This window comes from Nocardioides sp. JCM 18998 (assembly GCF_055391535.1).
Window position 1 is genome coordinate 3,621,871 of record NZ_AP043886.1, and the last position, 54,883, is coordinate 3,676,753.

54 protein-coding genes and 2 riboswitches (1 of these 56 cut by a window edge) are annotated in these 54,883 nt (G+C 71.4%); of the genes, 16 read left to right on the forward strand and 38 right to left on the reverse strand.

Features of this window, described 5'->3' with window-relative positions:
• Nucleotides 1-17 precede the first annotated feature (17 nt).
• Nucleotides 18-1,241: an MFS transporter gene (locus tag ACZ5L9_RS17045; RefSeq protein WP_464529853.1), complete on the forward strand. Its 1,224-nt coding sequence runs from the start codon at nt 18-20 to the stop codon at nt 1,239-1,241.
• Between the two features lie 93 nt (nt 1,242-1,334).
• Here the strand turns inward: ACZ5L9_RS17045 and ACZ5L9_RS17050 are convergent, their stop codons facing one another.
• Nucleotides 1,335-1,595, reverse strand: a complete 261-nt coding sequence (locus ACZ5L9_RS17050) for a metal-sensitive transcriptional regulator (protein WP_464529856.1) — start codon at nt 1,593-1,595, stop codon at nt 1,335-1,337.
• 99 nt (nt 1,596-1,694) lie between these two features.
• Here ACZ5L9_RS17050 and ACZ5L9_RS17055 point away from each other — a divergent pair, with 99 nt between their 5' ends.
• Nucleotides 1,695-2,072, forward strand: coding sequence for a carboxymuconolactone decarboxylase family protein (locus ACZ5L9_RS17055; RefSeq protein ID WP_464529858.1), 378 nt, complete (start codon nt 1,695-1,697; stop codon nt 2,070-2,072).
• Nucleotides 2,073-2,383: 311 nt separating this feature from the next.
• On the opposite strand, the gene ACZ5L9_RS17060 is transcribed toward ACZ5L9_RS17055, so the two are convergent.
• On the reverse strand, nt 2,384-2,581 hold the full coding sequence (locus ACZ5L9_RS17060) for a hypothetical protein (protein ID WP_464529862.1): 198 nt from the start codon (nt 2,579-2,581) through the stop codon (nt 2,384-2,386).
• Nucleotides 2,581-6,339, reverse strand: a complete 3,759-nt coding sequence (gene metH, locus ACZ5L9_RS17065; protein ID WP_464529865.1) for a methionine synthase — start codon at nt 6,337-6,339, stop codon at nt 2,581-2,583. Before metH ends, ACZ5L9_RS17060 begins: the two co-directional genes overlap by 1 nt.
• A 183-nt stretch (nt 6,340-6,522) precedes the next feature.
• Between metH and ACZ5L9_RS17070 the strand changes: the two genes are divergently transcribed.
• Entirely contained in the window at nt 6,523-7,371 is an 849-nt protein-coding gene (locus ACZ5L9_RS17070; protein ID WP_464529869.1) for a PAC2 family protein, read from the forward strand.
• Nucleotides 7,372-7,453: 82 nt separating this feature from the next.
• Here the strand turns inward: ACZ5L9_RS17070 and mshC are convergent, their stop codons facing one another.
• The 4 genes from mshC to ACZ5L9_RS17090 are packed head-to-tail and all read right to left on the reverse strand — an operon-like array spanning nt 7,454 to nt 10,860.
• Complete coding sequence (gene mshC, locus ACZ5L9_RS17075) at nt 7,454-8,704, reverse strand: cysteine--1-D-myo-inosityl 2-amino-2-deoxy-alpha-D-glucopyranoside ligase (protein ID WP_464529872.1); 1,251 nt, start codon at nt 8,702-8,704, stop codon at nt 7,454-7,456.
• 22 nt (nt 8,705-8,726) lie between these two features.
• On the reverse strand, nt 8,727-9,509 hold the full coding sequence (locus ACZ5L9_RS17080) for an SCO1664 family protein (protein ID WP_464529874.1): 783 nt from the start codon (nt 9,507-9,509) through the stop codon (nt 8,727-8,729).
• 4 nt (nt 9,510-9,513) lie between these two features.
• Nucleotides 9,514-10,098, reverse strand: a complete 585-nt coding sequence (locus ACZ5L9_RS17085) for a DUF3090 domain-containing protein (RefSeq protein WP_464529877.1) — start codon at nt 10,096-10,098, stop codon at nt 9,514-9,516.
• Between the two features lie 9 nt (nt 10,099-10,107).
• Nucleotides 10,108-10,860: a histidine phosphatase family protein gene (locus ACZ5L9_RS17090; RefSeq protein WP_464529880.1), complete on the reverse strand. Its 753-nt coding sequence runs from the start codon at nt 10,858-10,860 to the stop codon at nt 10,108-10,110.
• 43 nt (nt 10,861-10,903) lie between these two features.
• On the opposite strand from ACZ5L9_RS17090, the gene corA reads away from it, so the two are divergent.
• Both corA and ACZ5L9_RS17100 read left to right on the forward strand, forming a co-directional pair.
• Nucleotides 10,904-11,887, forward strand: coding sequence for a magnesium/cobalt transporter CorA (corA, locus tag ACZ5L9_RS17095; RefSeq protein ID WP_464529884.1), 984 nt, complete (start codon nt 10,904-10,906; stop codon nt 11,885-11,887).
• A 164-nt stretch (nt 11,888-12,051) separates the two neighbouring features.
• The gene (locus tag ACZ5L9_RS17100) at nt 12,052-12,378 is read left to right on the forward strand and encodes a hypothetical protein (protein ID WP_464529886.1); all 327 of its coding nucleotides are present in this window, start codon (nt 12,052-12,054) and stop codon (nt 12,376-12,378) included.
• Here the strand turns inward: ACZ5L9_RS17100 and ACZ5L9_RS17105 are convergent, their stop codons facing one another.
• Nucleotides 12,379-13,200 (reverse strand): undecaprenyl-diphosphate phosphatase, encoded by an 822-nt coding sequence (locus ACZ5L9_RS17105; RefSeq protein WP_464529888.1) that lies wholly within the window; start codon nt 13,198-13,200, stop codon nt 12,379-12,381. It lies immediately after the preceding gene.
• A 103-nt stretch (nt 13,201-13,303) separates the two neighbouring features.
• On the opposite strand from ACZ5L9_RS17105, the gene ACZ5L9_RS17110 reads away from it, so the two are divergent.
• From ACZ5L9_RS17110 to ACZ5L9_RS17120, 3 genes are read left to right on the forward strand one after another with little or no spacing between them, the layout of a single operon-like run.
• Complete coding sequence (locus tag ACZ5L9_RS17110) at nt 13,304-14,251, forward strand: aldo/keto reductase (protein ID WP_464529890.1); 948 nt, start codon at nt 13,304-13,306, stop codon at nt 14,249-14,251.
• A gap of 21 nt (nt 14,252-14,272) precedes the next feature.
• Complete coding sequence (locus ACZ5L9_RS17115) at nt 14,273-14,491, forward strand: DUF5703 family protein (protein WP_464529892.1); 219 nt, start codon at nt 14,273-14,275, stop codon at nt 14,489-14,491.
• Nucleotides 14,492-14,548: 57 nt separating this feature from the next.
• Nucleotides 14,549-15,538, forward strand: a complete 990-nt coding sequence (locus ACZ5L9_RS17120; protein WP_464529895.1) for a GGDEF domain-containing protein — start codon at nt 14,549-14,551, stop codon at nt 15,536-15,538.
• A 66-nt stretch (nt 15,539-15,604) separates the two neighbouring features.
• Here ACZ5L9_RS17120 and ACZ5L9_RS17125 read toward each other — a convergent pair whose 3' ends face one another.
• Nucleotides 15,605-16,909: a M20/M25/M40 family metallo-hydrolase gene (locus tag ACZ5L9_RS17125; protein WP_464529898.1), complete on the reverse strand. Its 1,305-nt coding sequence runs from the start codon at nt 16,907-16,909 to the stop codon at nt 15,605-15,607.
• A gap of 35 nt (nt 16,910-16,944) precedes the next feature.
• The gene (locus ACZ5L9_RS17130; protein ID WP_464529900.1) at nt 16,945-18,606 is read right to left on the reverse strand and encodes a SulP family inorganic anion transporter; all 1,662 of its coding nucleotides are present in this window, start codon (nt 18,604-18,606) and stop codon (nt 16,945-16,947) included.
• A 138-nt stretch (nt 18,607-18,744) separates the two neighbouring features.
• Here ACZ5L9_RS17130 and ACZ5L9_RS17135 point away from each other — a divergent pair, with 138 nt between their 5' ends.
• On the forward strand, nt 18,745-19,905 hold the full coding sequence (locus tag ACZ5L9_RS17135; RefSeq protein WP_464529902.1) for a GGDEF domain-containing protein: 1,161 nt from the start codon (nt 18,745-18,747) through the stop codon (nt 19,903-19,905).
• A gap of 7 nt (nt 19,906-19,912) precedes the next feature.
• On the opposite strand, the gene ybaK is transcribed toward ACZ5L9_RS17135, so the two are convergent.
• The 6 genes from ybaK to ACZ5L9_RS17165 all read right to left on the reverse strand — a co-directional run bounded on the left by ybaK (nt 19,913) and on the right by ACZ5L9_RS17165 (nt 24,897).
• A complete protein-coding gene (gene ybaK / locus ACZ5L9_RS17140) occupies nt 19,913-20,404 on the reverse strand; it encodes a Cys-tRNA(Pro) deacylase (RefSeq protein WP_464529904.1) in 492 nt (163 codons plus the stop codon).
• Nucleotides 20,405-20,454: 50 nt separating this feature from the next.
• Nucleotides 20,455-20,973 (reverse strand): hypothetical protein, encoded by a 519-nt coding sequence (locus ACZ5L9_RS17145; protein ID WP_464529907.1) that lies wholly within the window; start codon nt 20,971-20,973, stop codon nt 20,455-20,457.
• Nucleotides 20,974-20,992: 19 nt separating this feature from the next.
• The gene (locus tag ACZ5L9_RS17150) at nt 20,993-23,059 is read right to left on the reverse strand and encodes a beta-propeller domain-containing protein (RefSeq protein ID WP_464529909.1); all 2,067 of its coding nucleotides are present in this window, start codon (nt 23,057-23,059) and stop codon (nt 20,993-20,995) included.
• Entirely contained in the window at nt 23,056-23,568 is a 513-nt protein-coding gene (locus ACZ5L9_RS17155; protein ID WP_464529911.1) for a SigE family RNA polymerase sigma factor, read from the reverse strand. The genes ACZ5L9_RS17150 and ACZ5L9_RS17155 overlap by 4 nt, the downstream gene beginning before the upstream one ends.
• An 83-nt stretch (nt 23,569-23,651) precedes the next feature.
• Nucleotides 23,652-24,242 (reverse strand): class I SAM-dependent methyltransferase, encoded by a 591-nt coding sequence (locus ACZ5L9_RS17160; protein WP_464529914.1) that lies wholly within the window; start codon nt 24,240-24,242, stop codon nt 23,652-23,654.
• Nucleotides 24,243-24,258: 16 nt separating this feature from the next.
• Nucleotides 24,259-24,897, reverse strand: a complete 639-nt coding sequence (locus ACZ5L9_RS17165) for a LysE family translocator (protein ID WP_464529917.1) — start codon at nt 24,895-24,897, stop codon at nt 24,259-24,261.
• 82 nt (nt 24,898-24,979) lie between these two features.
• Between ACZ5L9_RS17165 and ACZ5L9_RS17170 the strand changes: the two genes are divergently transcribed.
• Nucleotides 24,980-25,435, forward strand: a complete 456-nt coding sequence (locus tag ACZ5L9_RS17170; protein ID WP_464529920.1) for an Lrp/AsnC family transcriptional regulator — start codon at nt 24,980-24,982, stop codon at nt 25,433-25,435.
• A 7-nt stretch (nt 25,436-25,442) separates the two neighbouring features.
• Here ACZ5L9_RS17170 and ACZ5L9_RS17175 read toward each other — a convergent pair whose 3' ends face one another.
• Complete coding sequence (locus ACZ5L9_RS17175; protein ID WP_464529922.1) at nt 25,443-26,222, reverse strand: SDR family NAD(P)-dependent oxidoreductase; 780 nt, start codon at nt 26,220-26,222, stop codon at nt 25,443-25,445.
• A 128-nt stretch (nt 26,223-26,350) separates the two neighbouring features.
• Nucleotides 26,351-26,785: an NAD(+)--rifampin ADP-ribosyltransferase gene (arr, locus tag ACZ5L9_RS17180; protein WP_464529924.1), complete on the reverse strand. Its 435-nt coding sequence runs from the start codon at nt 26,783-26,785 to the stop codon at nt 26,351-26,353.
• A 110-nt stretch (nt 26,786-26,895) separates the two neighbouring features.
• Here arr and ACZ5L9_RS17185 point away from each other — a divergent pair, with 110 nt between their 5' ends.
• On the forward strand, nt 26,896-27,720 hold the full coding sequence (locus ACZ5L9_RS17185) for an alpha/beta hydrolase (protein WP_464529926.1): 825 nt from the start codon (nt 26,896-26,898) through the stop codon (nt 27,718-27,720).
• 7 nt (nt 27,721-27,727) lie between these two features.
• Here the strand turns inward: ACZ5L9_RS17185 and ACZ5L9_RS17190 are convergent, their stop codons facing one another.
• Nucleotides 27,728-28,702, reverse strand: a complete 975-nt coding sequence (locus ACZ5L9_RS17190) for a cation diffusion facilitator family transporter (protein ID WP_464529929.1) — start codon at nt 28,700-28,702, stop codon at nt 27,728-27,730.
• 8 nt (nt 28,703-28,710) lie between these two features.
• Nucleotides 28,711-28,845: riboswitch (cobalamin riboswitch) on the forward strand.
• Between the two features lie 37 nt (nt 28,846-28,882).
• On the opposite strand from ACZ5L9_RS17190, the gene cobN reads away from it, so the two are divergent.
• Genes cobN through ACZ5L9_RS17210 form a run of 4 tightly spaced genes read left to right on the forward strand, consistent with a single transcriptional unit; the run spans nt 28,883 to nt 35,821 of the window.
• Nucleotides 28,883-32,671: a cobaltochelatase subunit CobN gene (gene cobN / locus ACZ5L9_RS17195; RefSeq protein ID WP_464529932.1), complete on the forward strand. Its 3,789-nt coding sequence runs from the start codon at nt 28,883-28,885 to the stop codon at nt 32,669-32,671.
• Nucleotides 32,668-33,489, forward strand: coding sequence for a precorrin-6A synthase (deacetylating) (cobF, locus tag ACZ5L9_RS17200; RefSeq protein WP_464529935.1), 822 nt, complete (start codon nt 32,668-32,670; stop codon nt 33,487-33,489). Before cobN ends, cobF begins: the two co-directional genes overlap by 4 nt.
• Nucleotides 33,486-34,925, forward strand: a complete 1,440-nt coding sequence (locus ACZ5L9_RS17205; protein WP_464529938.1) for a cobyric acid synthase — start codon at nt 33,486-33,488, stop codon at nt 34,923-34,925. The genes cobF and ACZ5L9_RS17205 overlap by 4 nt, the downstream gene beginning before the upstream one ends.
• Nucleotides 34,922-35,821 carry a cobalt-precorrin-6A reductase gene (locus ACZ5L9_RS17210; protein ID WP_464529941.1) on the forward strand — a complete coding sequence of 300 codons (900 nt, stop codon included), beginning with the start codon at nt 34,922-34,924 and terminating at the stop codon, nt 35,819-35,821. The genes ACZ5L9_RS17205 and ACZ5L9_RS17210 overlap by 4 nt, the downstream gene beginning before the upstream one ends.
• A gap of 60 nt (nt 35,822-35,881) precedes the next feature.
• Here ACZ5L9_RS17210 and ACZ5L9_RS17215 read toward each other — a convergent pair whose 3' ends face one another.
• The 11 genes from ACZ5L9_RS17215 to glnT all read right to left on the reverse strand — a co-directional run bounded on the left by ACZ5L9_RS17215 (nt 35,882) and on the right by glnT (nt 45,711).
• Complete coding sequence (locus ACZ5L9_RS17215; RefSeq protein ID WP_464529946.1) at nt 35,882-36,529, reverse strand: hypothetical protein; 648 nt, start codon at nt 36,527-36,529, stop codon at nt 35,882-35,884.
• 10 nt (nt 36,530-36,539) lie between these two features.
• A complete protein-coding gene (locus ACZ5L9_RS17220) occupies nt 36,540-37,415 on the reverse strand; it encodes a CbtA family protein (protein ID WP_464529950.1) in 876 nt (291 codons plus the stop codon).
• A 27-nt stretch (nt 37,416-37,442) separates the two neighbouring features.
• On the reverse strand, nt 37,443-37,676 hold the full coding sequence (locus ACZ5L9_RS17225; protein WP_464529953.1) for a CbtB domain-containing protein: 234 nt from the start codon (nt 37,674-37,676) through the stop codon (nt 37,443-37,445).
• A 2-nt stretch (nt 37,677-37,678) separates the two neighbouring features.
• A riboswitch (adenosylcobalamin (AdoCbl) riboswitch) is annotated at nt 37,679-37,825 on the reverse strand.
• A 44-nt stretch (nt 37,826-37,869) separates the two neighbouring features.
• Complete coding sequence (locus ACZ5L9_RS17230) at nt 37,870-38,580, reverse strand: helix-turn-helix domain-containing protein (protein ID WP_464529956.1); 711 nt, start codon at nt 38,578-38,580, stop codon at nt 37,870-37,872.
• The gene (locus ACZ5L9_RS17235; RefSeq protein WP_464529960.1) at nt 38,577-39,782 is read right to left on the reverse strand and encodes an allantoate amidohydrolase; all 1,206 of its coding nucleotides are present in this window, start codon (nt 39,780-39,782) and stop codon (nt 38,577-38,579) included. The genes ACZ5L9_RS17230 and ACZ5L9_RS17235 overlap by 4 nt, the downstream gene beginning before the upstream one ends.
• On the reverse strand, nt 39,779-40,219 hold the full coding sequence (locus ACZ5L9_RS17240; protein WP_464529963.1) for a HutD family protein: 441 nt from the start codon (nt 40,217-40,219) through the stop codon (nt 39,779-39,781). Before ACZ5L9_RS17240 ends, ACZ5L9_RS17235 begins: the two co-directional genes overlap by 4 nt.
• Before the next feature lie 8 nt (nt 40,220-40,227).
• On the reverse strand, nt 40,228-41,409 hold the full coding sequence (locus ACZ5L9_RS17245) for an NAD(P)/FAD-dependent oxidoreductase (RefSeq protein WP_464529966.1): 1,182 nt from the start codon (nt 41,407-41,409) through the stop codon (nt 40,228-40,230).
• Nucleotides 41,406-42,755 carry an FMN-binding glutamate synthase family protein gene (locus tag ACZ5L9_RS17250; protein WP_464529968.1) on the reverse strand — a complete coding sequence of 450 codons (1,350 nt, stop codon included), beginning with the start codon at nt 42,753-42,755 and terminating at the stop codon, nt 41,406-41,408. Before ACZ5L9_RS17250 ends, ACZ5L9_RS17245 begins: the two co-directional genes overlap by 4 nt.
• A 12-nt stretch (nt 42,756-42,767) precedes the next feature.
• Nucleotides 42,768-43,442, reverse strand: a complete 675-nt coding sequence (locus ACZ5L9_RS17255) for a hypothetical protein (protein WP_464529971.1) — start codon at nt 43,440-43,442, stop codon at nt 42,768-42,770.
• On the reverse strand, nt 43,439-44,362 hold the full coding sequence (locus ACZ5L9_RS17260) for a class II glutamine amidotransferase domain-containing protein (RefSeq protein WP_464529974.1): 924 nt from the start codon (nt 44,360-44,362) through the stop codon (nt 43,439-43,441). Before ACZ5L9_RS17260 ends, ACZ5L9_RS17255 begins: the two co-directional genes overlap by 4 nt.
• A 23-nt stretch (nt 44,363-44,385) precedes the next feature.
• The gene (gene glnT / locus ACZ5L9_RS17265; protein ID WP_464529977.1) at nt 44,386-45,711 is read right to left on the reverse strand and encodes a type III glutamate--ammonia ligase; all 1,326 of its coding nucleotides are present in this window, start codon (nt 45,709-45,711) and stop codon (nt 44,386-44,388) included.
• 211 nt (nt 45,712-45,922) lie between these two features.
• On the opposite strand from glnT, the gene ACZ5L9_RS17270 reads away from it, so the two are divergent.
• Nucleotides 45,923-47,167, forward strand: coding sequence for an ammonium transporter (locus tag ACZ5L9_RS17270; protein ID WP_464529979.1), 1,245 nt, complete (start codon nt 45,923-45,925; stop codon nt 47,165-47,167).
• A 103-nt stretch (nt 47,168-47,270) separates the two neighbouring features.
• Here the strand turns inward: ACZ5L9_RS17270 and ACZ5L9_RS17275 are convergent, their stop codons facing one another.
• The 8 genes from ACZ5L9_RS17275 to ACZ5L9_RS17310 form a co-directional block, all read right to left on the reverse strand.
• A complete protein-coding gene (locus ACZ5L9_RS17275; RefSeq protein WP_464529982.1) occupies nt 47,271-47,684 on the reverse strand; it encodes an SHOCT domain-containing protein in 414 nt (137 codons plus the stop codon).
• 133 nt (nt 47,685-47,817) lie between these two features.
• Entirely contained in the window at nt 47,818-48,750 is a 933-nt protein-coding gene (locus tag ACZ5L9_RS17280; protein ID WP_464529985.1) for a YhjD/YihY/BrkB family envelope integrity protein, read from the reverse strand.
• A 56-nt stretch (nt 48,751-48,806) separates the two neighbouring features.
• On the reverse strand, nt 48,807-49,490 hold the full coding sequence (locus ACZ5L9_RS17285; protein WP_464529988.1) for a (2Fe-2S) ferredoxin domain-containing protein: 684 nt from the start codon (nt 49,488-49,490) through the stop codon (nt 48,807-48,809).
• A complete protein-coding gene (locus tag ACZ5L9_RS17290) occupies nt 49,487-50,539 on the reverse strand; it encodes a cobalamin biosynthesis protein (RefSeq protein ID WP_464529991.1) in 1,053 nt (350 codons plus the stop codon). The genes ACZ5L9_RS17285 and ACZ5L9_RS17290 overlap by 4 nt, the downstream gene beginning before the upstream one ends.
• On the reverse strand, nt 50,536-51,585 hold the full coding sequence (cobT, locus tag ACZ5L9_RS17295; RefSeq protein ID WP_464529994.1) for a nicotinate-nucleotide--dimethylbenzimidazole phosphoribosyltransferase: 1,050 nt from the start codon (nt 51,583-51,585) through the stop codon (nt 50,536-50,538). The genes ACZ5L9_RS17290 and cobT overlap by 4 nt, the downstream gene beginning before the upstream one ends.
• On the reverse strand, nt 51,582-54,092 hold the full coding sequence (locus ACZ5L9_RS17300) for a cobyrinate a,c-diamide synthase (RefSeq protein ID WP_464529998.1): 2,511 nt from the start codon (nt 54,090-54,092) through the stop codon (nt 51,582-51,584). Before ACZ5L9_RS17300 ends, cobT begins: the two co-directional genes overlap by 4 nt.
• Nucleotides 54,086-54,715 carry a cob(I)yrinic acid a,c-diamide adenosyltransferase gene (cobO, locus tag ACZ5L9_RS17305; protein WP_464530001.1) on the reverse strand — a complete coding sequence of 210 codons (630 nt, stop codon included), beginning with the start codon at nt 54,713-54,715 and terminating at the stop codon, nt 54,086-54,088. The genes ACZ5L9_RS17300 and cobO overlap by 7 nt, the downstream gene beginning before the upstream one ends.
• Nucleotides 54,716-54,717: 2 nt before the next feature.
• On the reverse strand, nt 54,718-54,883 hold the end of the coding sequence (locus ACZ5L9_RS17310) for a VWA domain-containing protein (protein WP_464530003.1). 1,952 nt of this gene lie beyond the right edge of the window; the window shows 166 of its 2,118 coding nt (coding positions 1,953-2,118); its start codon lies beyond the right edge, outside the window; its stop codon occupies nt 54,718-54,720.

A 54,883-nucleotide genomic window follows, 5' to 3' on the forward strand; every position in this document is an offset into this window, starting at 1 on the left:
CCCGTCAGGAGCGTCCGATGACCCAGACCCAGCTCAGCCGCCGCAGCGCCGCCGCGGCGATGCCGGCACCCACGACGTCGATCCCGCGCCTCACGCTCCTCGCCTCCATCGCGATCTCCTTCCTGGCGGCCTCGGCGGCGCCGACGCCGCTGTACCAGCACTACGACGTCGTCTGGCACGGCACGGCGCTGACCACCACCGAGGCGTTCGGCGTCTACGCGCTGGCCGTCCTCGGCGGGCTGCTGATCCTCGGCGAGGTCTCGGCGCACGTCGGGCGCCGGCCGGTGCTGCTCGGCGCGCTGGCGCTGCAGACCGTCGCGGTCGTCCTCTTCGCGACCGCGACCTCCTTCGAACCGCTCTTCATCGGCCGCGTCATCCAGGGCATCGCCGCAGGCGCCGCGCTCGGCACCCTGGGAGCGGCGATGATCGAGGCGCATCAGGCGCACGGCACGCTCGCCAGCTCGGCGGCACCCGGCGCCGGCACGGGCTTCGGTGCGCTGGCGGCGGGCCTCACGGTCAGCTACCTGCCGTGGCCCACGCACCTGATCTACCTGGCACTGGTGGCCGTCTTCGCCCTCCAGGCGGTCGGCGTGATCACCCTCCTCGACGCGACGCCGACCCGACAGGGTCTGCTGGGCAGCCTGCGTCCCCGTCTTGCTGTCCCGGCGGCGGCGCGTGGGGCGTTCCTCGCCGCGGCGCCGGCCGCGTTCTCCGTCTGGGCGGTCGCCGGGCTCTTCGGCTCGCTCGGGCCGGCCCTCCTGCGGACGATGGCGCCCGACAGCCCGACGGTCCTGGGCGGCCTGGCGCTCTTCGTCCTGGCCGCGGCCGGATCGGCGACGACGATCGCCCTGCGCGCCCGGGACGGTCGCTGGCAGATGGCGGCCGGACTCGGTGCGGTGATCGTCGGCGTCGCCGGCCTGGCCGCGGCGATCGCGGTCGGGTCCGTGCCGGCCTTCTTCGTCGCGACGGTGGTCGCCGGCATCGGCTTCGGCGGCGGCCTGCAGGGCAGCATCCGGACCACCGTGGCGCTGGTCGAGCCGCAGGAGCGCGCCGGTCTGCTGGCCGCGGTCTACCTGGTCTCGTACGCCGGGATGGGCATCCCGGCCGTCGTCGCCGGCTTCGCGGTCAGCCGCGGGACCGACCTGACGACGGCGGCGATCGCGTACGCCGCCGGGGTGATCACTCTGGCGCTCGGTGCGAGCGCCCTGCTTGCCCGTACCCGCATCGTCACCACGGCCTGAGCGCGCCGAGTTTGCACCTGTGACCGCCGAGTTTGCACGTACGTACGTGCAGACTCGGCGGTCACAGCTGCAGTTTCGGGCTCGTGGTCGGGCTCAGGCGAGGGCGAGGAAGAGCTTCTCCAGCTTCTTGGTGTCGACGCTCTCGGGACCGCCCTCGGCGAGGCACTGGTGCAGACCGGTGGCGACGAGGGCGTAGCCGCCGCGCGCGATCGCCTTGTTGACCGCGGCGAGCTGCGTGAGCGCGTCCTCGCACTCCGAGCCCTCCTCGAGCATCCGGATCACGGCCGCGAGATGCCCGTTGGCCCGCTTCAGGCGGGTGATGATGGCCTTGGTGTCGTCAGGCTCGAGTCGCATGAGCCTCCCTTCGTCACAAATGATCATATATCCCCCAGGGGGGTTAGGCTGCGATCAACGATTATCCCCCGAGGGGGTTCGAGCACGGAAGGACCCGAGATGGCTGACCACTCCTCGCACGGCAAGCAGGTGCTCACCGAGCTGGCCCCGTTGGGCCGTGACCTGCGCAAGGCCATCCCCGCGGTCTACCAAGGCTTCAACGAGCTCTCGAAAGCCGCCCTCGCGGACGGCGCGCTCGACCGCAAGACCAAGGAGCTCATCGCCCTGGCGATCGGCGTGGTCGAGGGCTGCGACGGCTGCATCGCCTCGCACAGCCAGTCCGCGGTCCGCGCGGGCGCGACGCGCCAGGAGGCTGCCGAGGCGATCGGGGTGACGTTCCTGATGCACGGCGGCCCGGCGACGGTGCACGGCGCGCGGGCGTACGACGCGTTCTGCGAGTTCGCCGACGCGCATGAGGCCGGCGAGCAGCCCGCCTGACCCGCCGATCGAACCCGCGACGTCTACGAAGGAAATACCAGCATGTGCCGACCCGTCCCCTGCAAGACCTGTCACAAGACCACCTGGGCCGGCTGCGGCCAGCATGTCGCCGACGTGAAGGCGGCCGTCCCGCCGGCCCGGTGGTGCCCCGGGCATAAGCGCAGCGAGAAGCCGGCCGGCGGTGGCTTCCTCGCTCGCCTGCTGGGCCGCTGACGCCGAATCGTCACGTAGAACCGCCGAGTCTGCACGTACGTACGTGCAGACTCGGCGGTTCTACGTGCAAATTCGGGCGGCGGGAGGTTGGCGGATCGTCAGTGGCGCTTCTGGATCAGCACGACGTAGCCCAGGGCGACGCCGAGACCGCCGACCACCGGGCCGAACGACTGGGTCGTGCCCGAGGTCCCGAAGGTCCAGATCGCGCCGAGCACGATCAGGGCCAGCGCGACGAGGGTGAACATGATCTTCGCCGCGACGTTGCCGCTGCCGTAGCGGCGGTTGAGATCCGACATCAGTCCTCCGGCTCGTAGCCGAGGTTGGGGCCGAGCCAGCGCTCGGCCTCCTTGAGCGTCCAGCCCTTGCGCCGGGCGTAGTCGGCGACCTGGTCCTGGCCGAGGCGGCCGACGACGAAGTACTGCGCCTGCGGGTGGCTGTAGTAGACGCCGGAGACCGAGGCGCCGGGCCACATCGCCATCGACTCGGTCAGCTCGATGCCGGTGTTCGCCTGCACGTCGAGCAGATCCCAGATGGTCTGCTTCTCGGTGTGCTCGGGGCAGGCCGGATAGCCGGGCGCGGGACGGATGCCCTGGTAGCGCTCGGAGATGAGCTCGTCGTTGCTCAGGCTCTCCTCGGAGGCGTAGCCCCAGAACTCCGTACGGACGCGCTGGTGCAGCCGCTCGGCGAAGGCCTCCGCCAGCCGGTCGGCGAGCGACTCGAGCAGGATCGCGTTGTAGTCGTCGAGGGCGTCCTTGAACGCCTTGACCCGCGCGGGCAGGTCGACGCCCGCGGTGACGGCGAACGCCCCGACGAAGTCGTCCAGGCCGGCGTCGGCAGGCGCGACGTAGTCGGCGAGGGAGCGGTTCGGCACGCCCTCGCGGTGCTGACCCTGCTGGCGCAGCTGGTGCAGCGTCACCTTGGTCGTCGCGCGGGACTCGTCGGTGAAGACCGTGACGTCCTCGCCGGTCGAGACGGCCGGGAAGAGGCCGTACACGCCCTGCGGCCGCAGCCAGCCCTCGGCCTCGATCTGGTCGAGCATCGCCTGCGCATCGGCGTAGAGCTTGCTGGCCGCGTCGCCGGTGACCGGGCTGTTGAGGATGTCGGGGAACCTCCCCTTCATCTCCCAGGCGTTGAAGAACGGCTGCCAGTCGATGAACTCGCGCAGCTCGCTGACCGGGTAGTCGCGCAGCACCTCGACGCCGAGCCGCTTGGGTGCCGGCGGGACGTAGGACGACCAGTCGATCGGCGTGGCGTTCGCCTTCGCCTGGACGTGGGTCAGCATCGGCCGGTCGTGCTTCTCCGCGTGCCGGGCCCGCAGAGCGTCGTAGTCCTCCTTCACCGAGGCCATCAGCTCCGCGTGCCGGTCGCCGAGCAGCTGGGCGGCGACCGGCACCGAGCGTGAGGCGTCCTTCACCCAGACGACCGGGCCGTCGTACTTCTGGTCGACCTTGACCGCCGTGTGCGCGCGGCTCGTGGTGGCCCCGCCGATGAGCAGCGGGATCTTCAGGCCGTTGCGCTGCATCTCCGAGGCGAAGTGGACCATTTCGTCGAGGCTCGGCGTGATGAGGCCGGAGAGGCCGATGATGTCGGCGTCGTGCTCGGCCGCGGCGTCGAGGATCTTCTGGGCGGGCACCATCACGCCGAGGTCGATGACCTCGTAGTTGTTGCACTGCAGGACGACGCCGACGATGTTCTTGCCGATGTCGTGGACGTCGCCCTTCACGGTCGCCATCACGATCGTGCCGTTGGTCTCGCGGCCGGCCCCATCGCCGCCTTCGCTGTTCTTCTCGGCCTCGATGAACGGGATGAGGTACGCGACGGCCTTCTTCATCACCCGGGCGCTCTTGACCACCTGGGGCAGGAACATCTTGCCGGCGCCGAACAGGTCGCCGACGACGTTCATGCCGTCCATCAGCGGGCCCTCGATGACCTCGATCGGGCGACGGCCCTCGGCCGCGAGGCTGGCGCGGAGCTCCTCGGTGTCCGCCTCCACGAACTGGTCGAGGCCCTTCACCAGCGCGTGCGTGATCCGCTCCCCCACCGGCAGCTCACGCCACGCGTCGACCTTGGCCTCCACCTCCTCGCCGGAGCCGCGGTGCCGCTCGGCGAGCTCGAGGAGCCGCTCGGTGGCGGCCAGCGGGTCCCCGGAGGAGCCTGATGTCCGGTTGAGGACGACGTCCTCGATGGCGTCGCGCAGCTCGGGATCGATCTCGTCGTACGTGACGAGCGCACCCGCGTTGACGATGCCCATGTCGAGGCCGGCGTTGATCGCGTGGAACAGGAAGACGGCGTGGATCGCCTCGCGGACCGGGTTGTTGCCACGAAACGAGAACGACACGTTGGAGATGCCGCCGGAGACCTTCGCGCCGGGCAGGTTCTGCTTGATCCAGCGGGTGGCCTCGATGAAGTCGACGCCGTAGGTGGCGTGCTCCTCGATGCCGGTCGCCACAGCGAAGACGTTGGGGTCGAAGATGATGTCCTCGGGGTCGAACCCGACCCGGTCCACCAGGATCCGGTAGGCACGCTCGCAGATCTCGATGCGACGCTGGTAGGAGTCGGCCTGGCCGTTCTCGTCGAACGCCATCACGACCGCGGCGGCGCCGTACTGCTTGCACTTCAGCGCGTGCTCGATGAACGGGCCCTCGCCCTCCTTGAGCGAGATCGAGTTCACGATCGGCTTGCCCTGGACGTTCTTCAGGCCCGCCTCGATGACCTCCCACTTCGAGGAGTCGATCATGATCGGGACGCGGCTGATGTCGGGCTCGGAGGCGATCAGCTTGAGGAAGCGGTCCATCGCGGCCACCCCGTCGATCATGCCCTCGTCCATGTTGACGTCGATGACCTGGGCGCCGGCCTCGACCTGCTGGGCGGCGACGCTGACGGCCGTGTCGTAGTCGCCGGCCTTGATCAAGTTGCGGAACCGCGCCGAGCCGGTGATGTTGGTCCGCTCGCCGACGTTCACGAACAGCGACGACCCATCCACCTTGAACGGCTCGAGACCGCTGAGTCGCAGCGCCGGCTCCGGCGTCGACGGGGTGCGCTCCTCGATGCCGTGCACGGCATCCGCGATCGCCTTGATGTGTGCCGGCGTGGTCCCGCAGCAGCCGCCGACGATGTTGACGAAGCCCGCCTCGGCGAACTCCGCGACGTGGCCGGCGGTCTCGGCCGGGCCCTCGTCGTACTCGCCGAACGCGTTCGGCAGACCCGCGTTGGGGTAGCAGGAGACGAAGGTGTCCGCGACGCGGGCCATCTCCTCGATGTAGGGACGCATCTCCTGCGCGCCGAGGGCGCAGTTGAGGCCGACGGCGATCGGCGCGGCGTGCCGCACCGAGTCCCAGAACGCCTCGGTGACCTGGCCGGAAAGCGTCCGGCCGGACGCGTCGGTGATGGTGCCGGAGATGATGACCGGCCAGCGCCGGCCGTACTCGCCGAAGACCTGCTGGACCGCGTAGATCGCCGCCTTGGCGTTGAGCGTGTCGAAGATGGTCTCGATGATGATGAGGTCGGCGCCGCCGTCGACCAGGCCGCGGGTGGCGGTGGCGTAGGCCTCCACCAGCTGGTCGTAGCTGATGTTGCGCGCCGCCGGGTCGTTGACGTCCGGGCTGATCGAGGCCGTACGGGTGGTGGGGCCGAGTGCGCCCGCCACGTACCGCGGACGCTCCGGCGTCGCGAACTCGTCGGCACAGGCGCGGGCGAGCCGCGCGGACTCGTAGTTGAGCTCGTAGGCGAGCTCCTCCATGCCGTAGTCGGCCATCGAGATCGCGTTCGCGCTGAACGTGTTCGTCTCGATGATGTCGGCACCGGCCTCGAGGTACTCGCGGTGGATTCCGCCGATGATCTCGGGCTGGGTCAGGGTGAGCAGGTCGTTGTTGCCCTGCAGCGGGATCGGCCAGGCGGAGGTGTCTGCGAAGCGCTCACCGCGGTAGCCGGCCTCGTCGGGCCGGTCGCGCTGGATCGCGGTGCCCATGGCGCCGTCGATGATGAGAATGCGCTCACCCAGCGCGCCGCTCAGCGCGTCGGTGGCGTCGGGCCGCAGGTGCTGCTCCGCAGTCATGGCAATCCTTCCAAGATGGAAGGCGTCCTTGGAACCCGCGAGCATGATCGCGACCAGCCGAGCGTGGCGGACGGCAGGATGAACCGGCGGTCCGTTGCAACGCCTCTCGGCTCCTGAATTCTACGGGGACGCGTACGCGAGTGCCGAAACCGGCCCGGATCGTGTCGCGACTAGGCTGGGAAGGTGATCGAGCTGGAGCAGAGCAACGACCTCGTCGACCCGGTCGTCATCGCGGCCTTCGAGGGCTGGAACGACGCCGCCGACTCGGCGACCGGAGTGATCGATCACCTGATGGACGTGTGGAACGCGCAGGTCGTCGGCGAGCTCGATCCGGAGGAGTACTACGACTTCCAGGTCAACCGTCCCCGCATCGCCGCCGACCTGGCCGGCAAGCGCCGCGTCACCTGGCCCACGACCCGGGTCGCCGTCGCCTCGCCGCCCGGGCTGGGTCGCGACGTCATCCTGATCCGCGGCATCGAGCCGTCGATGCGCTGGAAGACGTTCTGCGGCGAGCTGATGAGCGCGATCGACGACCTCGGCGGTCGCCTCGTGGTGACGCTCGGCGCGCTGCTCGCCGATGCGCCGCACACCCGGCCGATCCCGGTGTCCGGCACCGCCAGCGACCCCGAGCTCGCCCAGCGGCTCCAGGTCGACCTGCCGACGTACGAGGGTCCCACCGGCATCGTCGGCGTGCTCCAGGATGCCTGCGCCACGATCGACCTGCCGGCCGTGACGTACTGGGCGGCGGTGCCGCACTACGTCGCGCAGCCGCCGTGCCCGAAGGCCACGCTGGCGCTGATCGGCCAGCTCGAGGAGCTGCTCGACTGCTCGATCCCGCTCGGTGACCTGCCCGAGGACTCGCGTGCCTGGGAGCGCGGCGTCGACGAGCTCGCCGAGGAGGACGACGACATCGCCGACTACGTCCGCTCGCTCGAGGAGACCCGCGACACCGCCGACCTCCCCGAGGCGTCGGGCGAGGCGATCGCGCGCGAGTTCGAGAAGTACCTCAAGCGCCGCTCCGACGAGAGCTGACGGGCGCCGAACCACGGACGCCGAACCACGGACGCCGAGCTTGTCGAGGCGCCTCGACGAGCTCGGCGACGGCTTGGCTACGTCAGAGCCTGATGCCGAGGGCGGCGTCGAGGACCAGGCCGATCTGAGCCGCGGCGTCCTCGTCGCTGTGCTGGGCCAGGTGGCCCGCGCCGCCGAGGGTGGCGTCGACCCAGGCCTGGACCGCGGCGACGGCGCGCGGGGCGTCGAGGTCGTTCGCGATCGCCTCGAGGACCTGGGCCACCACCGGAGCGGCCGGGGCTCCGGCCCCCAGTGCGAGCGCCGTACGCCACCGCTGGACGGTGTCGACCGCGGCGAACAGCAGCTCGTCTGTCCACTCCCAGTCCGTGCGGTAGTGGTGCTGGAGCAGCACCAGGCGGATCGCCATCGGGTCGATCTCGGCGTTGCGCAGCGCCGAGACGAAGACCAGGTTGCCCTTGGACTTCGACATCTTCTCGCCGAGGTAGCCGACCATGCCGCAGTGGACGTAGGCCTGCGCGAACGGCGCCGAGGAGTCGACGACCTGCGCGTGCGAGGCGCACATCTCGTGGTGCGGGAAGATCAGGTCCGAGCCGCCGCCCTGGACGGTGAAGCCGGCACCCAGGTGCTCGCGTGCGATCGCGGCGCACTCGACATGCCAGCCCGGGCGGCCCTTGCCCCACGGCGAGTCCCAGCTCGGCTCGCCGGGGCGCTCACCGCGCCAGACGAGGGCGTCGAGCGGGTCCTTCTTGCCCGTACGGTCCGGGTCGCCGCCGCGCTCGGGGAAGATCTCGAGCATCTTCTCGCGGCTGTAGTGCGACTCCTCGCCGAACGCGCCGTCGGCGGCGACCGAGAAGTAGAGGTCGGTGTCGACCTGGTAGACCGCGCCCGCGGCCTCGAGCTGCTTGATCAGCTCGATCACCAGCGGGATCGACTCCACGGCGCCGGTGTAGTTGGCCGGCGGCAGGACCCGGAGCGCCTCCATGTCCTTGCGGAAGAGCTCGGTCTCGCGCTCGGCCAGCTCGCGCCAGTCGATCTTCACCTTGTCGGCGCGCTCCAGCAGCGGGTCATCGACGTCGGTGACGTTCTGGGCGTACTCGACCTCCAGGCCGGCGTTGCGCCAGGCCCGGTTGAGCAGGTCGAAGGCGACGTACGTGTTCGCATGCCCCATGTGGGTGGCGTCGTACGGGGTGATGCCGCAGACGTAGAGCGAGGCCGCGCCGCCCGGTGTGGCCGCCCCGACCTCGACGACGTCCTGACGGGCGGTGTCGAACAGCCGCACCGCCGGGGCGGTGACCGGCAGAGCGGGAACGTCGGGTGCAGACCAGGCGCGCATGCTCAGAGCCTAAGGGAGAGGGCTAGAACGGCGGCCAGGGGATCACGTGCCAGTCATCCGTGGGTGCCGGCATGGTGCCGGCGGCGAGGAGCCGATCGCAGCGGGCGGCGAGGGCCTCGACGTCCCAGTAGGCGAGGTACTCCCCTAGCGTGTCGCCCTCGGGGCCGTCGATCGCGGCTCGCACGCGACGGACGACCTCGGTCTCCTCGTCGGTCAGGGGCGTCCCGGTCCAGCCCCACAGCACGGTGCGCAGCTTGGGCTCCTGGTGGAAGGTGAGGCCGTGGTCGCAGCCGTACCGGTGGCCACCGACCATCTCCAGGACGTGGCCGCCCTTGCGGTCGGCGTTGTTGGCGAGCACGTCGAAGACGGCCATCCGGCGCAGCTCGGGCGTGTCCTCGTGGATCAGCGACACCGGTTGGTCGTCGGATCCGATCCCGTCGAACACGTGCAGGTAGCCGAGCGGCACCGGGCCGGCGGGGATCAGGGTGACGGCCTCCTGCTCGGGGTCGGTCTCGCACCAGCGCTGCACCATGCCGGTGCCGTGCGGGCCGTCGCGGAGCCAGGTCTCGGGGACGACGTCCCAGCCGGTCATCTCGGAGAGGAGGTACGCAGCCACCTCGCGGTGGGCCAGGTTGCCGTCCGGGAAGTCCCACAGCGGCCGTTCGCCGCGCAGCGGCTTGTAGACGACGGCGGTGCCCTCGATGGAGCCGAGGAAGGTGGCGTTCGAGGCGCTGGTGATCCGACCGTGGAGCACCAGCTCCCCGGCCATCAGGTCGATCGACGACTCGGTCACGGGATCGCTCACCCGGTCAGTCCTCGCTGAGACGCCGCTTGAAGCCGTTGGCACGTACGCAGAGGTGACCCTCGGGGTCGATCGGGCCGCCGCAGAACGGGCAGGAGGGTCGACCGGCCTCGACGACCAGGCTGGCGCGCTTCACGAACGCACGCGCGTGCGCGGGCTCGAGCCGCACCAGCAGCATCTCGTCGGGCTCGCTCTCCTCGGCAGGCACCTCGGCGACGCTCGGCCCGTCCTCGATGGGGTCGGTGTCGATCGGGAAGATCTCCAGGACGACGCGCTCGTCGTCGGGATCCCAGGACAGCGTCATCGTGCCGACCCGGAACTCCTCGGCGATCGGCTGCTCGAGCGGGGCGTTGTCGTCCAGCCCGAACGGCGCCACGGCGGGCACGACGGTGTCGGCGCTCGCGCTGCGCATCACCTCGTCGAGCAGCTCGTCGATCCGTTCGGCGAGGACCGCCACCTGTTGCTTCTCGAGCGAGACGCTGATCAGCTGGGCGCCGCTGCGGGCCTGGAGGAAGAAGGTCCGGGCGCCGGGCTCGCCGACGGTGCCGGTGATGAAGCGCTCGGGCGGGTCGAAGGAGTGGACGACGGGCATGGCTCGACCCTACTTGCCGGGCCCCGCGCCACCGCCGACCGCTGCGTCATCGGCGTCATCGGCGCCCTCGTCACCCTTCTCGTCCGCCGACCCGCCGGGCTTGCGAGGCGCGGGGTTGAGCCAGGCCAGGTCGCCGTCGTGGGTGTTGGTGGCGAGGACGAACGGCCGGGCGTCGGTGTAGCGGATCACCGAGATCGACGCCGGGTCGACGTGGAGGCGCTGGAAGAGGTCGAGGTGCATGCCGAGCGCATCGGCGAGGATCGACTTGATGATGTCGCCGTGGCTGACCGCCACCCAGATCGCGTCCGCGCCGTGTGTGCCGGTGATCGCCGCGTCGTGGCGGCGTACGGCCGCCACCGAGCGGGCCTGCATCGCCAGCATCGACTCTCCGCCGGGGAACGCCGCGGCGGACGGCTGGGTCTGCACCGTCTTCCAGAGCGTCTCCTTGGCGAGCTCCTTGAGTGTGTGGCCCTGCCACTCGCCGTAGTCGCACTCGGTGATCGCCTCGTCGGTGTGCAGCGGCACCGGGAACTGCTCGTCCGCGACCGGCCGCGCGGCGAGCAGCGCCTTCGCCGTCTCCTGGCAGCGTTCGAGCGGGCTGGAGACGACCGAGGTGAGTTTCACGCCGGCGAGCCGCTGGCCCGCCTTGTCGGCCTGCTGACGGCCGAGGTCGTCGAGCCGCACCCCGGGCGTCCGGCCTGCGAGGGTGCCGCTCGCGTTCGCCGTCGTACGGCCGTGTCGCACCAGGATGAGCGTCGCCATGCGTGCACACTATCCGCGGCCTCTAGGCTGCGATGTTGTGATCGTGGACTCTGCCCTCTACCGCAACGGCGAGCGCGTGGAGCTCGCCTGCCATCCCCATGAGTTCTCCGTGATGCGTGAGGGCGTACAGAGCGAGGGCGACTTCGTGTGGCTGGGCCTCTACCGCCCCAGCGAGCGCGAGCTCGGCGAGGTGGCGGAGGCGTTCGGCCTGCACCCGCTCGCGGTCGAGGATGCCCTCACCGCGCATCAGCGCCCGAAGCTGGAGCGATACGGCGAGGTGCTCTTCCTGGTGCTCAAGACGCTCTGGTACGTGGACGCGGACGACGCGGTCGAGACCGGCGAGATCAACGTCTTCATGGGGCGCGACTTCGTCGTCACCGTGCGCCACGGCCGCGGCTCGCAGCTCGCCCCGGCGCGCCACCTCCTGGAGAGCGACGAGCGGCGTCTGCTCACGCAGGGCCCCTCCTCGGCGATCTACGCGGTCGCGGACCACGTGGTCGACGGCTACGTCAGCGTGATCACCGAGCTCACCAAGGACGTCGACGAGGTCGAGACGTCGGTGTTCTCCGCGGCTCGGACGAGCGACTCCGAGCGGATCTACAAGCTCAAGCGCGAGCTCGTCGAGGTCCGCCGTGCGGTGGTGCCGTTGCGCGACCCGATCCGGCGGTTCACGATCGCCGAGCACGACGAGGGCGACATCGACGACGACATCCGTCCGTTCTTCCGCGACGTGCTCGACCACCTCAATCAGGGCGCCGAGGCCGTCGACAGCCTCGAGATGCTGCTGTCGTCGGCCTTCGACGCCCACCTGGCCCGGATCCAGGTCCAGCAGAACGACGACATGCGCAAGATCTCGGCCGGTGCCGCGATCATCGTCGTCCCGACGCTGGTGGCCGGCGTCTACGGCATGAACTTCGACAACATGCCGGAGCTGCACTGGCACTACGGCTACGCGTACGCCCTCATCCTGATGGCGGCATCCGTCACCGGGCTGTGGTGGTGGTTCCGGAGGTCGGGCTGGCTGTGATGGCGCATCACACGCGCTGCCGCGGAGTCCGCCGGATCCTCGGGCACTGCCGCCGACCTTGTTGAACACCCGGCTACCGTGGTCATCGCCGCGCGGACGGCGCCGGCTGTCGTCCGGCACGCGGTCAGGTTGCTGCAGGGTCGGCGGCCCTAGCCTCCCGCGCCGTGAAGACGCTGTTGAGGATGCTCCTGATCGTCGCCTCGTTCGGGGCCGTGTGCGCGCTGGCGGTCAGCTTCCGGATGCACCGGGTGCACGAGCAGACCGGCGAATGGCGGCTGCGCCCGGACGCGGCGCCGCCGACGCTGCGGCTCGAAGGACGCCTCTACGACCGGGCCGAGCGTGCCAAGGCGCGGCTGCCGTGGCTCAACGGCGACAGCAAGACCAAGGACTTCGGCGGCGGGCTCGTGCTGCTGCCCATCGCCGGTCAGTCGCACTCCGAGATCCAGGTCCGCTACCACGGTCGCTACTACGACTACCGCCAGGCTGGATGATCAGGTGGCGCTGACGACGCCCGTGGTGAGCAGGACCAGCACGATCACGCCGAGCGTGACCCGGTAGGGCACGAACTTCACGATCGAGTGGTGGCTGACGAACTTCAGCAGCCAGGCGACGGTGGCGTACGCGACCACGAAGGCGACCAGCGTGCCGACGATGGTCTGGCCGACCGAGATGCCGTGCACGTCCTTGAGCTCGTAGAGCCCCGCGGCGGTCAGCGCCGGGATCGAGAGGAAGAAGCTCAACCGGGTCGCGGTGACCCGGTCGAGGTTGCGCGCGAGGCCGGCGGAGATCGTCGCGCCGGAGCGGGAGACGCCGGGGATCAGCGCGATGCACTGGACCAGGCCGACGATGACCGCGTCCTTGAGGGTCAGCTGGCGCTCGCCGCGGTCCTGCTTGCCGATCCGCTCGGCCCAGATCATCACCGCGCTCCATGCGATCAGTGCGCCTCCGACCCACCACAGCGACCGGAGCGGCCCGGAGATGAGGTCCTTGGCCAGGAGGCCGACGATGCCGATCGGGATGGTGCCGACGATCGTGTACCAGCCCATCCGGTACTCGAGCGTGCCGCGCCGCGAGGCCTGGAAGACACCGCCGAACCAGCCGCGGACGATCGAGACGATGTCCTTGAAGAAGTAGAGGACGACGGCCGCGATGGCCCCCATCTGGATGACGGCGGTGTACGCGGTGACCCCGTCGTCGTCGATGGGCAGTCCGAGGATCTTCTCGGCGATGGTCAGGTGGCCCGTGCTCGACACCGGGAGGAACTCGGTGAGTCCCTCGACGACGCCCAGCACGATCGATTCCAGGTAGTTCATCAGTCGCTCTCAGCTCAGCGGCAGGTCGCCGAGAAGCCTATGTGGTGGCACCTGCGGCGAGCCTGGACGCGGGTCTCTCGGCGTGCCGACTATCTTCTTCCGCATGCAGCAGCGCGCCGTCGGAGCCTCCGGGCTCAAGGTCTCCGCCCTCGGACTCGGCACCATGACGTGGGGCCGGGACACCGACGAGCACGAGGCCCGCGACCAGCTCATCGCCTTCGCCGAGGCCGGCGGCACGCTCGTCGACACCGCAGCCGGTTATGCGGACGGGGCCTCCGAGCAGCTCCTCGGGAGTCTGATCGGCGACGTGATGTCCCGCGACGAGCTGGTGCTGGCCACCAAGGCGGGCATCTCGCGTCGCGGTGGGGCACGTCAGGTCGACACCAGCCGACGCGGGCTGCTGGACAGCCTGGACGGCTCGCTGCGACGGCTCGGCACCGATCACGTCGACCTGTGGCAGGTGCACGTCTGGTCCGACGAGACCCCGCTCGAGGAGACCCTGGCCACCCTGGATCTCGCGGTCACCTCCGGGAAGGCCCGCTACGTCGGCATCTCCAACTACGCCGGCTGGCAGACCGCGCAGGCCGCGACGTGGCAGCGCGCCGTCGCGGGCCGCGCCGCCCTGGTGAGCACGCAGGTGCAGTACTCGCTGCTCGCCCGCGAGGTCGAGTACGACGTCGTACCGGCCGCCGACGCCCTCGGCCTCGGCCTCCTGGCCTGGTCGCCACTGGCCGGCGGCGTGCTGACCGGCAAGTACCGCACCGGCACCCCGTCGGACTCCCGGGGAGCGCGCTCGGATTTCTCCGGCCGTGTCGACGCCTATCTGGACGAGCGCGGGCGTGGCATCGTCGAGGCGGTGGCTCGCGCCGCCGAGGGCCTCGGCTGGACCGCTCAGCAGGTCGCGCTGGCCTGGGTCCGTGACCGGCCCGGTGTCACCGCCCCGATCGTCGGCGCCCGCACCGCCGCCCAGCTCCACAGCGCGCTGGGCGTGGTGGAGAAGGCACTCCCGTTCGAGATCGCCGCAGCCCTCGACGATGTCTCAGGTGACTGAGTCACGGCCGATGAGGATTTCATGAGTAAGCACGAGCGCCGAGCGCCACGCCCCGGCGTGGAGTGGGAGTTCGACAAGGTCGTCTTCGACCGCGAGCTCTCCCGCAACATGGTGGCCAAGCTCCTCGTCGAGCGTGCCGAGCACGGCGGCTGGGAGCTGGACCGTCTGCGCATCGGCAACGACGGGATCCGCCGTGTGATCCTGCGCCGCCGGATCATCCGAGCCGTCCGCACCGCCTGACGGCCGGTTTCTGGATAACTCGCCGGTAACCCACCTGGAATCCTTACGATGTCGCCGATGCCCGCGCCCCCCAGCACACCCTCCGCTCCCGGTCGCCGCTCCGAACCCGCAGTGCGGAACCTCCCGCTGTGGCACCGTCGCGGTGCGATCGGCGTCTGCCTCATCGCCACGGGCTGCCTGCTGGCCACCGCCTCCACCCGCGAGCTCGACGCGACGTTGCCGATGTACTACGTCGTCAGTCTCGCCTCGGTCATCGTGCTCTGGGCGATCGTCGGGCGATCGCCGGTCCGGGCCGTCCTGCTGGTGTGGCCGATCGCGGTGATGATCGGCATGACGGTCGCCTCGTTCCTCGCACCCATCGCCGCCACGCTCAGCATGGGCACGCTGTTCCTCGCCTTCCTGTTCGCGGGGCTGACCCAGTCGCGCGGGATCTCGCTGATCATGCTGGCGCCGGCGGTGACCAGCTACCTGCTGGTCTACCGCGAGCTGCCGACCTCACAGCTGGCCGTACGGCTCGCCATCGCCATCTGCGTCTACATCGCAGTCAGCGAGGCGCCCGCGTGGCTCGCCGACGACCTGCGTGCGGCGCAGCGCGAGATGGAGCGGCTCGCCGCCACCGACCCGCTCACCGGCCTGGCGAACCGCCGCTCGTGGGACGAGCAGCTGCCACCGCTCCTGGCCAAGGGTCCCTCGGCGGTCGTGCTGCTGGTCGACCTGGACCACTTCAAGCAGTTCAACGACGCCCACGGCCACCTCGCCGGCGATGACATGCTGGTCGCGTTCGCCGAGATGATCGAGACGGCGCTGCCGGAGGCGGCCATCGCGGCCCGCTGGGGCGGCGAGGAGTTCGCGCTCGCGATCGGCGATCGGATCGAGGCGCGCCGCGTGGCCGACGAGATCAGGACGAACGTCCCCCTGGATCAGACCTGCTCGATCGGGATGGCCGAGTATCGCCTCGGCGAGACGGTGGTCGAGCTCATCCAGCGGGCCGACGAGGCGCTGTACGCGGCCAAGAGCCACGGTCGCGACCGCATCGTCGCCGCCTGACCATCCGACCTGTTCGACCGCCCGTTCACGCCGGCCCGTTCACTCGGGCTGGTTCACTCGGGCTGGTCACACCGCGTCGAGGAACCGGTCGAGGACGCGCGCCCCGAACTCCAGCCCGTCCACCGGCACCCGCTCGTCCACGCCGTGGAAGAGCCCGGTGAAGTCGAGGTCCTCGGGCAGACGCAGCGGTGCGAAGCCGAACGTACGGATGCCGAGCTTGGTGAAGTGCTTGGCGTCCGTGCCGGCCGACATGAGGTACGGCGCCACCGCGGCGTCGGGGTCCTCGGCCAGCAGCGAGCGTGAGATCGCGTCGACCACCCGCCCCTCGTACGGGCTCTCCCAGGACTTCTGGTTGGAGACGAAGTCGAGGTCGACTCCCTCGCCGCAGAGCCGGGCGAGCTCGGCGAAGAACTCGTCCTCGTAGCCCGGCAGGAAGCGGCCGTCGACGTGGGCGGTCGCCTCGGTGGGGATCACGTTCACCTTGTAGCCGGCCTGGAGCATCGTCGGGTTGGTGACGTGACGCAGCGTGGCGCCGATCATCCGGGCGGCCGGACCGAACTCCTCGATCAGGGCCTCGGCGTTCTCCGGCGTGGCCTCGGTGCCGACGAGCTCGGCGACCGACGCGAGCAGGGTCTGCATCGTCGGGGTGAGCTGGACCGGCCAGTCGTGCGTGCCGATCCGGGCGACGGCGCTGGCGAGGCGGGTCACGGCGTTGTCGCGGTTGATCATCGAGCCGTGGCCGGCGGTGCCGCGTGCGGTCAGACGCATCCAGGCCATCCCCTTCTCGGCGGCCTCGATGAGGTAGAGACGCCGTCCGCGGATCGTGGTGGAGAATCCGCCGACCTCGCCGATCGCCTCGGTGACGCCGGAGAACTCGTCGGGGATCTCCTCGATGAGCTTCTGCGCGCCCAGGTGGCCACCTGCCTCCTCGTCGGCGGTGAAGGCGAGCACGACCCGGCGCGCGGGCGCACGGCCGGCGCGCTGGCGGGCGCGCACGACGCTCAACACCATCGCGTCGAAGTCCTTCATGTCGACCGCCCCGCGGCCCCAGACGTAGTCGTCGTGGATCTCGCCGGAGAACGGGTCGACCTTCCAGTCGGCGGCCTCCGCGGGCACGACGTCCAGGTGACCGTGGATCAGCAGCGCCGGCTCGCTGCTCGACGCGTCGCCCCAGTGCGCGATCAGAGAGGTACGGCCGGGCTCCGACTCGTGCAGGCGCGCGTCGATGCCGACCTCGTCGAGGAGTCCCGCGACGTGTTCGGCGGCCTTGCGCTCCCCAGGCCCGGACGCGTCGCCGTAGTTCGAGGTGTCGATCCGGATGAGGTCGCGACAGATGTCGACGACCTCCGCGTCGACGGGATGCTCAGCCATGCACCCGACGCTACAGGCCGCTCCGCGTCGCTGTCTCAGGGGACGTCGCGGCCCCGCTGCCACTCCTGGAAGGCCGTCACGGCGGTCGCCAGCGTCGGGAAGATCCGATCCTCGCCGATCCGATCGAGGAACCCGGTCGGCGCCAGCCGCTGCCGCAGATCGTCCTTCATCCGGGCCAGCCCCATCTCGACGCCGTGGGCGGCCAGATCGCCCCGTACGTCCTCGAGGGCATCGGCCGCGGTGACGTCGATCCGGCTGACGGCCTCCAGGTTGATCACCATCCACGCGGTGTCCGGGTAGTCGTGCAGCGCGGCGCGCGTCCGGGTGCGGAAGTCCTCCGCGTTGGCGAAGAAGAGCGGCGAGTCGTAGCGGTAGATCACCAGGCCGGGGATCACCGCGGCGTCGTCGTGGTCCTCGACGTCGTGCATGCCGGCCAGGCCGGGGACGATACCGAGGACGGCGTCGTGCGGCCGGGCGACGCGGCGCACCAGGTCGAGCACCGACAGGCCCACGGCCACCAGGATGCCTTCGAGGACGCCGATGATGAGCACGCCGATCGTGGTGGCGAGGACCAGGACGAGCTCCGAGCGGCGGAAGCGCCAGAACCGGATCATCTCGCGCACGTCGACCAGGCGGACGGCGGCGTAGACGACGACGGCGGCCAGGGCCCCGGTCGGGAAGGCCTCGAGCACCGGCCGGGCGAGCAGGACGGCCACACCGGTGGCGACCAACGTGATGACCCCGGTGAGCTGCGAGCGGCCACCGACGGCGTACGCGATCGCGGTCCGCGAGCCGCTGCTGCTCACCGGGAAGCCCTGCAGCAGGCCCGCGCCGAGGTTGGCGGCGCCCAGCCCGAGCAGCTCGCCCTGGGCGTCCGGACGGTCGTCGCCGGCGAAGGCACGGGCGGTGAGGATGGTGTCGGTGAACGTCACGAAGGCGATCGCCAGCGCTGGTCCGACCAGGCCCCACCACGCATCGGCGCTGAGCCGCGGCAGGTGGAGACCCGGCACACCGCCGGCGATGTCGCCCACGGTCGCGACCCCGTGGTCGGGCAGGTCGAGGAGAGCCGAGACCGCGGTGGCGGCCAGCATCCCGACCAGGGCGATCGGTGCCCGGGGCCACAGCCGACTGGAGACGAGGAGGATGGCGAGCATCGACAGTGACAGGATCGCCGTCGCCGCGTGGGTCTGATCGAGGTGACGCAGCGCGTACCAGAGCTCCCGGATGAACCCGTCGGCCGTGACGGGGAAGCCGAGTAGGTCGTCGAGCTGCGACACGATCATGACGCCCGCGATGCCGGCCATGTAGCCCACCAGGATCGGCTTGGAGAGCAGCTCGGCGACCGCCGCCAGCCGCAGCACGCGGCCGAGCACGCAGAAGAGCGCGACCAGCAGGGCCAGCGCGACAGCGGTGCTGCCACGGTCACCCGCCGGGACCGCGGCGAGCGTGGTCGCCGTCATCAGCGAGGCAGTCGACTCGGGACCCATCGACAGCAGCCGGGAGCCACCCAGGAGGGCGTAGCCGAGCAGGGCGCCCAGCGCGGCCCACAGCCCGATCTCTGCGGGCAGCCCGGCGAGCTCGGCGTTCGCCATCACCTGCGGGATGAGGTACGCCGCGACGGTCACACCGGCGAGGACGTCCCCGCGCAGCCAGGTGCGCGGGTAGCCGCGGGTCCACGCGAGGATCGGCAGGTCCACGCCTCGCACCCTAGGCGAGGTGTGGACACCTCGGTGGGCACTCGCGGGCAGCGCGCCCTAGGCTGCTCGTCGACATGCGTGGCCGAAGGATGCGGCGACGTCGCGAGGTCGCAGGGAAGCGGCGGACAGGGGAACCCGATGGGCATCGCACCGACCGGGCTCTTCCTGGTGACCCTGTTCGGGTTCGTGCTGGGCGCACTCATGCTCCTTCCCCAGCGACGTGCAGGGCTTCCCGGCGCCCGGCTCGGGCTGGCCGCGACGGCGACCGGGGCGTTCGGGGAGCTCGCCGTCTTCGGGATGCTCGGCGGCTGGTGGCCCACGACGCTCGCCCTGGTGGTGAGCAACGTGTGCCTCAGCGTCACCGGACTGCTCTTCTGGGCTGCTCTCGGACGTACGGTGGAGCGCCCGGTGCCGCGTACGGCGCTGCTCGCCCTCGGTGTCGCGTTCGCCGCGCTCTACGTCCTGCTCCTCGTGATCGGCGCCTCCACGACGGTCCGGATCATGGTGGTCTCGGCGGCCGGGGCGGTGCTGTTCACGATGATCGCCCGGACGCTGTCGGTGCCGGCCGACTCGACCGTGGCGTACGGCGCCCACCTGGTCGGCGGCGCCGCCTGGGCGGCGGTCGCGATCCACGTCCTGCGGGTCGGCGTCTACGCCCTGAGCCTCGACCACGTCTCCGGCATCGGTGACCCGACGCCGTGGAACACCGCCTTCCTCGGTCTGCTCGCCCTGGGCGCGCCGGTCTTCCTCATCGGGCTGGCGCTGATCGGGCACGCGCAGCTGGTGAACGACCAGGCCCGCCTGGCCTCGACCGACTTCGTCACCGGGACCCTGAGCCGTCGTGCCTGGCTGGCGGCCGCGACACATGAGCGTGCGGAGCGCAACGGCGAGATGACCCTGCTCTTCCTCGACCTGGACCACTTCAAGCGGGTCAACGACCGCATCGGGCACGCCGGCGGTGACGTCATGCTCCGGCACGTCGCCACCGTGCTCCGCGCGCAGCTGCGGGCCGACGAGCTGCTGGGCCGGTTCGGCGGCGAGGAGTTCGTGGTGGCCATCCCCGGCGAGTCGGTCGAGCGCGCCTGCGAGCTCGGCGAGGACGCGCTGGCGGCCCTGGGCAGCGATCGCCTGCGGTACGAGGACGCCGTGCTCGGCGCGTCCTTCAGCGCAGGCGTGGCGGTCTGGTGGGCCGATGAGTCGATCGAGCCGGCGCTGCGCCGCGCCGACGTCGCCATGTACGAGGCGAAGGCGGCCGGACGCGGCCGGGTCCTGGTCGCCACCGAGCGCCGATGCGCCTGACCCGGCGTCAGGGGCTGGCGATCGGTGCGCTGATCGCGCCGGTGACGGCGATCAGGTCAGCAGGGGCGAGCTCGACCTGGAGCCCGCGGCGGCCGGCGCTGACGAAGACGGTGGGGAGGCCCAGCGCGGCGTCGTCGACCACCGTCGCCAGCGACGTGCGCTGCCCGATCGGCGAGATCCCGCCGAGCACGTAGCCGGAGCTGCGCTGGGCCGCAGCCGGATCGGCCATCTCGGCCTTCTTCGCGCCGACCGCGCGGGCCAGTGCCTTCAGGTCCAGCTGGTGGGCCACCGGCACCACGGCGACGGTCAGCCGGCCGCCGACGTCGGCGATCAGGGTCTTGAAGATCCGGTTGCGATCGACGCCGAGCTGCGCGGCCGCCTCCTCGCCGTACGCCGTGTTGTCATCGGCGTGCTCGTAGGGATGGACCGTGAAGCTCATCCGCGCACGGGTGAGGGCGACGGTCGCCGGCGTACCCGACGAGGTCTTCTGCTTGGCCACCGGCAGAGCATCCCACGCCTCGGTCCGGCCGAGGCCTCGACCCGGGGCGGTCAGGGACGGTAGTCGACGAGCGCGTCGCCGGCGTAGCACTGCTTCGCGCCCGACATCCGCGGGATGTCCCACTTCCGGAGCCGGTGACAGGACGGGACGTCCTGGCCGCCCAGGGCTCGCGGGCTGCTCCAGCGGCCGTCGCGCTTGACGGCGAACTGCCAGTTGCCGCCGCCGGCACACGCCGGGTGCCCCTTCACCGCGTAGACGCCTTCGTCGAAGTACGCGACGGTCCGGCGGAACTCGAGTACCGAGACGAGCGGTGCTTCGCGGCACGCGGCGCTGTCGTGGTCCCAGGACCAGAGCTCATGCAGCTCACGGCCCAGGAAGCGGCGGAAGGACGGCGTGGTGCGTTGCAGTGCTGCGGGCCGGTGGTCGAGCCTCACCGCGAGCCCGTCGCCGTGGAACACCACCGGCGCGGTATTGGTGCCGGCCTGCGCCGCCGGGGCGGTGAACCCGAGGCCGGCCACCAGGGTTGCCGCCAGCGCTGCGAGGACCTTCGGTCGTGCGGTGCGTGCCATCTGCTGCTCCTCCGGTGGTTCAGACGTCCAGGAAGGAGACCCGTCCACCGGCCATCAGCACGACCTTGCCGGAGGGCAGCTCCATCGTGCGTACGGTCATGGCGTGGCGATGGTCCTCGAGCGGGATCAGCTTCTGGCTCAGCGTCGAGCCGTCCACCTGGTAGATACCCAGAAGTGCCGATCCGTCGCGGGTGACGAACGACGTGATCGCTGTCGACCGGTCCGGGAGCCACGTGAACGCGTGCGGATCCTCACCGGCGTACGGCCAGGTCCACTGCCCGAGGCTGTCCACCGCGACCTGCTTCACGTCGGTGAGGTCACCGATGTCGAAGAGCCCGACCTGGGCCTGCTCGCGCTCGTCGCTGTTCTCAAACGAGACGGCCTGCCCGATGCCGAGGAGTTGGTCGTCCCCGATCGGGTGGAAATAGTCGGAGAAGCCGGGGATGTGCAGCGCGCCCAGGAGGGTCGGGTGCGCCGGATCGGTGAGGTCGACGGTGAAGAGCGGATCCGTCTGACGGGCCGTCGAGAGCACCGCGAGATCGTCGAACCAGCGCGCGGCCGTGAGGGTCTCGTTGACGCCCAGGCCGTCGAGGCGGCCGATCTCGACCAGCTTGTCGCCGTCGGGCCGCATCGTGACCACCGAGCTCTGCTGCCCGCCCTTCGTGGACTCGGTCGTGGCGACCCGCAGGACGCCGTCGGCCTCGTCCATCGACCAGCGGTCCGCGACGGAGCCGTCGACCGTGCCGGTGGCGACGTGGGTCGCGTGGATGCCGTCGAGGTCGAGCTGGAAGATCGTCGTCCTCGCTTCGGGGCCGCCGGGCATCGCGAAGCGCCCGTCGACCGGAGGCTGCGGGCAGTCCATGCAGCCCCCGGAGCCTCCGGTGGTGAGGTAGAGCCGGTCCGCTGACTCGTACGCGAGGGCGGTGGTGCCGGCGATCCCGATAGCCGCCGGCGTGGTCGGGCGAGCGACGTCGAAGCCGACGACGCTCTCGGTGCCGAGCGCGACGCCGGCCGGCGGCAGCGCCACCCGGTCGCAGGCGAGCAGCGGGCGGCTGCCGGTGCCGTCGTCGTATCGCGGCAGCCAGTCGTCGAGGGTGGTGGCCTTCACGATCTCGCGGTTGCGCGCGGCGGCCTCCTTCTCGCTCAGCCCACCCGCCGAGCCGTCACCGAGGTGGGGCTGGACGAAGCTCAGGTCCGGAAGGCTGTCGGCGAGCACGAGGTGCACGTCGGTGCCCTGCAGCCGGGCGGTGTCCAGGGTGCCGGAGTAGCGGACCTGCGAGGTGATACTCGGGCGCCCGGCGTCGGCGAGCGAGACCGTCGTGACGCGGGTGCCACCGCCGTACGGGGCGAGCGTGGCGGCCGTCGCGCTCCTCGCGGTGTCGGTGCCGAGCGCGACCAGCGTGGTGCCATCGAGCAGCAGTTGCGGATCCTGCAGGTCGGGCAACGTGAGCGTGGCATCGAGGCGCACCTCCGCGCCGGAGACGTCGTACACCTTGATGCCGTCGTGTCCGGCGCGGACCAGCAGGGTGCCGTTGGTCTTCACCCGATCGGGCTCGTCGACCAACGCCTCCTGGACGTTGGTGCCCGTGACGCCGTTGGCTACGCCGTCGGCTCGGCCCGAGACGTCGGCGCCCTTGCTGGATGCGAGTGGGGCGGCGGCCGCGAAGTCCGCCTGCCGGCTCTGCAGGACGCCATCGCCCGTCCAGCCGTACGGACCGACCTGCTTCAGCGCCCGGTCCTGGTAGCTCCTCAACAGCGCGGCGCACGTGTCCGCCGGCTGCAGGTCGGCCTGGAACGCGCTGTGGCGCAGCGCCGGTGCGGCGAGCGCACCGCCGGCCGCGTTGTCAGCACCGGCGTCCGCTCCGCTGTCGGCGGACGAGGCGGTGCTGTCGGGCGCGCCATCCTGCACGTGGGTCCCGACGACGAAGGCCGAGGCCACCGCGGCGGCGGTCGCGCCGACGAGCAGCGGTCGTACGAGATAGCGACGGCGGCGCGCTCGTGCCTCGGCGCGCCCCTTGCGCAGGAGGTCCGCGACCGGCGGCTCGCCGCCCGGGTAGTCGTCCCAGAGCTCCTCGAGATCGGTCATGACATGCCTCCGGAGACGTCCGCGAGATGGTGGCTGGCGCTGAGCTTGGCCAGGGAGCGCGACAGGCGGCTCTTGACGGTCCCCGCGGGGACGCCGAGCACCTGGGCCGTCTGGGCCTCGGTCAGCTGGACGAAGTAGCGCAGCACGACGACGTCGCGCTGCTCCTTGGTGAGGGTGCCGAGCGCGCGATGGACCGCGTCGGCGAGGGCTGCGGCCTCGGCGCCGTCGGCCGTCGCCTCGCCGCGCGCCTCGTCGACGGGGGCGTGGCTGCGCTTGCGGTACCAGGCCGTACGCCGCTCCGAGCGCAGCGTGTTGAGCAGGATCCGGTAGACGTAGCCCTCACGGTCGTCGGCCCGGGCCACGAGATCCCACTTGCGGTAGCACTTGAGCAGCGTCGCCTGGGCCAGGTCCTCGGCCTCGTGCGGCATGGCGCCGAGGAAGACGGCCGCCTTCACGAGGGCCGACCAGCGCTCGGTCACGAACGCGGCGTACTCCGCCTCATCCACCATCCCGTTCCGCTCCTCGATCGTCTGCCTCGGCTGACAGTACGACGCAGGCTCGGCGCGGTTCGGTTCCCTCGCGTCCCGATTCTCTAGGCCGGCGGGCGGAGGGCCTCGAAGCGCATCAGGTGTCCGTGCATCGATGTCTCGAGCGTGATGCCTGCGAAGCCCGCCTCGGTGAGTCCGGCGCGGAGCTCGTCGGCGCCGATGATGCTGACCGGCGAGCCGTCGAGCCGGTGCACGACGCGCGCGAGCGCGGTGTCGGTGAGGTCGTACCCGACGAGGCGACCGCCCGGGCGAAGCACCCGCAGCGCCTCGGCGAGTGCGGGACGCCAGTCGACGACGTGGTGGAGCATCAGGTACGACGTGACCACGTCGCGGCTGGCGTCCGGGTAGGGCAGCGAGGTCACGTCGGCCCGGTCGACCATCACCTGGGGGTGGGCGCTGAGCCTCTTGCGGGCGGCCTCGACCATCACCGGGTCGATGTCGGTGACGGTGAGCCGGATCTGCGGGAAGCGGCCGATGACCCCGGCCGCCATCGCGCCGGTCCCGCCGCCGATCTCGAGGACATCGCCGCGCAGGTCGTCCCCGGCGAGGGCCCAGGGCAGCACGACCCGCTCGGCGAAGAGCCGCCACGGTGCGCTGCGGCAGAACGTGCGCTCGACCACCGACATCACGGGCATGCCACCGACGCTACCGCTACCCGAGGGCGACCACGGCTCGCTCCGCGAGCAGGGAGATCCCGACCAGGATCATCGCTGCGCCGGCGACCCGCGTGACGACCGCGGCGATCCCCGGCCGGGCGCGCAGGACGCGCTCCATCACCACGCCCATCGGCAGGTAGAACGAGCCCGCGAGCACGACGAAGACGATGCCGAGGAAGGCGAGCTGGAGCGGCATCGGCCAGGTGTCCTGCGCGTGCGCGAACTGCGGCAGGATCGAGACGAAGATGAGCACGCCCTTGGGGTTGAGGCCGCTGACCGCGATGCCCCGCGTGAAGTACCCGCGTGCGGCGAGCGCGCCCGGACCCGTCACAGGGGCGGCGCCGAAGGCGGCCGTACGGGCGGCGCGCAGGGTGCCGATGCCGAGCCGGATCAGGTAGAGCGCACCGACGGCGGTGAGGACCGCCAGCGCGATCGGCTGGGCGGCGATGAGCCCGCCGACACCCACCGAGACGACCAGCGTGATGAGCACGTAGCCCACCATCAGACCGCCGACGGCCGGCACGATCACCCGGTCCCGGGCACCCACGGCGAGGACGTAGGCCCAGTCCGGGCCGGGGACGGCGATCATCGTCAGGGCGATCGCTGCGAAGCCGAGGACGGCCGACATCTCCATGGTGGGAAAGGTACGAAGAATTCGGCGAAATGTGCTTCGCGGATGGTCGCGATTGGCGCGATCCAGTGGAAGGATTATCGCCATGGATGCGCTCGACCGGAAGATTCTCTCCCTGATGCAGGACGACGGCCGGATGAGTGTCACCGACCTCGCCTCCACCGTCGGCCTCAGCCTCTCGGCCTGCCACCGCCGGCTCAAGGAGCTCGAGCAGTCCGGCGCCATCCAGCGCTACCGGGCCGTCGTCTCTCCGACGGCCGTCGGGCTCGACTTCGAGACCATCGTCTTCATCACCCTCGACCGCTCCGACGTACACGCGATCTCGGAGTTCGAGGAAGCCGTCACGCGCCTGCCCAACGTGATCGAGGCCGAGCGGCTCTTCGGCGAGCCCGACTTCATGATCCGGGTGCTGACCAAGGACCTGGCCGGCTATCAGGAGCTCTACGACCGCTCGCTCAGCCACCTGCCGGGTGCCAAGCGGCTCACCTCGACGATCGTGATGAAGCGGATCGGTCCCGAGCGGACCGTGCCGGTGGTGTGATCGAGGGTCACCAGGTGGTGATCATCCCTCCGTCGATCCTCACGTCCGCGCCGGTGATGTTGCCGGTGAGGTCGCTGGCCAGCATCAGCACGGTGTGGGCGATCTCGTCGGGCCGGGTGAAGCGACCGGTCACCATCGCGCTCTCGGCGCCTGCGACCACGTCGTCGGCCTTGCCGCCGCTCGCCGCCGAGAGCGTCTGGGCGACGCCGTCGTTGCCGAGCCAGAGGTCGGTGGCGACCGGGCCGGGGCTGATCGTGTTCACCCGGACGCCGTGCGGCCCGACCTCCTTCGAGAGTCCCTTGCAGAAGCTGGACAGCGCGGCCTTCGCGGCGCTGTAGTCGAGGACCAGCGGGTCGGACAGCGTGGCGTTGACCGAGCTGATCGTGACGATGTCGCCCTTGCCCCGCGCGACCATGCCGGGCACCACGGCGCGGGTGGTCCGTACGGCCGCCAGCAGGTTGAGCGTCAGGCTCTGCAGCCACTGCTCGTCGGTGATCTCGGTGAACCCGCCGAGGCGGGGCTTGGCCGCGCCGACGTTGTTGACCAGGAGGTCGACGGTGCCGCCCGCGGCCGCGACCAGCTCGGCCGGCCCGTCGGGCTTCGAGAGATCGACGAGCACGCTGTTCAACCGCCCGCCCTCGGCGAGCTCATCCAGCTCGGCCGACCCCTTGGTGGAACCGGCCGTGACGTGCACCCCCTCGGCCACCAGTGCCCTCGCGATGGCCAGCCCGATCCCTCGGCTCGCTCCCGTCACCACGGCGCGACGGCCGCCCAGTCCCAGCTCCATAGCGATCACTGTGGTGCCGGTGCGACATGCTTGTCGAGGCCCACGTCCTGGCCGCTCGGAGCAGGATGAGCCCGTGCCCGTGATCGTTCCTCCCTCGGAGACCGAACGGGCACGATCAGCCCGGTCGATCAGTCGTAGATGACGGCCTCGCCGCGCTCGCGCAGGCCGGCCAGGCCGTCGCGCATCGCCTGGAGCCGCTCGGGCGAGTGCCCGGTCCAGTCCTCGAGCTCGCCGACGACCCGCAGCGGCATCCGGCTGCGGAAGGACTGCGTCGGGTTGCCCGGCAGCTTCTTGTCGGTGACGTTGGGGTCGTCCTCGAAGTCCCCCGTCGGCTCGACCAGGTAGATCCGGCCGCGGCCCTCGCCCTGGGCCATCTCCGCGCCCCACACGGCGGCATCGAGGGTGGCGGTGAAGTAGATGAAGTTCATGATCCGGCCGGCCTCGTAGTTCGACTCACGCCCGGCCACGAGCAGCCCGCCGACCTCCAGCGCGGCCTTCGTGCCATGGAGGTAGACGCCCTCGCGGTAGGTCTCGAACGGCACCGGCTCTGTCCCCGTACTCACGCCTCCGACCCTACCCAGCAAAACGGGACTGGCGGCGGCACCCGCCAGGGTGCAGGCTGCCGTCTAGTACGGCAGCGGCACCCGGTCCCCCACCCTCCGAGAGGCAACCGATGTCACAGCAGGACTCCGCGCAGCCCGCCAAGACCCCCGTCGTCTTCATCCACGGCCTGTGGCTGCACGCCAGCAGCTGGCAGCCGTGGATCGACCGGTTCGAGAGCCGCGGCTACGCGCCGATCGCGCCCGGCTGGCCGCACGAGCCGGCCACCGTGGCCGAGGCGCGCGCCAACCCGAAGGCCGTCGCCGGCGTCGGCATCGACCAGGTCACCCAGCACTACGCTGCGATCATCAGCGAGCTGCCGGAGGCCCCCGTCCTCGTCGGGCACTCGTTCGGCGGCCTGTTCGTCCAGAAGCTGCTCGGCATGGGCCTGGGCCGCGCGGGCGTCGCGATCGACCCGGCGCAGATCAAGGGCGTCCTGCCGCTGCCGCTCGCCCAGCTGCGCTCGGGCTTCCCGGTGCTGGGCAACCCGGGCAACAAGAAGAAGTCCGTCGCGCTGACCAAGCCGCAGTTCCGGTACGGCTTCGGCAACGCGCTCCCCGAGCAGGAGTCCGACGCGCTCTGGGACGCGCACACCATCCCCTCGCCCGGGCGGCCACTCTTCGAGGCGGCGTTCGCGAACTTCAGCGGCAAGTCGCCGGCCAAGGTGGCCACCGACAACAACACCCGCGGCCCGCTGCTGATGATCTCCGGGAAGCTCGACCACACCGTGCCCGACGTCGTCACCCGCGCCGCGTACAAGCTCTACGGCAAGTCGAGCGCCGTGACCGAGCTCAAGCAGTACCCCGACCGCGGCCACTCGCTGACCCTCGACCACGGCTGGATCGAGGTCGCCGACGACGTCCTTGACTGGCTGGACAAGCAGGCCGCCGCCGCCTGAGCCAGGCTCAGCCGTGTGCGCCGGGCTCGTGCTCGGCGTGACTCGCCTGCTCGAACTGGAACGTGGAGTGCTCGACGTCGAAATGACCGCCGAGGCACTCCTGCAGGGCGTCGAGCAGGCGAGGCGCGTGCCCGTCGAGGAAGCAGCCGTCGTCGATCACCACGTGGGCCGACAGCGCCGGCATCCCCGAGGTGATCGTCCAGGCGTGCAGGTCGTGCACCTCACGGACGTGATCGACGCCGAGCAGGTGCGCCCGGACCTGGGTCAGGTCGACCCCGGCCGGGGCGCCCTCGAGCAGGATCCGCCCCGACTCGCGGAGCAGTCCCCATGCGGCGCTGACCATCAGGCCGACGACGACCAGTGAGGCGATCGAGTCAGCCCTCGACCAGCCGGTCGCCAGGATCACGATGGCCGCGATGACGGTGCCGACGAAGCCGTAGAGGTCCGTGAGGATGTGCTGGTAGGCGCCCTCGACGTTGAGGCTGGCGCGGTTGGCGCGCGCGATCAGCCAGGCGGCGGCGACGTTGACCACGCAACCGACCAGGGCGACGACGAGCACCGGGACACCGGCCACGTCGGGATGGGTGGCGAAGAGCCGTCGGATCGCCTCCACGAGCACGATCCCGGAGACCACCAGCATGGTGATGCCGTTGACCGCGGCGGCGACGATCTCGGCACGCTTCAGCCCGTACGTCCAGCGCTCCGAGACCGGCCGCGCGGCCAGGCTCATCGCCCAGAGCGCAGCAGCGATCGCCCCTGCATCGGTGAGCATGTGCCCCGCGTCGGAGAGGAGCGCGAGGGAGTCGGCGGCGAAGGCCACCACCACCTCGGCGGCCATGAACGCCAGCAGCAGGACCAGCGCCGCGATCAGGTACGAGCGCCGGGCGTCGGTCTCGATGCCGTGCGCATGCGCATGGCCGTGTGCATGCTCGTGCTCATGGCGGTGCCCGTCGTGCGGTCCCTGGTGATCCACGCCGCCCATCCTCCCGTACTGTTCGCAGTGCCTGTGGCGCAGGAACCCGGTGTGAGTCCGGGGCGGTTCCGCCACTGTGACCTCGCTCCGCGTCCGATCTTCCCGGGCCCAGGGTGAGGCAGCCAGACACTGGCCGCAGGCGTTTCCGACCGATCAACGGGGCGAGAACCCCGAGGAGGAGCCGCTGCCATGCGGATCGCGCTGCTGTCCACGTCCGACACCGACCTGCTCTCGGCGCGCGCCGGAGGCGCCGACTACGCATGGGCCAATCCGTCGCGCGCCGGCGACGCAGCCCTCGCCGCGGCCGTCGAGGGCGCCGATCTGGTGGTCGTACGCCTCCTCGGCTCTCCGCACGACCTGTGGCCCGGCGTCGAAGCGGTCCGGGCCGCCGGAACGCCCTTGGTCGTGCTCGGCGGCGAGCAGCAGCCCAGCGCGGAGCTGATGGAGCTCTCGACGGTGCCGATGGGGGTCGCGGCCGAGGCGCACCGCTACCTCGCCGAGGGCGGCCCGGCCAACCTCGCCCAGCTGCACGCGTTCCTGTCCGACACCGTGCTGCTCACCGGTGAGGGCTTCGAGCCGCCCGCCGTCCTCCCCGCCTGGGGCTTCGCCGCGCGCCCGAGTCTCGATACGCCCTCGCCTAGCGGCTCGGGCTACTCGACCAACGGAGCCGGTGGTCGAGTGGCGAGCGCCGGTGAGTCCGGTGGTCGAGTGGCGAGCGCCGGTGAGTCCGGTGGTCGAGTAGCGAGCGCCAGCGAGCATATCGAGACCCGGCCACGTATCGGCGTGCTGTACTACCGCGCCCACGAGGCCAGCGGGAACACGGCGTTCGTGCACGCGCTCGCTGATGCGATCGACGCGACCGGCGCGGCGGTGGGGGTGCCGATCTTCGCCGGTTCGCTGCGCTCGGCCCCCGACGACCTGTACGACGCCCTCGGCACACTGGACGCGCTCGTCGTCACCGTGCTCGCGGCCGGCGGCTCGGTGCCGGCGACCGCCAGCGCCGGCGAGGACGACGAGGCCTGGGACGTGGAGCGGATGGCTGCGCTCGACATCCCCGTGCTGCAGGGCCTCGCACTGACCAGCAGCCGCGCGGAGTGGGCGGCCTCCGACGACGGCGTCACTCCGCTGGACTACGCCAGCCAGATCGCGATCCCGGAGTTCGACGGCCGGATCAGCACCGCGCCGTTCTCCTTCAAGGAGGTCGACGAGCAGGGCCTGCCGCATTACGTGGCCGACCCCGAACGCTGCGCCCGCGTCGCCGGCATCGCCGTCAACCACGCTCGTCTACGACACGCTCCGAACGCGGAGAAGCGGCTCGCGCTGGTGCTCTCGGCCTACCCCACCAAGCACGCCCGGATCGGCAACGCCGTCGGCCTCGACACCCCGGTCTCCGCGATCCGGCTGCTGCGCCGGCTGCGCGATGAGGGCTACGACCTCGGGAGCGACAACGTCGTCACCCGGATCCTGGACGGGGTCTCGACATGCTCGACCTCCGAGACCGAGGCCGGTGACGCGCTGATCCATGCCCTCATCGCCGCCGGAGGCCAGGACGAGGAGTGGCTGACCTCCGCCGACCTGACCGATGCGCACGTACGGATCACGAAGGCCCAGTACGACGCCTGGACGGCCGACCTGCCCGAGGACCTGCGGGCGTCGATGACCGAGGCGTGGGGCGAGGCTCCCGGCAGCCTCTTCGTCAACGATGCCGGCGAGCTGGTCCTCGCCACCCTGCAGGCCGGCAACGTCGTCATCATGATCCAGCCGCCGCGCGGCTTCGGCGAGAACCCGGTCGCGATCTACCACGACCCCGACCTGCCGGTGACGCACCACTACCTCGCCGCGTACCGCTGGCTCGAGCACGGGTTCGGGGCCAACGCCGTGGTCCACCTCGGCAAGCACGGCTCGCTGGAGTGGCTGCCCGGCAAGAACGCCGCCCTCTCCGCATCGTGCGGCACCGACGCGACGCTCGGCAGCCTGCCGCTGATCTACCCGTTCCTGGTCAACGACCCCGGCGAGGGTGCCCAGGCCAAGCGCCGCGCCCACGCCACCATCGTCGACCACCTGGTGCCGCCGATGGCGCGCGCCGAGTCGTACGGCGACATCGCTCGGCTGGAGGCACTGCTGGAGGAGTACGACAAGATCTCGACGATGGACCCGGCCAAGCTGCCGGCGATCCGCGGGGAGATCTGGCAGCTGATGCACGCCGCCGAGCTGCACCGCGACCTCGGTCTCGAGGAGCGCCCGGACGATGAGGAGTTCGACGACTTCCTGCTGCACGTCGACGGTTGGCTGTGCGAGATCAAGGACGCCCAGATCCGCGACGGCCTGCACGTCCTGGGCGCGGCGCCGGAGGGCGAGGCGCGGGTCAACCTCGTGCTCTCCATCCTGCGCGCCGCGCAGGTGTGGGGCGGTGTCGGGAACGCGGTGCCGGGGCTGCGGTCGGCGCTGGGGTTGGTCTCGACAAGCTCGACCTCCGAGGCCGAGCACGCTGGTCGAGTAGCGAGCGCCAGCGAGCGTATCGAGACCCGTATCGAGGTCGATCACGTCGAGGCCCAGGCGCGTGAGCTGGTCGAGGCGATGGAGAAGGCCGGCTGGGACACCGAGGTGATCCCGATCCTGCACGCCTCCCCGGAGGTCCAGCAGGTGCTGACCTTCGCCGCCGAGCAGGTCGTCCCCCGGCTCGCCGGCACGACCGACGAGCTCGACGCCGTCCTGCACGCCCTCGCCGGCGGCTACATCCCGGCCGGCCCGTCCGGCTCGCCGCTGCGCGGCCTGGTCAACGTGCTGCCGACCGGGCGCAACTTCTACACCGTCGACCCGCGCGCGGTGCCGTCGCGGCTGGCCTGGCAGACCGGCCAGGCGATGGCCGACTCGCTCGTGCAGCGCTACCTCGACGAGACCGGCGGCTACCCCGAGTCGGTCGGCCTGTCGGTGTGGGGCACCAGCGCGATGCGCACGTCCGGCGACGACATCGCGGAGGTGCTGGCACTGCTCGGCGTCCGGCCGGAGTGGGACGCCCAGTCGCGGCGGGTCTCGGAGCTGAGCGTCGTCCCTCTGGAGGAGCTCGGGCGCCCACGCATCGACGTCACCGTCCGCATCTCCGGCTTCTTCCGCGACGCCTTCCCGCACGTGGTGGCCATGCTCGACGACGCGGTGAAGATGGTCGCCGAGCTCGACGAGCCCGCCGACCAGAACTTCGTCCGGGCCCACACCCGCGCCGACCTGGCCGAGCACGGCGACCAGCGCCGAGCCACCACCCGCATCTTCGGGTCCAAGCCCGGCTCGTACGGCGCCGGCATCCTCCAGGTGATCGAGGCCGGCAACTGGCGCGGCGACGACGACCTGGCCGAGGTCTACACCGCATGGGGCGGCTTCGCGTACGGCCGCGGTCTCGACGGCGCACCGGCGGCCGACGACATGCGGACGAACTACAAGCGGATCAAGGTCGCCGCGAAGAATGTCGACTCGGTGGAGCACGACATCGCCGACTCCGACGACTACTTCCAGTACCACGGCGGCATGGTCGCCACCGTGCGCGCGCTGAGCGGCAGCGACCCGAAGGCGTACGTCGGCGACTCGACCTCGCCGGACGCGATCCGTACCCGCACGCTGGCCGAGGAGACCGCCCGCGTCTTCCGCGCCCGGGTGGTGAATCCGCGGTGGATCTCGGCGATGCAGCGACACGGCTACAAGGGCGCCTTCGAGCTCGCCGCGACCGTCGACTACCTCTTCGGCTTCGACGCCACGGCCGGCGTGGTCCACGACTGGATGTACGAGAAGCTCGCGCAGGAGTACGTCCTCGACCAGACCAACCAGGAGTTCCTGAAGAAGTCCAACCCGTGGGCGCTGCGCGGCATCGTCGAGCGACTCAGCGAGGCCGCGGAGCGCGGTCTGTGGGCCGAGCCGGACACCGACGTCATCGCCGCGATGCAGCAGGTCTACCTCGACGTCGAGGGTGATCTCGAGGACCGCGGGTGATCCCCGCTCGTCGAGGAGCCGCCGAGGAGGGAGGCGGCGCATCACGACGCATCCGGATCCTCGGCATCGGGATGGGCCCCCAGCACGTCACCCCCGAGGTGGCCGCCGCGCTACGGGAGTGCGACTACGTGATCGCCGCCGCGAAGGGCGAGGACGACGCGCTGCTCGCCGTCCGGCGCGCCGTGTGTGAGGCGTACGGCATCAACCTCGTCGCCGTCGCGGATCCGGAGCGCGATCGGGCGCCCGACGGCGCCGGGGGCTACGTCACGGCGGTGCGCGACTGGCACGAGGCACGGGTCGAGGCGTACGAACGGGTGCTTCGCGAGCGTGCCGGCACCGCTGCCTTCCTGGTGTGGGGCGACCCCGCGCTCTACGACTCCACCATCCGGGTCGTGGAGCAGCTGGCCGAGCGCCTCGACGCACCGGAGTGGGACGTGCTTGCGGGCATCAGCGCGCCGCAGCTGCTCGCGGCCCGGCACCGGATGGTGCTGCACCCGGTCGGGCGGCCCGTGCACATCACCACGGCGCGACGCCTGCGCGATGACATCGCCGCAGGTCAGGACAACCTGGTCGTCATGCTCGGCAGCGAACCCGATCTGAGCGGCCTCGAGGACTGGCGGATCTGGTACGCCGCCAACCTCGGCTCGGCCGGTGAGCAGCTCCTCGACGGCACCGTGGGCGGCCTCGGCGAGGCGGCCCTCAAGGTGGCACGCGAGCACGCCCGCGCCATCGACGGCTGGGTGATGGACCTCTACCTCCTGCGAGCCCCGGTGGTCGAGCCCGCCACGGTGGTCGAGCCTGTCGAGACCCCCGCATGAGCGGCCTCCTCGTCGCCGGTACGACCTCCGATGCCGGCAAGTCGGTCGTCACGACGGGTCTGTGCCGGGCGTTCGCGCGGCGAGGCGTGCGGGTGGCGCCGTACAAGGCGCAGAACATGTCGAACAACTCGATGGTGGTCGCGGTGCCGGGGGCCTCGACCACCGGCTTCGCCGAGATCGGGCGGGCGCAGTGGGTGCAGGCGCTGGCCGCCCGGGCGACGCCGGAGCCGGCGATGAACCCGGTCCTGCTCAAGCCCGGGAGCGACCGCCGCAGCCATGTCGTGCTGATGGGACAGCCTGCGGGCGACGTCTCGTCGGCCGACTGGGAGAGCGGTCGCGCGCACCTGGCGAAGGCGGCCCACGACGCGTACGACGACCTCGCCTCGCGTTACGAGGTGATCGTCGCCGAGGGCGCCGGGAGTCCGGCCGAGATCAACCTGCGGGCCGGCGACTACGTGAACCTGGGCCTGGCCCGGCACGCTGGCCTGCCCACGATCGTGGTCGGCGACATCGACCGCGGCGGCGTCTTCGCCGCCCTGCTCGGGACGGTCGCGCTGCTCTCGCCGGAGGACCAGGCGCTGATCAGCGGCTTCGTGATGAACAAGTTCCGCGGCGACCTCGGTCTGCTGACTCCCGGCCTGGAGATGCTGCTGCGGGCGACCGGCCGGCGCACGTACGGCGTACTGCCCTGGGATCCCTCCCTCTGGCTCGATTCCGAGGACGCCCTCGACCTCGACGGCCGGCGCGCCTCGGGCGAGGGCGCGCAGCGGGTCGCCGTGATCCGGCTCCCCCGGATCAGCAATTTCACCGACCTCGACGCCCTCGGTCTCGAGCCCGGGCTCGACGTCGTCTTCGTCTCGTCGCCGCGCGACCTGGCCGACGCCGACCTGGTGGTGGTGCCCGGCACGCGCGCGACGATCAGCGACCTGGCCTGGATGCGCTCGCGCGGGCTCGACCGCGCCGTGCTCGCGCACGCCGAGGCCGGGCGTCCGGTGCTCGGGATCTGCGGCGGCTGTCAGATGCTCGGCGCCCACATCTCGGATCCGGACGGCATCGAAGGCGAGGCCGGCGCGGAGGCCCCGGGACTCGGCCTGCTCCCCCACACCACGACCTTCGGCGCGGAGAAGGTGCTGCGCCTGCACGCGCCCGCCGGCTACGAGATCCACCACGGCCGGGTCGCCGGCGCGACCGAGGACGGCCTCGTGACCGGCACGATGGTCCACGGCCGCCTCGAGGACGACGCCTACCGCGCGGCCTACCTGCGCGACGCGCTCGGCGTGACCTCCGAGGCGTCGTTCCCGACCGCTCGTGACGCGCGGCTGGAGCTGCTGGGCGACCTCGTCGAGGAGCACCTCGACGTCGATGCCCTGCTCGACCTCGCGTTGACCGGTGCGCCCGCCGACCTGCCCGTCCTGCCGCCTGGTGGTGAGTGGTGAGCGCGGGAGCTGAGGATCAGGCGGGTCTCGACAGGCTCGACCACCGGACGCCGGATCTCGACAAGCTCGACCACCGGACGCCGGGTCTCGACAGGCTCGACCACCGGACGCCGGGTCTCGACCCCCGGGCGCCGGGTCTCAGCCGCCGTGTGCTGCTGCTCGGCGGCACGGCCGAGGCGCGAGCGCTGGCGGTCCTGCTCGTCGAGGCGGGCATCGACGTGACCTCGTCCCTGGCCGGGCGGGTCGCCGATCCGCGCCTGCCCGTCGGACCGGTCCGGATCGGTGGCTTCGGCGGCGTGTCCGGGCTCGTCACGGCGCTCGACGACTACGACGTCGTCGTGGACGCGACGCATCCGTTCGCACAGGGGATGTCCGCCAACGCCGTGGCGGCCTGCGCGCAGACCGGGCTGCCGCTGCTGCGCCTCGAACGACCGGGCTGGAGGCCGGATCCGGCCTGGCCGCGTCCGATGTGGCACTGGGCCAATACCCACGACGACGCCGCGACCCTGGCCGCAACGCTCGGCGAGCGTCCCTTCATCACCGTCGGGCGCCAGGAGCTGGCCCGGTTCGTGCCGGCGCTCGGCGAGCTGCCCGCGCTCGCACGGGTCGTGGACGCCCCCGGCTTCGCGCTGCCGCAGCCCTGGACGCTGGTCACCAGCCGAGGCCCGTACCCCCTCGACGGCGAGCGCGCCCTTCTGCGCGAGCACCGCGTCGACGTGCTGATCACCAAGGACTCCGGCGGCACGTACACCTGGGGCAAGATGCAGGCCGCCGCCGAGCTCGGCGTCCCCGTCGTGATCGTCCGGCGCCCGGTGGACCCGCACGCCCCGGAGACGGTGGGCAACGTCGGTGCGGCGTTCTCCTGGACGCGCGCCAGGACGACGACAAGATCCTGACGTCACCCTCGGGCGCCCGGATCGCGTGGTTCCCGGACCCGGACGGCAACACCCTGTCGCTCACGACCTTCGCTCCTTGACGGGTCGTCTCGGGAACGCAGCCCATCCGGCAACGCCGAGGACGAGGACCAGGACCCCGACCACGCCGATGGTGGTGGCACCCGCGGACATGACGGCCGGGACCCACACGAAGTGGCCGGTGATCTCGGCGGCCTTGCCGTCGACCAGAACGGGGATCGACCACTCGCCCATGTCGTGCCGCTTGTCCGGCGCCGCCGACACGTCCGTCGGAAGCTGAGGCTCCATCCAGTCGACGCGCCCATCGCTCCAGGAGTACGTCGACCCGGAACGTACGCTGCGCCACCGCGTCGGGCCGTGGCCGGCACCGGCGGCGACGTGGTCGACCACGCCCGAGGTGGTCGCATAGGTGGTCAGCGAGTTGACGTTGTCGAAGACCTCGCCCGCGGCGAAGCGCAGGAACGGCTCATTGGAGTAGCCGAGCACCTGCACGTCGCTCACCGTGCTGCTCGTCTCGAGCGTGATCAGCGAGCCGTCGGCGTGCACCCACACACTGACCCCGGCCGGTGCGCGGAGCACGACCGACTGGATGCTCGCGTTGACGTTGACGCTGCCATGGGCCCAGACCGGCATCGCGGCCGCCACCACGAGGGTGACGGCCGCGACGATGACGGCACTGACGCGCCTCATCGGGCAGGCATCAGACGGCGACCGGAGCGTGGTCCTCGGCGAACCGGCCCTCGCGGCCGGCCCGGGCGGCCGCCGGGTCGAGCAGACGCTGGGCCTGGGGCGCGAAGAGCAGCGCGATGCCGCCCCACAGGATCACCTGGGCGACGAGCGAGTACACCCGGAACTGCGCGAGCAGGTCCGCCGGGAAGCCCGGGAAGACGATCGTCCCGTCCGGGTCGGTCAGTGGGAGCGGCGTCTCGGTGTCGTGCCTGCCGAACTGGGCGACGTTGGCGTCCAGGTGGCCGAGCGCCGGCAGCACCAGGAACACGACAGCCATCACGGCGACGTACGCGGCACCCATGATCAGCACCGTGCTGTACAGGCTGAGCCGCCGGTGCAGTCGCTGGCCGTAGTAGACGGCCAGGAACAGCGCGATGCACGAGACCGCTACCACGACGAGGTAGAGCGCGCCGCGGGTGCGGATCGTCTCCTCGTGCCCGATCGCCGGCGGGTTGGCCGGGTACTTCAGGAACGGCACCAGGAACGCGCCGACGAAGTAGAAGGCCGGCAGGATCAGCGCGAGCTGGAACGGACGCACCTTCCCGACCCGGCCGATCGCGATGACGTAGCCGACCGCGACGAGCGCGCCCATGGCTGCGCCGAAGAGGATGAGGCCGGCGCCGATGCCGACGTCCATCTGGACCGTACGGCTGAAGATGTCGGGGCCGGCGGCCTCGACAGGCAGCCCGGCGGCCTTGTCCAGGGCCTGCTGGGCCGCGTCACGCGCGCTCTCGTAGTCGATCGCCTTCGAGATGATCGGCTCGGCGAAGAGGCGGGCGAAGACGAACGCCACCAGACCCGCGGCCGCGCCGGAGAGCGCGCCGCGAGCGATGAGTTGCTTGACCATGTTCTGTTGTTCTCCTGCCGGGTTGGATCAGTGGCAGGGGAAGCCGAGGAAGTGTCGGCCGTCGTGGAAGAACTCATGGAGGACCATGCTCTTCCCGAACACCGAGGTGGCGCCCTCGTCGACGCCGATGAAGTAGTAGACCAGCAGCGCCGCGAAGGCGACGCCGACCAGCAGGGCGATCGTCTTGACGTTCGCGTGGACCAGCGGGGTGCTGATCGCGGGGCTGCTGATGGCAGTGGGGATAGCAGACGTGTTGCTCACGTGATGCTCCTTCAGGAATACAACGTTCCCAGATGGGCGGAAAACGCGTCGGCGGAAGATCTGACTTCGCTCCCCAAGGAGACTCACAGTGGCGTGACCGTGCCAGATTCTCACTGGCTTCCTCACGTCCGGCGCGTAGCCGCACCCTATCGGCACCCGCGGTGGCCGTCCACCGACGTCCATATCCGGACGATCAGACCGACCCGTCCGGGAACGCGATGATCGACAGGAACCGGATCGGCAGCGTGACCAGGCCCGTCGGCCCGTGCGCGCCCTCGCCGTCGAGCTGCAGCGAGTCGCCGGCCCGCAGGCGGTAGACCGATCGGCTGTGCCCGTAGTCCATGACGCCCTCGAGCATGTAGATGAACTCGGTCCCGGGGTGCTGGAAGAGCGGGTGCACCTCGCTGGCCTCGGTCAGCGTCACCAGCAGGCACTCGAGGCGCTTGTGCTCACCTCGCAGCCCGCCGAGCAGGTTGTACTCGTGCCCGACCTGGGTGCCGTTGCGCACGATCGGCGTGCCCTGGCCCGCCTTCACGTACGACGCCGGGCGCTCGGTGTCGGCGCCGCGGAAGAGCGAGGTCACCGGCACGTTGAGCCCCTTGGCCAGCAGGGCGAGGGTGCCGAGCGAGCACGAGGTCTGGGCGTTCTCGATCTTCGACAGCATCGCCTTGGAGATGCCGACACGGGTCGCCGTCTCCCCCACGGACAGCCCGGCGTTCTGCCGCAGCTCCCGGACGTTGCGGGCGATGGCGGCCTCCAGCTCGAGCGCCTCGACCGCGTCGTCCGGTCGGCGATCGCGCGCGGTGCCGGCGTTGCGCAGCAGCGCCTCGTCGTTCTCCATGTCGTGACCGTAGCGCGCCAGCGTCCACTGGGAGTGGACGACCGCGCGCTCCTCCGGCGTCATCGGGCACCCAGCAGCGCGGCCATGCTGCTCGCCAGGGCCGCGGCCCCGGCCTCCGCGTCGGCGTCCTCGACGGCCTCGCCGGGTGCGTGCGAGACGCCGGTCGGGTTGCGGACGAAGAGCATCGCGGTGCTGACGTGATCCTTGAGGACTCCGGCGTCGTGGCCTGCCCCCGTGCCGAGCACGGGCGCGTCGTCGAGGACGCTCGAGAGCCGCGCCTGCAGCTGCGGGTCGAAGTCGACTGTCGCGCTGAAGGACTCCTCGACCACCGACGCCGAGCAGCCCTGCTCCCGAGCGGCGGCGTAAGCGGCCTGGGTGATCTCAGCGACCAGGAAGCGGGTCACCGCGTTCTCGCGGTGGCGGACGTCGAGCCAGAGGTCGACACGCGAAGCGATCACGTTGGTGCCGCCGGGCACAGGAACCAGGCGGCCGACCGTCGCTCGCGCGCCCTGCACGCCGCGCGCGATCCGCTGCACCTCACCCACGACGTGGGCCGCCGCCACCATCGGGTCGCGCCGATCGCGCATCACGGTCGTGCCGGCGTGGTTGCCCTCGCCGGCGAACGACAGCCGCCACCGGCCGTGCCCGAGGATCGAGGAGGCGACGGCGACCGACCGATCGAGGTCCACCAGCCCACGGCCCTGCTCCACGTGCAGCTCGATGAACGTGTCGATCCGACCCAACGCCGCCGGGTCGGGACCGAGATGCGTGGGATCGACGCCCGCACGCCTGCTCGCCTCGGCGAACGTGGTGCCGTCGGCATCGGTGAGGCCGCGTGCGCGGTCGGCGTCGAGGGCGCCGGTCATCAGTCGCGACCCGAGGCACGCCACCCCGAAGCGCGACCCCTCCTCCTCGGGGAAGACGGCGATGGCTCGGCGGCCGTGCACGCCGCGAGCCGCGAGCCGGTCGAAGGCCACCAGCGCCGACGCCACGCCGAGCGGTCCGTCGTACGCGCCTCCGCCCGGCACCGAGTCCAGGTGGCTGCCGGTGACCACCGCGCCGTCGCCGACGCCTCCCGACCAGGCCCACAGGATGCCGTTGCGGTCGGACTCGACGTCGAGGCCGCGACGCTCGGCATGCGCGACGAACCAGGAGCGCAGGTCGAGCTCGGGGGTCGAGTACACCGGCCGGCTGTAGCCGCCCCGCACGGGGTCGGCGCCCAGGGCGTCGATCTCGGCCATGAGAGAGGCGACGGTGTCGCTCATCGTTGTCCTTCCTGCGTCAGGAACACGTCGGCGAGGTGGTCGCCGAGGTCGACGGTCAGGTCGCTGCCCGGCACGTCCGGGGCCGTCCGCTCCCGGAGCCGCACGGCGCCACGGAACACTCCGCGCCGCGTCATCAGGTTGAGGGCGCGGGTCGGTCGCTCCAGCTGCACGGCGACCGCTGCCTCGCCCGCGAAGCGGACCATGTCGCCGGCCTCCATCGCCATCGCTTCCCCCGACACCGAGAGGCTCAGCCGGCCGAGCGCCACGAAGAGCCGGTCGATGCCGGGGAAGCGGGAGAAGCAGGCGTCGTGATCGAGGTCCGCGACGCTGAGCCGCCAGCTGACGCGCCCGTCCGTCCCGTGTCCGGTGGCCAGCTCGCGGGTGGTGCCCGCACCGTTGGCCCACGGCAGGGCGGCCGCGGTCGATGCGACGAGCATCGGTCGGCTCACCGCATCTCGCCGGCACCGACGTACGGGTGCAGGCTCGCCAGCGGCTTGCCCTCGCCGAACCGCTCGAGCCGGAAGTCGGAGGCCGCGACGTCGGGATCGGTGCTGTCGCCCTCGAGGACGAGGTCGGCGACCAGCTCGCCGACAGCGGGACTGATCTTGAAGCCGTGCCCGGCGAAGCCGGCGGCCAGGATCAGCCCGCCGATCCCGCCGACCGGCGCGATCACCGGATTCCAGTCCGGCGGCACGTCGTAGACCCCCGCGTACGTGTGCGTGATCGACGGCTCCGGGAAGCCCGGGAAGCGGTGCATCACCTTCTCGGCGTACGCCATGATGCTGCTCTCCCCCGCGACGTTGGAGTAGCGGTCGGGGTCGACGAGCTTGCTCCCGAAGTCGGCGTGGTCGCTGTTGCCGACCAGGAACTGCCCCGAGCCCTCGAGGCGGCAGTACTGCAGGCTGATCAGGTCGGAGACGACCGGCAGGTCCGGCAGCGGCTCGCCGGCGTCGACGATCAGCAGCTCGGAGCGGTAGGCCTCGACCGGGAAGTCGACCCCGAGGCCGGCGAGCAGCTGCTTGGACCACCAACCGGAGGCGACGACGACCAGGTCCGCGTCGACCACCTCGCCCGAGCCGAGCTCCACGCCCGTGACCCGATCGCCGTGGGTGAGGATGCGCGCGACCGGGGTGTTCTGCCGGATCCGGGCGCCGTGGTCCCGGGCCTGTTGGCCGAAGTGGAGCGCGAGCTGGGTGGCGTCGGCGAACCCACCGCGCCGCTCGTACGACGCGAGGGCGACGTCCTCGACGTTCATCATCGGCCACAGCGCCTGCAGCTCGTCGGGGCCGATCAGGTCGACCTCGATGCCGAGGCCCTGGTGCATCGCGGTGTTGGCCTTGAGGGCGTCTGCGTTCTCCTCCCCGACGATGACCGAGTAGCCGACCTGGCGGAACCCGACCGCGTCGCCGAGGGCCTCGATGACCGGCAGGCTGCGCCACGACATCGCGGCGATCGAGGGCACGCCGTAGTGCATCCGGACGATGCCGCTGGACTTGCCGGTCCCGCCGGACGCGAGCTGGTGCCGCTCGAGGACGAGGACGTCGCTCAGCCCGCGTGCGGTGAGGGCGCGGGCGATGGACAGGCCGATCAGCCCGCCGCCGATGACGACGGCCCTGGTCGCGCTCATGCCCGATCACCCTGTCCGGGGATCCAGGACGTGCCGGCGAGCGGGACCCGGGCCATCGCGGCGGCCTCGATCGAGACGGCGACCATGTCCTCGGGCTCGAGGTGGGTGACGTGCGCCTTGCCGCAGGCTCGGGCGATGGTCTGGGCCTCCATGGTGAGCACCCGCAGGTAGTTCGCGACGCGGCGGCCGCCCTCCTCCGGGTCGAGGCGGCGCTGCAGCTCGGGGTCCTGGGTGGTGATGCCGGCCGGGTCGAGCCCGGCCTGGAACTGGTCGTAGAAGCCCGCGGCCGATCCCATCGCCTCATACTCCGCGGCGTAGCGAGGATCGTTGTCGCCGAGCGCGATCAGGGCCGCCGTGCCGATCGCCACTGCGTCGGCGCCCAGGGCGAGCGCCTTGGCGACGTCCGCTCCCGACCGGATGCCTCCGGACACGATCAGCTGGACGCCGTCGGGCCGCTTGTGGACGCCCAGCTCCTGCAGCGCCTGCACCGCCTGGGGAACCGCGGCCAGGGTGGGGATGCCGACGTGCTCGATGAAGACGTCCTGGGTGGCCGCCGTGCCACCCTGCATGCCGTCGACGACCACCACGTCGGCGCCTGCGTGCACCGCGAGCTTGACGTCGTAGTACGTACGGGACGCGCCGACCTTGACGTAGATCGGCTTCTCCCAGTCGGTGATCTCCCGGATCTCGTTGATCTTGATGGTGAGGTCGTCCGGGCCGGTCCAGTCGGGGTGTCGCGATGCGGAGCGCTGGTCGATCCCGGCCGGCAGGTCGCGCATGCCGGCGACTCGCTCCGAGACCTTCTGGCCCAGCAGCATCCCGCCGCCGCCGGGCTTGGCGCCCTGGCCGAGCACGATCTCGATCGCGTCGGCGCGGCGCAGGTCGTCGGGATTCATCCCGTACCGGTTGGGCAGGTACTGGTAGACCAGGGTCTTGGAGTGGCCCCGCTCCTCGGGGGTCATCCCGCCGTCGCCGGTGGTGGTCGAGGTCCCGGTCGCCGAGGCGGCGCGACCGAGCGCCTCCTTGGCGTGGGCGCCGAGCGCCCCGAAGGACATGCCGGCGATGGTGACCGGGATGTCCAGGTGCACCGGGTACTTCGCGTTCCGCGCGCCCAGCACGACGTCGGTGCCGCAGCGCTCCCGGTAGCCCTCGAGCGGGTAGCGCGACATCGAGGCGCCGAGGAAGAGCAGGTCGTCGAAGTGCGGCAAGGAGCGCTTGGCTCCCCAGCCGCGGATGTCGTAGATGCCGGTCTCGGCGGCCCGCTGGATCGCGGCGATGGTGGGCCGGTCGAAGGTAGCGGACTCGCGCAGGCCCAGCCGCGCGCGGTCGTCGGCGGTGTACGTCATGGCCGGTTCCTCTCAGTACTCGTTGTCGTGCGTGAAGTGGTAGAGGGTGCGGGCCGAGCCGTAGCGCCGGTACGTGGCCGGATCGTCATCGGTGTAGCCGGCGGCTTTGAGCAGCCCGGCGAGCTCGTCGAGGTGCTCGGCGCGCATCTCCTTCTCCACGCAGTCGGCTCCCAGCGACCTCGCGGTGCCGCGCAGGTAGATCCGGGCCTCGTAGAGGGAGTCGCCCAGCGCGTCGCCCGCGTCGCCCCGGACGACGAGCCGGCCGCGCTGCGCCATGAAGGCGCTCATGTGGCCGATGGATTCACCCACGACGATGTCGATGCCCTTCATCGAGATCCCGCAGCGCGCGCCCGCATCCCCGTCGATGACGAGCAGGCCGCCACGACCGGTGGCACCGGCCGACTGGGAGGCCGCACCGGTCACCCGGACGCTGCCGCTCATCATGTTCTCCGCCACGCCCTGTCCGGCGTTGCCGTCGATGGTGACCTCGGCCTGCTGGTTCATCCCGGCCGCGTAGTAGCCGACGTGGCCGCGGATCGTGACCCGTACGGGCGCGTCGATCCCCACGGCGACGTTGTGCGCCCCGGCCGGCTCGGTGATGACGAACTCGCCGTCGAGACCGTCCGCGTGCAGCGCCCGGTTCACCTCGCGGAGGCTGGTGGTGCGCAGGTCGTACGTCGTGCTCACGCCACCGCCTCCTGACCGGTCGCGGTGCGGCTCCAGTGGTAGATGACCTCGGGCTCGGGCTCCCAGATCCGGGCGTCCTCGACGCCGGGAAGGTGGGCCAGCGCGCGGTACTCCGAGGCCATCGCCACCCAGTCGTCCGTCTCGGCGATGACGGCTGGCTTGCAGGCGACGGCGTCGCGGACCACCGCGAAGGAGTCACGGTTGGAGACCAGCAGCGTGTAGAAGCCGTCGAAGGTCTCGGTCAGGCCGGTGAGCGCCTCGTCGACGCCGCTGCCGCCGGCGAGCGCATGAGCCACGAAGCGGGCGCCGACCTCGGTGTCGTTCTCCGAGTCGAACGCGACGCCGGCCGCCTTCAGGTCGCGGCGGATGGTGGCGTGGTTGGAGAACGAGCCGTTGTGGACCAGGCACTCCCCCGGTCCCACCGCGTACGGGTGCGCACCGGCCGACGTCACCGCCGACTCGGTGGCCATCCGGGTGTGTCCCACCCCCTGCCAGCCCTGAGCCGCCGACAGCCCCCAGCTCTCGGCGAGCACCTTCGGCGAGCCGACCCCCTTGAGGACCGCGAGGTCCTCGCCGAACCCGCCGACCAGGACGTCCGGGTACGCGGCCCTGGTCGCGGCCAGCAGCTCGGCGGCGCCGAGGTCGCCGCTGAGCAGCAGCACGTTCCCCACCGTGGAGGCGGCGATGTCCACCCCGGTGGCCTCGCTGAGGGTGCCGGCGACCTCGTCGAGGGCGAGGCCCGCGTCGATCAGCGAGACCGATCCGCGACCGGCCGGAGCCCACGCGTCGTGTCCGTAGACGGCGATACCGGCCGAGTCGGCCCCACGATCCTCCATCTCGCAGAGCATCCCGGTCAGCAGCTCCCCCAGCCGGGGATACAGCTCGGGGTTGCGCAGGTGCAACCCGACGATTCCACACATGTTCCTTCTCCTTCCGAGACGCTTCAGACGGCGGTGAGGTAGCGGTCGATCTCCCACTCGGAGACCGCCGCGTGATATGCGAAGAACTCGTCCCTCTTGAGTCCTGCGAAGTAGTCGGCGACGCCGGGGCCCGCGACGTCGAGCACGTCGCGGATCACCTCGTCGGCCTCGAGCGCGGCGACGGCGTCGACCAGCGTGGCCGGGAACGGCGTCTCCGGCCCGGTCCCGAGAGCCGGCAGCGCGCGGCCCAGGGCGATGCCGTCCAGCCCGGCGCCCACGGCGGCCGCGATCGCCAGGTACGGGTTGGCGGCGCCGTCACCGCCGCGCAGCTCGATCCGCTGGGCGTCGGGGATCCGGACATAGTGGGTCCGGTCGTTGCCGCCGTATGTGGGCAGCCGCGGCGCCCACGTGGCCCCGCTGGCGCTGGAGGCGACGGCCCCGGTCCGCTTGTAGGAGTTCACCGTCGGTGCGATCACCGCCTGCAGCGCCGTGGCGTGCTCGAGGATCCCGGCCACGAAGGAGTACGCGGTCTTCGACAGGCCGAGCCCGATCGGGTCGTCGTCGCCGCTTCGCACCGGGAACACCGGCGTGTCGGTGTCGACATCGCGGAGCGAGAGGTGCAGGTGCAGCCCGGAGCCGGTCCGGTTCGCGAACGGCTTGGGCATGAAGGTCGCGATCATGCCGCGCTCGGCGGCCATCACGTTGAGCAGGTAGCGCAGCGTCACCACCCGGTCGGCGGTGGTGAGGGCGTCGGCGTAGTGGAAGTTCTGCTCGAACTGGCCGTTGCCGTCCTCGTGGTCGTTGGCGTAGTTGCCCCAGCCGAGGCTGTTCATCGCGGTGCTGATCGCGGCGAGGTGGTCGTACATCCGGGTGACGCCGCGCGCGTCATAGCACGGCTGGTTCGCATCGTCCTCGGCGTCGGCGGTGACCAACCGGCCCTGCGCGTCACGCTTGAGCAGGAAGTACTCCACCTCGGCTCCGGCGTACGGCGCGAAGCCCGCGGAGGCGGCCCGCGCGACGACGCCCTTGAGGATGTTGCGTGGCGCGTACGGCCACGGGACGCCCTCGACGTGCGGGTCGCAGTGCACCACCGCCAGGCCCGGCTTGACGAACGGGATCGGGGTGAAGGAGGAGACGTCCGGCAGGGCGACCAGGTCGGGGTCCTTCGGCTCCTGCCCGATCGCGCCCACCGCGTAGCCGGCGAAGCCGACGCCGTCGGTGGCGAGCTCCTCGACCGCTTCGACGGGCACGAGCTTGGCGCACGGCTTGCCGTTGAGATCGACGAAGAGCGCGAGGATGAATCGGGTGCCCGACCGTTCCGCCAGGGCGGCAAGCTCACTCTGCGACATGATCACTCCTCATGATTACTGCAATGAACCTTCGTTTCACCTCAGTAGATCAGTGAGCGGCGACGAGCACCAGCGCCGCACGTAACATCCGGGTTACGTTGTGTTTCACATGGTTGTTACATGCCCGCCATGGTCTAACTAGCAGAAACCATGTCTACTCATGCGAGACGGCGCAGGGTGCGCCCGATTCCACCCGAATCCAGGAGATGAGATGGACACTGGAACCACAGCCTTCATGCTGTGCTGCATCATCGGGCTCACGATCATGATCCCCGGCCTGGCGCTGTTCTACGGCGGCATGGTCAGCGTGAAGAGCTCGATCAACATGATGATGATGACCTATGGCGCCGTCGCCGTCGTCGGCGTGCTGTGGGTCCTCTTCGGCTTCTCCATGACCTTCGGCACGTCACACGGAGGCCTGGTCGGCAGCTTCAGCGAGTACGCCGGGATGAAGGACCTGCTCGATCCGCAGACGACGATCGACGGGCTCCCGGTGAGCCTGTTCGCCCTCTTCCAGGCGCTCTTCGCCGCGCTGACGGTGGCCATCGTCTCCGGCGCGGCGGCCGACCGGATGAAGTTCTCCGCGTGGATGACCTTCGCGACGCTGTGGGCCGTCCTGGTCTACTTCCCGGTCGCGCACTGGGTCTTCGCGTTCGACGGCGTCGTGTCCAAGAACGCCACCGGCGGCTGGATCGCCAACAAGCTGCACGCCGTCGACTTCGCCGGCGGCACGGCCGTCCACATCAACGCCGGCGCGGCCGCGCTCGCCGTCGCGCTGGTGCTCGGCAAGTCGGCCAGCTGGAGCTCGCGCAAGCCGCACAACGTACCGCTCACGCTGCTCGGCGCCGGTCTGCTGTGGGCCGGCTGGTACGCGTTCAACGGCGGCTCCGCCCTCGCGGCCGGCAACTCCGCCGCCATCGTCATGCTGACCACGTTCACCGCCACCTGCGCGGCGACGCTCGGCTGGCTCGCGGTGGAGAAGTACAAGGACGGTCACGTCACCGGCATCGGCGCCGCCTCCGGCGCGATCACCGGTCTCGTCGCGATCACCCCGGCGTGTGGCGCCGTCACCCCGATCGGTGCGATCTTCGTCGGCCTCATCCCGGCCATGATCTGCCCCTTCGCGATCGGCCTGAAGCAGAAGTTCGGCTACGACGACTCCACCGATGTCGTCGGCGTCCACCTCGTCGGCGGCATCGTCGGCACGCTGCTGATCGGCTTCTTCGCCAGCTCGAGCATGCCCAACGGCGTCGACGGCCTGTTCTACGGCGGCAGCCTCTCCCTGCTCGGGAAGCAGGCGGTCGCGGCCGGCTCCGTACTCGTGTACTCGTTCGTCATCGCGCTGCTCATCGCGCTCGCGATCAAGAAGACGATCGGCATCCGGATCTCCCCCGAGGAGGAGGAGAACGGCATCGACGCGATCCTGCACCGCGACCCGGCCTACGAGCTGGTCTGATCGCCTCCCGATCCTCGGGATCGACGCCCCCTGTACGCCCCCTGTACGCCCGCGGGCCGCCCGGACAGTGTCCGGGCGGCCCGCGTGGCGTGTTGGCGCGAGGTCAGCCCTGGAGGACCTTGGCCTTCTGCGTCGCGTACTCCTCCTCGCTGAGGACCCCGCGGTCGCGCAGGTCAGCCAGCTTGGCGAGCTCGTCCGCGCTGCTGGCGGAGGTCCCGGCCGCCGAGCGGACGTACGCGCGCATCGCCTCGTCGGCCTGCTCCGCCTGACGGATCTCACGCTCGTGCATCGAGCCGCCGCGGACGATCAGGTAGACGAGCACGCCGATGAGTGGCAGCAGGATGATGAAGATGGTCCAGAGCGCCTTGCCCCAGCCTCCGAGGTCCCTGCTGCGGAACACGTCCCCGATGATCCTGATCAGCAGGAAGATCCACAGGATCCACAGGAAGAACCACATCATCGTCCAGAAAACGTCGAGCAACGGGTACTCACCGTTGGTCAGCAGGGGTGTCACCATCTGGATCTCCTCGGTCCGGCGTCGCTGCGGACGCTCCTAGCGAGGTCCACTTCGCTCGATGGTGGCCCGGTGGCACCTCGCGGCGCGTCACCCAGTTCCGGTGAGTTTTACCCGTCCGGCGGCGCAGCTGCGCTCACGGGTCGTCGTCGACCAGGACCCGCGTGACCGAGTCGGAGCGATCCGTCCGGACGACCGGCTCGGGGCCCGCCAGCCAGCGGCCGATCCTGCCGTCGTCGGTGACGAGGACCTGGCCGATCACCGCCGTGGCGAGGAAGATCCACGCGATCACGTACAGCCAGGCCAGGTAGGTGAACGCGACCCCGATGGAGCCGTACCGGTGTGCGCTCGACTCCAACGAGCGGGCCAGCCACACGTTGGCGAAGGGCCGGACGATCGACATCACCACGCCGAACAGCACCGCGCCGACGAACAGCGCCCTGACGGCGACCGCTCCGCTGAGCAGCACCCAGGGGACCACGGTGGCGAGCGCGATCAGGATGACGCAGGTGACGACGATGCCCCAGAAGTCGGGCGGCGGAATGCCGTCGGCGATCGAGTGCGAGCGGCGCAGCACGACGAGCGTCAGCGTGATCACCAGCACCACGGCCACCCACCGCCACGCCGATCCCAGGTTGCTCTTCGGCTTCGAGAGCGCCCAGACCGCCGCGAAGGCCCGGGCGAGAGCGCGCGAGAGGCTGGTGGCGGAAACGAGGACGATGATCGCGCCGATGACGCCGAAGGCCGCCGATCCCGACTCCTTCAGGGCCACGTCCACCTGCGATTCAGCCTCCGGCGGCATCCCCAGCGTGTCGGACATCAGGTGCCCGGCGTCGCCGAACCACGACGCGAGCAGGATCAGCATCGGGAACACGGAGCTGAACATCTGTGCCGCGAGTGCCATCGCGCGGTCGAAGAGCTCGATCCGCTGCAGGCTCCACGAGGTCCCGAGACCCATCCGCCCGAGCCAGGTGCCGAGGAACCATCGGGTCACCCCCTGCAGGCGGCGGGGCACCAGGTCGAGCGCTCGCTCCAGGCGGGCCTGCTGCTCGGGCGTGGGCTGTGGCACTCGCCGATGCTGCGCCGAGCGCAGGGCGGGACGCCTCCCCCGCTGCGGGTGAGGGCTCAGCGCGGGAGGCGGTGATCGGCGACCGGCTCGCCGGCGACGAAGTGCTCGGCGACGATCCGCTCGGCGGTCGCGGGGTCGACATGGCCGTACCAGACCTCGTCGGGCTGGACGCTGATCACCGGCGCATGGTTGCACGGGAACTGGCAGCCGGTGTGGACCAGCAGGACGTCGGCGTCGCCGAGCTGGTGCTGCATCATCGCGAGGATCATCGAGCGTAGGTTGTCCTCCTGGCCCTGCGCGGTGCAGCGGGGGCCGCGACAGACCATCACCTGGTGACGGTGGCTGCCGACGTGCTCCCAGGCCTCGGAGGTGATGCCGGGCTCGGAGCCGGTGATGGGCTTGGCGTCGGCGGCTCGGGCGCGCAGGTCCTCGAGGTCGCCGAGGCTGGTGGCCAGCTCGGTGGCGACCGTGATCGTCGGCCTGAGCCCCGCGCGCTCGCGCCACCAGTGCGCGGCGATCCGGCGCAGCCAGGAGTGCCCCGGGGCGAGGGGGCCGGTGTCGATCCCGAGCAGGGTGATGGTGGTGGCTCCGGCGTCGGCGAGGCGGGTCAGCTCGAGGCTGAGGGACGGATCGCCCATCTGCAGGAACGCGACACTGGCGCCGATCCCCGAGGCGGCATCGAGCAGCAGCTCCCGCCTGTCGACGTCGCTCACCGACATGCCGACCAGGATCGTGCTCATCCACGCCTCCAGGCGATCGCAGCGGCCACCAGGACGGCTCCGACGCCGACGCGGGTCGCGAGACGGGTGGCGTGCGGGATGTCGTACGGCGCCGGCGCGCGACCGTCGCCCATCACGGCCCTGTGCTCCACTCTGGGCTCGACACTCCATCCGTAGTAGGTGTTGGTGCCGCCGAGCCGGATGCCGAGCGAGCCGGCGAAGGTCGACTCCACGACGCCCGCGTTGGGGCTGGGGTGCTTCGCCGCGTCCCGCCGCCAAGCGCGTACGGCGCCACGTAGGTCACCTCCGAGTGCCGTCGACAGCAGGCCTGCCAGGCGCGAGCCGGGCAGGTTGACGAGGTCGTCGAGTCGGGCCGAGGCCCAGCCGAAGCGCTCGTAGCGGGCGTTGTGGTGCCCGACCATGGCGTCGAGGGTGTTGGCGGCGCGGTAGCCGAGCAGCCCGGGGATGCCGGCGACGGCGCCCCAGACGAGCGGCGCGACGACGGCGTCGGAGGTGTTCTCGGCGACCGACTCGATCACGGCGCGCGCGACCTGGGACGCGTCGAGAGCGGCCGTGTCGCGCCCGACCAGGTGGGTGAGGCGCTGCCGAGCCGCGGGCAGGTCGCCGGCGGCCAGCCGGGCGTGGACGGCGTCGGCCTCGCGCTGCAGGCTGCGGCCACCGAGGACGGCCCAGGTCGCGGCGGCGGTCATCGCGGTGCGGGCCAGCGGACGGCGTGTGGTGGCGCCCTCCGCCAAGGCGCCGACGGCGACGGCTCCCCCGACGAGGGTCGCGGTGTGGAAGATGCCGGGGACGCGGTGGTCGGCGTGGATCCGGCGCTCGAGCCCGGCCGCGAGCGTCCCGAACCCGGCGACCGGGTGGAACCGCTGCGGGTCGCCGACGAGCCGGTCCGCGGCGAAGCCGACGAGCAGACCGAGCGGGGTCGCTATACGGAGGGATACATAGCGCGACCTCCGGCCGTATGTATTGGTCTTTATAGGTCGCCTATAAAGACCAATACATCGAGGAGCCGGGCTAGGCGCGGGAATGTATCCCTCCGTATACACGCTCACGGCATCAGGTCGGAGAGCAGCGCGACGTCGCGAAGGATGGCCACGGCGCTGCGCACCACCGGCACGGCGGCCACGGCACCGGAGCCCTCGCCGAGTCGCAGGCCGAGGTCGAGCAGCGGCTCGAGGCCGAGCTTCGAGAGCGCGAGCGACTGCCCCGGCTCGGTCGAGCGGTGACCGGCCGCGAACCACGCGCCCGCCCCGGGAGCGAGCCGCTCGGCGGTGAGCGCGCAGGCGACGCTCATCAGCCCGTCCAGCAGCACCGGGACGCCGGCATCGGCAGCCGCCACCAGGAACCCGACCGTCGCGGCGAGGTCGGCACTGCTGAGCGCCTGCAGGGTCTGGCGTGGGTCGTCGAGACGCGCGCCGGCCCGCGTGAGCGCCTGGTCGACCACCGCGACCTTCCGGGCCAGACCGTCGTCGTCGACGCCGGTGCCGCGGCCCACGACCTCCTCGGCCGGGAGCCCGAGCGCGGCGGCGATCATGGCTGCGGCCGGCGTGGTGTTGCCGATGCCCATGTCGCCGCTGATCAGCAGCTGCGCCCCGGCCGCGATCTCCTCGCGCGCCACGGCCGCACCCGCCGACAGGGTCGCCTCGGTCTCCGCCTCGGACAGCGCGTCCTCCACGTGGATCGCGCCGCTGCCACGTCGGACCTTGTGCGCCTGCAGCGCCTCGCGGACCTCGTCGCTCAGGTCCGCGAAGTCCTCGTCGACCCCGAGGTCGAGCACTCGGACGGCCACGCCCTGGGCCGCGGCGATCGCGCACGCTCCCGACCTGCCGATCAGGAACGTGCGGACCATCGCGCCGGTGATCTCGGCAGGGAACGCGGAGACGCCGTGCGCGGCGACACCGTGGTCGCCGGCGAAGATCACCATCCGCACGTTGTCGAGCGGCTGCGGCGGCACCTGCCCCTGGCACGCGGCCGCCCACACGCCGAGCTCACCGAGTCGGCCGAGTGCACCGGGCGGGGTGGCGAGTGCCGCCAGCCGCGTGGCCGCGTGGTCGCGGGCGATGTCGGACGGCGGGACGATCGAGGTCGGCAGGTTCATGCGGTGTCCTTCGGTGCGGGGCTGGTGAAGAGGGCGTCGAGCGCGGCGAGCAGTCGCCGGGTGCGATCAGGAGGTCGTACGGCGATCCGTGCCCACGACTCGTCGAGCCCGGGGAACGTGTCGGCACGGCGCACGGCGATGCCGTGGGCGCGGAGTCGGTCGCGGGTGCCCGAGCCGAGACGGGCGAGGACGAAGGACGCCTGCGAGGGGACGTGCTCGAGCCCACGCGTACGGAGCCCGGTCTGGAGCTCCTCGCGCCAGCGGGCGATCCGCTCCGCCCGCAGACGGGACTCGTCGACCGCCTGCCCGCGCAGACACGCGACGGTGGCGGCGATCGCCGGGCTGGAGAGCGTCCACGGCGTCTGCACCTGCCGCATCGCGCCGATGACCGCGACGTCCCCGACGACGTATCCGGCACGCAGGCCGGGGATCGACCAGTGCTTGGTCAGGCTGCGCACCACGACCAGGCCCGTTCGGCGCTCACGCAGCAGCGTCTGTGTCTGCCCCGGCACGACGTCCATGAACGCCTCGTCGACCAGCACCACCCGACCCGGCCGGAGCAGCGCGAGGACCGCATCGCGGGGATGGAGCACGCCGGTGGGGTTGGTCGGGTTGCCGACGATGACCAGGTCGGCGTCCTCGGGCACGGCGGCCGGATCGAGTCGGAAGCCGTCCTCGACGCCGCACCGCACCTCGGTGACCTTGTGCCCCGCCTGCTCGAGCGCTGCCTGCGGCTCGGTGAACTGCGGGTGCACCACGACCGGTCGCTGCCACTCCCGCGCACGGGCGATCAGGGTGAACGCCTCGGCCGCTCCCGCCGTCGGCAGCACCTCGTCGCGCGAGCGGCCGTACCGCTGGGCGATCGCCCGCGCCGCGGGCAGCGCGTCCGGGTAGGAGCCCGCCGCATCGATGGCCTCGTGCAGCACCCGGTCGAGCCACTCCGGCCGCGGGCCGTCGTAGACGTTGACCGCGAAGTCCAGCATCGCCACACCCGTCCCGCTGCCGACCTCGGCGTCGCCGTGGTGGCGCAGCGGGTCGATGGGCGCGTACGTCCGCTCGGCGCTCTGCGGCGCGAACGGCGCTCCCTGGTGCGGCGTCGCGGCGTGCACGGCGTCGGCGAACCGCTGCGCGAGCTGTGGGTGCCCGGCCCAGTGCGTGTGGAGGTAGGAGGCGTGCAGGGTCGGCGTGGAGAACCCGACCGCCGCCCCGTCGATCTCCCACGCGGGCTGCATCGGAGGTCGAGCCTGTCGAGACCCCTCCGGTGGTCGAGCCTGTCGAGACCCCGCACTCACCTGCGTCTTGTGGAACTCGTGCCCGCTGACCTGCTCCCCTGCCCGGGTGAGCAGCGTGTCCGCGGGTGACGTCGCGACCGGATAGCGCAGCGTCAGGCTGCTCATCGCCGTGCTCACCGGGAGGACGCCCGCCATGGGCACGCCGTCCAGCGACTCGGCCAGGTAGAGCATCCCGGCGCACTCGGCGACGGCCGGGACGCCCGCCTCGATCGCAGCACGCAGGTCGGCGAGCAACGCCCGGTTCGAGGCGAGCTCGGCCGCGTACACCTCGGGGAAGCCCCCGCCCAGATAGATCCCCTGCGTGCCGAGGGGCAGCGCGGTGTCCGCGAGCGGATCGAACGCGACGACGTCGCACCCGGCCGCGCGCAGGAGCTCCTCGGTCTCCGCGTACCGGAATGTGAACGCCCGCCCGCCGGCGACCGCGATGCGCGGCCGGTTGCCGCCCGAGCGCCGCAGGACGTGATCGGCCGGATCCCACGGCGCGGCGTCGAGCGCCGGCGCGCGCAGCGCGAGTGCCTTGATGGCGTCGAGGTCGACGTGGCGGGCGACCTGCGCCCCGAGTCGCTCGATCGTGGCCGCCGTCTGCTCGCGCTCGGCGGCGGGCACCAGGCCGAGGTGCCGCGACGGGGTCACGATGTGCTGGTCGCGCGGGATGACCCCGAGGACGGGCAGGTCGCGGATCGAGCGGCGTACCTCCTCGACGTTACGCGCCGAGCCGGCCTGGTTGAGGATCACGCCGACGACCTCGATCGAGGGGTCGTACGCCGCGACGCCGGCCACGATCGCGCCCGCCGAGCGCGAGACCCGGGCGATGTCGAGGACCAGCACGACGGGCGTACGGGTCAGCCGGGCGACGTGCGCGGTGGAGGAGAACCCGTCGGTGCCGATGCGGCCGTCGTGCAGCCCCATCACGCCCTCGATGATCGCGATGTCGGCACCACGGGCGCCGTGCAGCAGCAGCGGCGCGATCAGCTCCTCGCCGACGAGGTGTGGGTCGAGGTTGCGGCCGGGGCGACCGGTGGCGAGCGCGTGGTAGCCCGGGTCGATGTAGTCGGGGCCGATCTTGTGGCCGCTGACGTCGAGCCCGCGTCCGTGGGGCCCGTCGGCCCGCAGCGCGGCCATCAGCCCGGTGGCGACCGTCGTCTTGCCCTGGCCGGTGGACGGGGCCGCGATGACGAGCCGCGGGATCTCGACGGGATCGATCACCCTCACCACTCGATGCCCCTCTGGCCCTTCTGGCCGGCATCCATCGGGTGCTTGATCTTGGTCATCTCGGTGACCAGGTCGGCAACATCGACGATCTCGGGAGCGACGTTGCGACCGGTGATGACGACGTGCTGGTGGCCCGGGCGGTCCTTCAGGAACGCAGCCACCTCGGCGGCATCGATCCACCCCCACTTCACCGGGTAGGCGAACTCGTCGAGGATGTAGAGGTCGTGCTCCTCGGCGAGGATCCGCCGCTTGATCTCGGCCCAGCCGTCGCGCGCGACCTGGGCCCGGAAATCGGCGGAGTCCTCGTCGCCATCATTCCTCTTGCGCGACCAGGACCAGCCGTCGCCCATCTTGTTCCACTGCACCGGGCCGCCCTGGCCGGTCTCCTCGTGGACACGGTTCAACGCGACGTACGCGCTCTCCTCGCCGACCTTCCACTTGGCGGACTTCACGAACTGGAAGACCGCGATGTTCCAGCCCTGGTTCCAGCCGCGCAGCCCGAGGCCGAACGCGGCGGTCGACTTCCCCTTGTTCTCGCCGGTGTGGACGATCAGCAGCGGCCGGTTACGGCGCTGGCGCGTGGTCAGCCCGTCGTCGGGGACCGTGGTCGGGACGCCCTGCGGCATGCTCAGGCCACCTTCCGGGACTTCGCGGTGTGGGCGCGGGCGACGTCGGTGAGCGCCTCGGCGCTGACGTCGCCGAGCGGCAGGTGCTCGGCGGCGAGCGCGGCGGCGAGCTGGGCGGCGAGACCCATCCGCATCGGGCCGGACTCGGAGTCGACGACGACGGCGGTG

What these genes read in the sequence shown, in the direction of transcription:
- ACZ5L9_RS17045 (WP_464529853.1), top strand. Translation starts at nt 18, where the DNA reads ATGACCCAGACCCAGCTCAGCCGCCGCAGCGCCGCCGCGGCGATGCCG.
- ACZ5L9_RS17050 (WP_464529856.1), bottom strand. Translation starts at nt 1,595, where the DNA reads ATGCGACTCGAGCCTGACGACACCAAGGCCATCATCACCCGCCTGAAG.
- ACZ5L9_RS17055 (WP_464529858.1), top strand. Translation starts at nt 1,695, where the DNA reads ATGGCTGACCACTCCTCGCACGGCAAGCAGGTGCTCACCGAGCTGGCC.
- ACZ5L9_RS17060 (WP_464529862.1), bottom strand. Translation starts at nt 2,581, where the DNA reads ATGTCGGATCTCAACCGCCGCTACGGCAGCGGCAACGTCGCGGCGAAG.
- metH (WP_464529865.1), bottom strand. Translation starts at nt 6,339, where the DNA reads ATGACTGCGGAGCAGCACCTGCGGCCCGACGCCACCGACGCGCTGAGC.
- mshC (WP_464529872.1), bottom strand. Translation starts at nt 8,704, where the DNA reads ATGCGCGCCTGGTCTGCACCCGACGTTCCCGCTCTGCCGGTCACCGCC.
- ACZ5L9_RS17085 (WP_464529877.1), bottom strand. Translation starts at nt 10,098, where the DNA reads ATGCCCGTCGTCCACTCCTTCGACCCGCCCGAGCGCTTCATCACCGGC.
- ACZ5L9_RS17090 (WP_464529880.1), bottom strand. Translation starts at nt 10,860, where the DNA reads ATGGCGACGCTCATCCTGGTGCGACACGGCCGTACGACGGCGAACGCG.
- ACZ5L9_RS17105 (WP_464529888.1), bottom strand. Translation starts at nt 13,200, where the DNA reads ATGAACTACCTGGAATCGATCGTGCTGGGCGTCGTCGAGGGACTCACC.
- ACZ5L9_RS17110 (WP_464529890.1), top strand. Translation starts at nt 13,304, where the DNA reads ATGCAGCAGCGCGCCGTCGGAGCCTCCGGGCTCAAGGTCTCCGCCCTC.
- ACZ5L9_RS17115 (WP_464529892.1), top strand. Translation starts at nt 14,273, where the DNA reads ATGAGTAAGCACGAGCGCCGAGCGCCACGCCCCGGCGTGGAGTGGGAG.
- ACZ5L9_RS17120 (WP_464529895.1), top strand. Translation starts at nt 14,549, where the DNA reads ATGCCCGCGCCCCCCAGCACACCCTCCGCTCCCGGTCGCCGCTCCGAA.
- ACZ5L9_RS17125 (WP_464529898.1), bottom strand. Translation starts at nt 16,909, where the DNA reads ATGGCTGAGCATCCCGTCGACGCGGAGGTCGTCGACATCTGTCGCGAC.
- ACZ5L9_RS17135 (WP_464529902.1), top strand. Translation starts at nt 18,745, where the DNA reads ATGGGCATCGCACCGACCGGGCTCTTCCTGGTGACCCTGTTCGGGTTC.
- ACZ5L9_RS17145 (WP_464529907.1), bottom strand. Translation starts at nt 20,973, where the DNA reads ATGGCACGCACCGCACGACCGAAGGTCCTCGCAGCGCTGGCGGCAACC.
- ACZ5L9_RS17150 (WP_464529909.1), bottom strand. Translation starts at nt 23,059, where the DNA reads ATGACCGATCTCGAGGAGCTCTGGGACGACTACCCGGGCGGCGAGCCG.
- ACZ5L9_RS17155 (WP_464529911.1), bottom strand. Translation starts at nt 23,568, where the DNA reads ATGGTGGATGAGGCGGAGTACGCCGCGTTCGTGACCGAGCGCTGGTCG.
- ACZ5L9_RS17160 (WP_464529914.1), bottom strand. Translation starts at nt 24,242, where the DNA reads ATGCCCGTGATGTCGGTGGTCGAGCGCACGTTCTGCCGCAGCGCACCG.
- ACZ5L9_RS17165 (WP_464529917.1), bottom strand. Translation starts at nt 24,897, where the DNA reads ATGGAGATGTCGGCCGTCCTCGGCTTCGCAGCGATCGCCCTGACGATG.
- ACZ5L9_RS17170 (WP_464529920.1), top strand. Translation starts at nt 24,980, where the DNA reads ATGGATGCGCTCGACCGGAAGATTCTCTCCCTGATGCAGGACGACGGC.
- ACZ5L9_RS17175 (WP_464529922.1), bottom strand. Translation starts at nt 26,222, where the DNA reads ATGGAGCTGGGACTGGGCGGCCGTCGCGCCGTGGTGACGGGAGCGAGC.
- ACZ5L9_RS17185 (WP_464529926.1), top strand. Translation starts at nt 26,896, where the DNA reads ATGTCACAGCAGGACTCCGCGCAGCCCGCCAAGACCCCCGTCGTCTTC.
- ACZ5L9_RS17190 (WP_464529929.1), bottom strand. Translation starts at nt 28,702, where the DNA reads ATGGGCGGCGTGGATCACCAGGGACCGCACGACGGGCACCGCCATGAG.
- cobN (WP_464529932.1), top strand. Translation starts at nt 28,883, where the DNA reads ATGCGGATCGCGCTGCTGTCCACGTCCGACACCGACCTGCTCTCGGCG.
- ACZ5L9_RS17205 (WP_464529938.1), top strand. Translation starts at nt 33,486, where the DNA reads ATGAGCGGCCTCCTCGTCGCCGGTACGACCTCCGATGCCGGCAAGTCG.
- ACZ5L9_RS17215 (WP_464529946.1), bottom strand. Translation starts at nt 36,529, where the DNA reads ATGAGGCGCGTCAGTGCCGTCATCGTCGCGGCCGTCACCCTCGTGGTG.
- ACZ5L9_RS17220 (WP_464529950.1), bottom strand. Translation starts at nt 37,415, where the DNA reads ATGGTCAAGCAACTCATCGCTCGCGGCGCGCTCTCCGGCGCGGCCGCG.
- ACZ5L9_RS17230 (WP_464529956.1), bottom strand. Translation starts at nt 38,580, where the DNA reads ATGACGCCGGAGGAGCGCGCGGTCGTCCACTCCCAGTGGACGCTGGCG.
- ACZ5L9_RS17235 (WP_464529960.1), bottom strand. Translation starts at nt 39,782, where the DNA reads ATGAGCGACACCGTCGCCTCTCTCATGGCCGAGATCGACGCCCTGGGC.
- ACZ5L9_RS17240 (WP_464529963.1), bottom strand. Translation starts at nt 40,219, where the DNA reads ATGCTCGTCGCATCGACCGCGGCCGCCCTGCCGTGGGCCAACGGTGCG.
- ACZ5L9_RS17245 (WP_464529966.1), bottom strand. Translation starts at nt 41,409, where the DNA reads ATGAGCGCGACCAGGGCCGTCGTCATCGGCGGCGGGCTGATCGGCCTG.
- ACZ5L9_RS17250 (WP_464529968.1), bottom strand. Translation starts at nt 42,755, where the DNA reads ATGACGTACACCGCCGACGACCGCGCGCGGCTGGGCCTGCGCGAGTCC.
- ACZ5L9_RS17260 (WP_464529974.1), bottom strand. Translation starts at nt 44,362, where the DNA reads ATGTGTGGAATCGTCGGGTTGCACCTGCGCAACCCCGAGCTGTATCCC.
- glnT (WP_464529977.1), bottom strand. Translation starts at nt 45,711, where the DNA reads ATGTCGCAGAGTGAGCTTGCCGCCCTGGCGGAACGGTCGGGCACCCGA.
- ACZ5L9_RS17270 (WP_464529979.1), top strand. Translation starts at nt 45,923, where the DNA reads ATGGACACTGGAACCACAGCCTTCATGCTGTGCTGCATCATCGGGCTC.
- ACZ5L9_RS17275 (WP_464529982.1), bottom strand. Translation starts at nt 47,684, where the DNA reads ATGGTGACACCCCTGCTGACCAACGGTGAGTACCCGTTGCTCGACGTT.
- ACZ5L9_RS17285 (WP_464529988.1), bottom strand. Translation starts at nt 49,490, where the DNA reads ATGAGCACGATCCTGGTCGGCATGTCGGTGAGCGACGTCGACAGGCGG.
- cobT (WP_464529994.1), bottom strand. Translation starts at nt 51,585, where the DNA reads ATGAACCTGCCGACCTCGATCGTCCCGCCGTCCGACATCGCCCGCGAC.
- cobO (WP_464530001.1), bottom strand. Translation starts at nt 54,715, where the DNA reads ATGCCGCAGGGCGTCCCGACCACGGTCCCCGACGACGGGCTGACCACG.